The following is a 56205-nucleotide window of genomic DNA, read 5'->3' as shown; positions in this document are numbered from 1 at the left end:
TGATCGGCGTCCTGCTCACCCTGGTCGTCTGGCGATTCCTCGACGAGACACTGCCGGCCGACCGCCGGCACGAGGGCGGGGTCGGCCAGGCCCTGCGCACCATGAAGGGCCTGCTCACCGACCGGGTCTTCGCCGGATACATGCTGACCGGCGGACTCGCCTTCGCCGCCCTCTTCGCGTACATCTCCGCCTCGCCGTTCGTCGTCCAGGAGATCTACGGCGCCTCGCCCCAGACCTTCAGCCTGCTCTTCGGCCTCAACTCCATCGGGCTCGTCGCCGTCGGCCAGATCAACGGCAAGCTGCTCATCGGCCGCGTCAGCCTCGACAAGGCACTCGGCTGGGGGCTCGGCATCATCCTCGTCTCCGCCCTCGCCCTGCTCCTGATGACCAGCGGAGTCTTCGGGGAGGTCGGGCTCGTCCCGGTGGCGGCCGGACTCTTCGTCCTCATGTCCGCCATGGGCCTCGCCATGCCGAACACCAACGCCCAGGCCCTGATGCGCACTCCGCACGCCGCCGGGTCCGCGTCCGCGCTCCTCGGCACGACCTCGTTCCTCGTCGGCGCCGTCGCCTCCCCGCTGGTCGGCATCGCGGGCGAGCACACCGCGGTCCCGATGGCCCTCGTCCAGCTGACCTGCGCGATCCTGGCCATGGCCTGCTTCCTGGGCCTGTGCCGCCCGTGGCGGACGGCCCCCGGAACGACCGGGACCGAGGCCGCCGGGTCCACCGACGAGGCCGCCTAGACTGTCTCGGTGACCGCCTCCGCTCCCTCCGCCGACTCCCTGCGCGCCGCCCTCGCCGGGCTCCTCGACGGGCTCCCTCCCCGCCAGGCCGCCCGGGCCGTCGACCGGTTGATCGCCAACTACCGGGGCACGACCCCGACCGACGCCCCCGTGCTGCGCGACCGCTCCGACGTCGCCGCGTACGCCGCGTACCGGATGCCGGCGACCTTCGAGGCGGTACGGGGCGCCCTCGGCGCCCTGCGCGCCGCGGCGCCCGACTGGGAGCCGCGCACCCACACGGACGTCGGCGGCGGGACCGGCGCGGCCGGCTGGGCCGTCGCCGGGGCCTGGGACGAGGAGCCGCCCCGCACCACCGTCCTGGACTGGGCGGAACCCGCCCTCGCCCTCGGACGCGAGCTGGCCGCCGGGACCCTGGACGCCGAGTGGCGCACCGCCCGGATCGGCGGCGCGCTGAAGCTCGCGGAGACGGACCTCGTCACCATCTCGTACGTGCTCAAGGAGCTGACGCCGGCGGACCGGACGGCGCTCGTGACGGAGGCGGCGCGCGCGGCGGAGACGGTCGTGATCGTCGAGCCCGGCACCCCCGACGGCTACGAGCGGATCATCGCGGCCCGCACCCTGCTCGTCGAGGCCGGGTTCACCGTCGCCGCGCCCTGCCCGCACAGCGGGGCCTGCCCGATCGAGCCGGGCACGGACTGGTGCCACTTCTCGGCCCGGGTGAGCCGCTCCTCGCTGCACCGCCAGGTCAAGGGCGGTTCGCTGCCGTACGAGGACGAGAAGTACAGCTACGTGGCGGCGACCAGGTTCCCGCCGGCGCCGGCGGTCTCCCGGATCACGCGCAGGCCGCAGATCCGCAAGGGCCTGGTCCTCCTGGAGCTGTGCGGCCGGGACGGTCTCGCCCGCGACACGGTGACCAAGCGCCACGGGGCCGTCTACAAGCAGGCCCGCGACGCCGAGTGGGGCGACTCCTGGCCGCCGGAGGACGAGGGCTAGGACAAGGGCCGGGACGGGTCCGGCGGCGGTCCCGGTCGGGCGGTGTCAGCCGGGGGCGACCAGGCCGCGCCGGAGGTCGGCGCGGACGCCCGCCTGCCAGACGACGGGGTCGCAGCCCTCGCCGTTGGGGGCGTGCCTGCGCAGGGTGAGCGGGACGGTGCGGTCGTAGACCGTGCGGTCCCCGGCCGGGCCGCCGACCTGGAAGCGCACCGTCACCCGCTGCTCGCCGGTGACCTCCGGCAGCTCCACGGTGAAGAACGCGAGAGGGTCGTCCGAGGGCCGGGCCCCCTGGCTCCGGCAGACCCGGTCGACGCAGAGCCGGTACGAGGACCCGGCCGGGAAGTCGGCGGGGTCCCAGGTGACGGTCACTCCGGACTCCGCGCCGATCAGCGTGCACGGGCGCCGGTCCGGCGACTGGCAGCCGGCCACGAGAAGCAGGGCCGCGACCGCCGCCAGGGCGGGCACCGATCGAGCCCCGTCGTGCGCACCCACCGAGCATGCCCCCCTGAAGTCACGTTTCCGCGGATCAGGAGGGGCACTCTACGGAGGCGGCCCGAGGGCGTCGACCCCTCGGGGCCGCCGAACCGCCGAACCGCCGAACCGCCGAACCGCCGGGCCGCTAGGGGCGCAGCTCCTGGGTGCAGCACTTCACGCTGCCGCCGCCCTTGAGGAGCTCTCCCAGGTCCATGCCGATCGGCTCGAAGCCCCGCCGGCGCAGTGGCTCGAAGAGGCCCACCGCGGCCTGGGGGAGGAGGACGTTCCGGCCGTCGCTCACCGCGTTCAGGCCGAGGGCCGCCGCGTCCGTGGCCGTCGCGATCAGGGCGTCGGGGAAGAGCCGGGCGAGCACCGCGCGGCTGCCGGGGGAGAAGGCGTCCGGGAAGTACATGACCTCGTCGCGGGCGTCGTCCAGGACGCAGAGCGCCGTGTCCAGGTGGTAGTAGCGCGGATCCACCAGTTCGAGACCGATCACCGGGCGGCCGAAGAACTCCTGTGCCTCGTCGTGGGAGAGCGGGCTGGAGCGGAAACCGCGCCCCGCGAGGATCCAGGAGTCGGTGACGGCGAAGTCGCCCTCGCCCTCGTTCACGTGCTCCGGGACCCGTACGGCGTCCTCCGCCCAGCCGTTTCCGCGGAACCAGGACAGATGCGCGTCGGCCTCGGCCGCGCGCTCCGGGTGGGCGAACTTCGCGCCGAGGACCCGGCCCTCGACGACGGTGGCGCCGTTCGCCGCGTAGACCATGTCCGGCAGCGCCGGGTCGGGGGTGAGGAGCTCGACGCTGTGGCCGAGCGCGCGGTAGCGGTCGCGCAGGTCCTCCCACTGGGCGAGGGCGAGCGGCAGGTCGACCGGTTTCGTGGGGTCCATCCAGGGGTTGATGGAGTACGTCACCGAGAAGTGCGTGGGTGGGCACATCAGGTAACGGCGGGGCGAGGACGCGCGCGGAGTGGTGCGCAATGAGGGCTCCTCACGGACGGGCGGACGGAAGGGGCCGAGACGTCGGAGGATCCGCCGGATCGGTGGACCCCATGGTCCGCCCTCCGGGCCCTGCGCGCAGTGGACCGTTCGGGTGGTTCGATTTCGGCCACACTCCGCGAGACGTGACGTCTCGCCCGCTGTTAGATTGGGGTCATGCCCGAGACCAAGGCCCCCGACGCCTCCCGCCGCAGCGAGCGTTCCCGCCGCGCCATCTTCGACGCCGCCCTCGCCCTCGTCTCCGAGGCCGGCTACGCGAAGACCACCATCGAGGGCATCGCCGCCCGCGCCGGCGTCGGCAAGCAGACCATCTACCGCTGGTGGCCCTCCAAGGCGGCCGTCCTCCTCGACGCCTTCCTCGACCTCGCGGCCCGGGCCAACGAGGCCCTCGGGGGCGACGCCGACAGTGAGATCCCCGACACCGGAGACCTCGCCGCCGACCTCAAGTACGTCCTCCGCGCCACCGTCGACGAGATGAACGACCCCGCCTTCGACGCCCCCACCCGCGCCCTCGCCGCCGAGGGCGTCGTCGACCCCGAGCTCGGCGCCCGCTTCACCGAGGCGCTCCTCGAACCCCAGCTCGCGTACTACGTCCGCCGTATCGAGGCCGCCCGGGCCGCCGGCGACGTCGACCCGGACGTCGACCCCCGCATCGCCCTCGAACTCCTCGTCGGTCCGCTCCACCACCGCTGGATCCACCGCACCCTGCCGCTGACCCACGCCTACGCCGACGCCCTCGTCGACCTAGCCCTGCGCGGCCTCGCCCCGAGGGCCTGAGGCCCCGCGGGGCCGCCGGGCACCACGGCGCGCGCCCAGGAGGAGTGCTTCGTTCCGCACCCCGGTTCCGCACTCCGGTCACCCGAGGCGCAGGATGGTGGGACCATGGGCAGAGCCGAACGGGCGAGCATGAGGTGTGAGGGGATAGATGGGCGACGGCATCGGCCGCTACCGCGGCACGGAGAGCAAACTCGCACAGTGGCTGCGCAGGCGCCCGAAACGCACCGCGGCCGACGACGAGAATGACCGCGAGACGCTGCTCCTGGCCATCGCCGCCGCCGGGATGCCCCTGGCCCCCGCCGCGTACCCCGTCGGCTACAGCTGCTCCTGTGAGCGGATCGGCTGTCCCACCCCCGCCCGGCACCCCGTCTCCTTCGCCTGGCAGACGCAGTCGACCACCGACCGCGGCCAGATCGAGCGCTGGGCCCGCAACGAGCCCGAGGCGAACTTCGTCACCGCCACCGGCATGGTCCACGACGTCCTCGACGTACCGCTCGCCGCCGGCCGCGCCGCCCTGGAGCGCCTCCTCGCCGAGGGCGTCGAGGTCGGGCCCGTCGCCGAGTCCGCCGAGATCGACACCGTCGGCGGACGGATGCTGTTCTTCACCGCCACCCGCGGCACCCCCGAGGACGAGGACGAGTGGTGGCCCTGTGAGCTCGACTGCCACCCCGAGACGATGGACGAGCACCCGGGGCTGCGCTGGCACTGCCGCGGCAGCTACGTCCTCGTACCGCCGGCCCGGCTCCCCGGCGACGAGGGCGCCCATCCGGTCGTCGCCTGGGTCCGCGGCCCCGAGCACCCGCTGCCCGACCCGCTGAACCTCCTCGAAACCCTCCAGGACGCCTGCGCGCGCCACGCGGCCGAGCGCGAGGCGGAGGGGAACGGCGAGCACACGGCCCACGAGATCGCCTGGCCCCTGACCCGCTGAGAACGGGGGCCGGGACCGCCTTCCGCGGTCCACGGCCCGCTCGCCCTTCCGAGGCCCCCGCGGCCCGCTCGCTCCTCCGAGGCCCGAGGCCCGCTCGCCCCTCCGAGGCCCGCGGCCCGCCGGCTCTCCGAGGGCCCCCGGTCCGGTCCTCCGGTGGGCCGCTACGAGCCCTGTGCGCCCACCACGCCCTGGAGGCGGCCCGTGATCGTGACCCCGTCGCGGTCCGTACCCGCCGGCTTCACCAGGGCCACCTGGTTGGACACCCACTCCTTGGTGACGGTGTTCTCGACCTCGCCGGTCAGCAGCGCCTTGACGGCGGGGTCCACCTTGGGCCGGTAGCCCGGCGCCGCCGTCTGGCGCTCGAAGAACCGCGTCGCGAAGAAGACGAACGCGCCGCCGTCCTTCGTCCGCAGCCCGAGCGGCGCGAAGTCGCCCTGGTCCGCGGCCCGGTCGATGTACTGGGTGGCGAGCCCCGGCCGCTTGGCGCCCTTCTGCCGCTGCTCCCGCCACAGGGACGTGTGCGCGCCCGCCGTGAACTGCCCCGGCTGCCCGTCCTTCAGGAACGCGGTGTACTCCCCGCCGAGGTCCTCGGGCGCGACCGCCAGCGCGTCGGTGTCCGCGGCGACCGGCACCGCGTACCCGCCCTCCTCGGCGAACTCGGGCACCTGCGACGGGCCGAGGATCACCAGATGGGCGGCCTCCCACAGCTGCTGGGGCCCGTTGCGTACGAAGACCAGCAGCCAGCGCTGGTCGCCGGGACCCTCGTCGGTGTCCCGGTTGGAGTCGGTGTCCGCGAGGAACCAGCGCGGCCAGCCCGCCTTCTTGGGCAGGAGGAACCGCGCGTCCGTGAGTTCGAGGGGCCGGTGGTTCGGGTTGCCGCCGGGGGTGGTGACCGCCCGCGCGCGCAGGCCCGCCTGGTTGACCTCCCCGAACGGACCGGTGACCCGGCCCGCGTCCAGGGCCGGGTCATAGGCCTTGTCGGCCTTGTTGTAGGCGCTCGTGAAATCGGCCAGGGCCTGCGCGGCCTCGGCCTCCGTCGCCGGCGGCATCAGCGCGAGTTCGCCGTGCACGGTCACACAGCCGCTCGCCGTCAGCGTCAGGACGGTCGCCGCCGCCGTCGCCGCAAGGAGTCTCGTGGGCCGCCGTGCCGACAGCCGCTCAAGCGGTCGTCCCGGCGCTCGCCTCAGCGTCAGCCTTCTCATCGGTCGCCTTCTGCTTCTTCACCCGCACGGACGGACCCGACCCTATCGGGGCCAGGAACAGCGCGAGCGTCGGGATCAGATACAGCGCCCACACCGTGACCTGAAGGACCGTCGGGTTCGGCTGGAAGTTGAAGACGCCCTTGAGGAGCGTGCCGTACCAGCTGTCCGGCGGGATCGTCGCCGAGATGTCGAAGGCCTTGTCCGCGAGGCCGTCGAGGAAGCGCGCCTCCTGGAGGTCGTGCACGCCGTACGCCAGCACACCCGCCGCCACCACGACCAGCATTCCGCCGGTCCAGGTGAAGAACTTCGCCAGGTTGATCTTCAGGGCGCCCCGGTAGAACAGCCAGCCGAGGAGCACCGCCGTGAGCAGCCCGAGGAGGACCCCGGCCAGCGGAGCGAACGTGCCGTCCGAGGACGCCCGGACCGACGCCCACACGAACAGCGCCGTCTCCAGGCCCTCGCGGCCCACCGCCAGGAAGGCGGTGGCCACCAGCGCGCCCGTGCCCATCTGCAGGGCCGCGTCCAGCTTCCCGTGCAGCTCGGCCCTGAGGTGCCGGGCCGTGCGCCGCATCCAGAAGACCATCCAGGTCACCAGGACGACCGCGACGATCGACAGCGAGCCGCCGAGCAGCTCCTGCGCCTCGAAGGTCAGCTCCTGGGAACCGAATTCGAGGCCCGCGCCGAAGGCCAGGGCCACACCGACGGCCACGCCGATGCCGATCCAGATCGGCTTCAGCGCGTCCCGCCGGCCGGTCTTGACGAGGTAGGCGATGAGGATGCAGACGACCAGGCTGGCCTCCAGGCCCTCGCGCAGGCCGATCAGGTAATTGCCGAACACGGCGGTTCCCTCCTGGGATACGTGAGAGCTACGCGAACAGTGCCCGGCCCCACCAGTCGTCCTTGTCGCGGACGCCCGGCGGGACGGCGAACACTGCCGAACCCACGTGCTGGATGTATTCGTTGAGGGCGTCGGCGCGGGCCAGGGAGGTCTGCACCGGGATGAAACCGGTCCGCACGTCCTTCTGGTACGCCAGGAAGAACAGGCCCGCCTCCAGGCGGCCGAGGCCGTCCGTGCCGTCGGTGAAGGAGTAGCCGCGCCGCAGGATCGTCGCCCCGGAGTTGGTGTCCGGGTGGGCGAGCCGGACGTGGGAGTCCGGCTTCATCGCCTTCAGGAACGGCGCGTCGTGCTCCTTGGCCTTGCCGACGGGCGCGCCCTCGCGCTTGTCGCGGCCGAAGATGTCCTCCTGCTCGGCGAGCGGAGTGCGGTCCCAGGTCTCGACGTTCATCCGGATCCGGCGGGCGACGAGGTACGAGCCGCCGTCCATCCAGGCCGCGGGGCCCTCGGCGTCCTTGCCGGAGACCCACACGTGCCGCGCGAGCCGCTCGGTCTCGGTGCCCGCGATGTTGCGGGTGCCGTCCTTGAAGCCGAAGAGGTTGCGGGGGGTCTGGGCGTCCGGGGTCGTCGAGGACGTCTTGCCGAAGCCCAGCTGCGACCAGCGCACGGCGACCTTGCCGAAGCCGATCCGCGCCAGGTTCCGGATGGCGTGCACGGCGACCTGCGGGTCGTCCGCGCAGGCCTGGACGCACAGGTCGCCGCCGCTGCGCGCCGCGTCGAGGTTGTCGCCCGGGAACTTGGGCAGCTCCACCAGGGCCCCGGGCCGCTTGTCCTTCAGCCCGAAGCGCCCGTCGAAGAGCGTGGGGCCGAAGCCGATCGTGAGGGTGAGGCGGGAGGGCTTGAGACCGAGGGCCTCGCCGGTGTCGTCCGGCGGCGCCTCCGGCAGCCCGCCGTACGCCCCCTCGCCCACCTCGGCACCGGCCGTCATGCGCTCGGCGGCCCGCGTCCAGTCCTTGAGGAGTTGGATCAGTTCGGCGCGGTCCTTCGTCTTCACGTCGAAGGCGGCGAAGTGCAGCCGGTCCTGGACGGCGGTGGCGATCCCGGCCTGGTGGGTGCCGTGGAACGGCACGGCGGAGCCGCTGTCGGCGACGGGCACGGAGGTGTCCCCGTCCCGGGTCAGCAGGGCGCCGCCGCCGGCCGCGGCGGCGCCGAGCGCGAGCCCGGCACCGCCCCAGGCGACGACGGTACGGCGGGAGGGCGCGGCGCCCTCCCGTGCGGGGGTCTCGTCGGCGGGCTTGCTCATGTCCGGCACCTCTCGGTTACTTGACGACGGCGGCGGCGAGCTTGGAGAGCGGTTCGGCCAGCGCGTTGACGCCGTCCGAGAGCTCCTTGCGCTCGGGCTTGCCGACCTTTTCGTAGGAGGTGAAGTCGTAGCCGTTCTTGTCCGTGCGGTACTTGTCGAGGAGCGTGTTCAGCGCGGCGAACTGCTTGTCCAGCTCGGCGACGAGCTTCGGGTCGTTCTTGGTGGCGACCGGCTTGAGCAGGTCGAAGGACTTCTGCGCGCCCTCGACGTTGGCCTTGAAGTCGACGAGGTCGGTGTGGGAGTAGCGCTCCTCCTCGCCGGTGACCTTGCCGGTGGCGACCTCGTCCAGGAGCTCCTTGGCGCCGTTGGCCATGGAGGTCGGGGTGATCTCGGCCTTGCCGACCCGCTTCACCCAGTCCGCGAGGTCCTTGTCGAGGGTGTCGGCGAGGGTCTTCTCCGCGGCGCCGAGCTTCTTGTCCTTCCACAGGGCCTTCTCCAGGCGGTGCCAGCCGGTCCAGTCCTTGGCCGGGTCCTGGCCCTCCTCCAGGCCGTCCTCGCGGACGTCGACCTTGGGGTCGATGTCGCCGAAGGACTCGGCGACCGGCTCGGTGCGCTCCCAGCCGATCCGGGATCCGGCGTAGGCCTTCTTCGCGGCCTCGACGTCACCGGCGCGGACGGCGTCGGTGAAGACCTTCACCTTGGGCAGCGTCGCGTCGGCCTGGGCCTGGACGTACTGGCGGTAGGCGGCGACGGCCGCGTCCATCTCGGGGGACCGCTTGGTGCCCGCGGCGCCGCCGGTGGCCTTGACCTGCTGGCGGATGCCCTCGCCGACCATGCCGGGCTTGCACGCGATCGCGTAGGCGCCGGCCTTGACCTCGGCGGTGATCGTGGCCTTCGTACCGGGGCCGATGTTCTCGCGCTCGGTGACGATCCGGTCGTCCGGGTAGAGGACGTACACCTCGGTCACCTTGGAGCCGCGGTTCTCGACGGCCAGCTTCAGATGACCGGCCGGGAACTCCTTCTTCGAGACCTCGCAGGAGTCGTCCTTGGCGACGACGGTGACCGTGCCGTCGTCCGCCTTGGCGTCGCTCTTCTCGGTGCAGCCGGTGACGGCGGCCAACGCCGCGGCGGTCGCTGCGGCGGTGACGACTGAGAGGCGAACGGCTCGCATGAGAACTCCAGAAACGCGGGGGCGGGGACTGAGGCGGACCTAACTTAACCGAGGCTTACCTCAGCCATGCCCGGCCGTCCAGTGATTCGGCTCTCAGATCCGACGCATCGGACACGGCAGGATCACGGGGGCCTCATGAGGTCCTCATGGTCAGGTCAAGAGCCGGTCAAGGAAGGGGTATTGTCCCGGTTTCGGTCCCGCGCGGGGCTACGCGCAGGACCGCACCGCAACACGACGGACGACGACGGGAGACGACGGGCTTCGCGCCGCCCCCGAGACCGGCTCGCTCCGGGCCGGGCCGACCGCGACGCCGGCTCGTTCGGCCTGCGCCGGCTTCACTCAGGCCCGGTCCGGCTTCGGTTCGGCCCGGTCCGGCTCACCCCGACCGGGCCGGTCCGCTCCCGTCCGCTGCCGTCCGCCTCGGTGCGACGAGAGGGACGCCGGTCCCCGGGTGCGGGAACACCTCCACCGGCTGCCGGTACACCCGGCTCAGCAGCTCCTCCTCGAAGACCTCCGACGGCGGCCCCTCCACCGCGACCCGCCCGCCGTGCAGCACCCCGACCCGGTCCGCGTGCGCCGCCGCTAGCCCGAGGTCGTGCAGCACGACCACCACGGCGTCCCCGGCCGCGGCCCGCTCCCGGCAGACGCGCAGGAGGCCCGAGGGAGAGCACGCTCTCGGCGGAGACGTCGTGGGCGCGGCCGTCGTCGTCGCGGTGCGCCGCCGAGCGAAGGAGTCCTGATCCACCACCCCGCCAGGCGGGGCCACGCCCGATTCCCGGGTGCGGCCCTGCCCGCGTGTCGTGGAATGGTTCAATTTCTGCCATGAACACGATCGCCACTGACATCGACGTCCTCCGGGTCTTCTGCGCGGGCGACGGCCGGTACGGCAACGCCCTCGGAGTCGTACGGGACGCCCGTGACCACCCCGACGAGGCCTCCCGGCAGGCGCTCGCCAAGGAGCTCGGGTTCAGCGAGACCGTGTTCGTGGACGACCCGGAGCGCGGGATCGTCGACATCTACACCCCCGGCCTGCGGCTGCCGTTCGCCGGGCACCCGCTCGTCGGGGCCGCCTGGCTGCTCGACCTGGAGGTCGTCCACCCGCCCGCCGGCGAGGTGTGGGTGCGCGGCGACGGGGAGTTCACCTGGATCGAGGCGCGCGCCGAGTGGGCACCGCCGCGGACCCTGCGGCAGTACGGCTCCGCCGCCGAGGTGGACGCGCTCGTCGTACCCGAGCCGGGGGAGTGGATCTACGCCTGGGCCTGGGAGGAGGAGGCCGCGGGGCGGATCAGGGCACGGGCGTTCCCGGGGCGGGGCGACGGCATCGACGAGGACGAGGCCACCGGCGCGGCGGCCCTGCTGCTCACGGCGGAGCTGGGACGGGCCCTGAACATCACGCAGGGCCGGGGGTCGCAGCTGCTCACCGCCCCCGGCCCCGACGGCATCGTGGAACTCGGCGGACGGGTCCGCCTGGAGGGGACGCTCACCCGCTGAGCACGAGGTCCCGAGGGGCCGCGTGCCGAGCGGGTGAGGCCCCGAAGGCTCAGGCGCTGAGCGGGAACTCGCCGCCCAGCTGGTGGAAGACCGCGCTGTTGAAGGCGAACGCGCGCTTGCACTCGTCGACGATCCGCTGCTTCTCCAGGTCGTCGGCGTTCACCCCGTCGAGCAGCTCCCGGTACGCCCGCTTGAACGCGGCCGGGTTGGAGATGTCGTCGAAGACGTAGAAGCGGACGCCGTCGCCCTTGCGCGTGAAGCCCCAGGTGCGCTCCGCCTTGTCGCGGATGATCTGACCGCCCGACAGGTCGCCCAGGTAGCGCGTGTAGTGGTGGGCCACGTACCCGGCGGGCCAGTCACGGGCGCACTCGGCGACCCGCTCGGCGTACGCCTCGGTGGCGGGCAGCGGGGAGACCCCGGCGCGCCAGTCGGGGCCGCGCAGATGGGCGAGGTCCTGTTCGAGGGCGGTCGTGCGGAACAGCTCGGGCTGTATGAACGGCCCGGCGACCGGGTCGTCGCGCAGGGCCTCCGCGCCGTCCTCCAGGGCGCGGTACACGAACCAGAGCTGCTCCGTGTACCGGGCGTAGGCGTCGACGGCCAGACGTCCGCCCAGGAGGTCGCCCATGAAGGACGACGTCTCCGCCTCCGTGTGCTGCTCGTGCGAGGCCGTACGGATGAGCGTGGAGAAGGGCGTGTCCAAAGCGTGCCTCCGGGACCGATGGGACGGGAACCAGTGACGATCCTGCCAAGTTAGGCTTACCTAAGTCAACTGGTTCCCGACGTCCTGTCGGCAAAACAGCTACCCACTCGCGGGCCCGGGGCAACGTACGGCCTCGGAGCATGTGCGGGGGGCGTCCGGAATCAGGGCAGCGTGAGGATCTCCGCCCCGTCCTCGGTCACGACGAGCGTGTGCTCGAACTGCGCGGTCCGCTTCCGGTCCTTGGTCACCACGGTCCAGCCGTCGTCCCACATGTCGTAGTCGTGGGTGCCGAGCGTCAGCATCGGCTCGATGGTGAAGGTCATGCCGGTCTTGATCTCGGTGGTGTGGTGGGGCGAGTCGTAGTGCGGGACGATCAGGCCGGAGTGGAAGGACGAGTTGATGCCGTGACCGGTGAAGTCACGGACGACGCCGTAGCCGAAGCGCTTGGCGTACGACTCGATGACCCGCCCGATGATGTTGATCTGGCGGCCCGGCTTCACCGCCTTGATCGCGCGGTTCAGGGACTCCCGGGTCCGCTCCACGAGGAGCCGCGACTCCTCGTCGACGTCACCGCAGAGGTAGGTGGCGTTGTTGTCGCCGTGGACACCGTTGATGTACGCCGTGACGTCCAGGTTCACGATGTCGCCGTCGCGCAGGACGGTGGAGTCCGGGATCCCGTGACAGATGACCTCGTTGACCGAGGCGCACAACGACTTCGGGAACCCGCGGTAGCCGAGGGTGGAGGGATACGCGCCGTGGTCGCACATGAACTCGTGCGCGACCCGGTCGAGCTCGTCGGTGGTGACACCGGGAGCGATGTGCTTGGCGGCCTCCTCCATCGCCCGAGCGGCGATGCGGCCGGCGATCCGCATCCGTTCGACGGTGTCGGAATCCTGCACCTCGGGCCCGCTGTACGGGGTCGGGGCGGGCTTCCCGACGTACTCGGGGCGGCGGATGGAGCCCGGAACGGAGCGATGGGGGGAAAGCTCCCCCGGGACGAGAAGCGACTGGCCAGACATGCCAGCGAGTCTAACGACCAGGTCTGGGGCAGCATGGTCTCGGAGGAAGGAGCCGACGACGATGGCCCTGTTCAAGAAGCGCACCGTGGGCAAACCGGGTGAGTGGTACTACTGCCTGGAGCACAAAAAGGTCGAAGAGGGCCCAGAGTGCCCGGCCAAGAACCGCTTCGGCCCGTACGCCACCCGTGAGGAGGCCTCCCACGCGATGGAGACCGCCCGCGAGCGGAACCTGGAGTGGGAGACCGACCCGCGCTGGCACGACAGCAGCCGGACCGAGGAGAACCCCGACTAGGGCACGGGACGCGGCCGGGACCGTTCAGACGGCCCCGGCCGCCTTCTCCGGCGCGGCATCCCGCTGGGCGGCGTCCGCCCGCGCCGACTCCCCCTGTGCGGCGTCCGCCCGCGCGGCCTCCTGCTGCGCCTTGCGACGCAGTGAGTCCTCGTCGGTCTCGGAGTCGTACGTGAGGAGCTTCGGCAGCGCCAGACAGAGCAGCCCCACCGAGGCGACACAGGCCACACCACCCGTCCAGACCGCCGACCGGGTGCCGGTCCAGCCCGCCATCGCGCCCGCCCTGACCTGGCCGAGCTGCGGGCCGACGCTGTAGGAGAGCACCTCGATGCCCGCGAGCCGGCCACGCAGCTCCTCCGGGATCGTCTGGTTCCAGATGGTCGAGCGGCCGAGCCCGCTCAGCATGTCGCCCGCCCCGGCGAAGGCCAGACAGAGCAGGACCAGCCAGATGTTCCCGAACCAGCCGGCCGCCGCGATGGCCAGGCCCCAGCCGGTGGCGCCCGCGGCGACGAGCAGCCCGTGCCGTCGCACCTTCGACGTCCAGCCGCTCGTCATGCCGAGCACCAGGGAGCCCAGCGAACCCGCCGCGTACATCAGGCCCAGCGCCCAGTCCGCGTCCAGCTCGTCCGCGAGGAACGGGAAGATCGCGTTCGGGAAGGCGAAGAACATCGCCGCGAGGTCGATCGCGTACGTGCCCAGCAGCACCGGCCGCGACCAGGCGTACCGCGCGCCCTCCGCGATGCCCCGAAGGGAGGGCTTCTCCGCGTCGTGCGCGGGCGGCGCGGGGGAGAGCCGGCGGCACAGCAGCACCGAGGCGGCGAAACCGGCGATCGTCACGCCGTACGCGGGCGCGTGACCCGCGTACGCCACCACCAGGCCCGCGAGCGCCGGGCCGGCGATCGCGCCCATCTGCCAGCGCAGCGAGTTCAGCGCGGCCGCCGCCGTCTGGTGCTCGTGCGGCACGATCCGGGCCAGGAGCGAGTCCAGGGCCGGCCGCTGGAGCCCCGCGAGCGCCGATACGCCGGCCGCGACGACGTACAGCGGCCAGAGCATCGGGGTCGGGAGCAGTGCGTTGACCAGCAGGATCGCGGCGAGCAGGCCGAGACCCGCCTCGGTCAGGAGGATCACCTTCCGCCGGTCGACCGCGTCGGCGAGAGCCCCGCCGTACAGTCCGAACACCACCAGCGGCACCAGCTCGACCGCGCCCATCGCGCCGACGGCGAGCGGCGAACCCGTCATCTCCTTGATCTGCAGCGGCAGGGCGATCATCGCCATCGCGCTGCTGAAGAACGTGACGAGCCCCTGAACCCAGAGGAGCCGGAAGTCGCGCGACGCGCGCCACGGCGCCAGATCGGGCAGAAGAGCGGAGAATTTCGCGAGCGCAGGGGACACGAGGGGCCATACTCCGTCGGAGAGATGCCCGAGGCAACCGAATATCTGCAGGTCCGACGGCGCGGGCCCCCGTTACCAGCGGGACGGGGGCGGGGCCGTCAGACGGTCCGCCAGGTCCGAGAGCCGGTCGCGGAAGCGCCGGCCGCCGCGCGGGGACGGCAGGCTGTTCTCCCCGGCCGCCGCGCTCACCAGGTGCTGCACCGTGTCCAGATCCACCTCCGCCCCCTCCGCCACCGTGAGCGTCTCGTGCGCGAGCCCCCGTACCTCCTCGTCGCCCCCGTCGAGCGAGAGCACCGTCGCCCCGGCCCTGCGGGCGTCGTGCACCCGCTGGAGCAGCCCCACGTCCGGCCGCTCTGGTGCCACCATCAGCAGCGTCGCCCCGCGCCCCGCCGCTTCGAGGCGGCCGAGGCCGACGGCGAGGTGCGCCGGATCACCCGGCCGCACCCGGTGGCGGACCAGCGTCGGCGCCAGCTCCGGCAGCCCCGACCAGGCGGACTCGTCGACCAGGTGCGCCGCCAGGTGCCAGGGCTCGTACTCCTCGGTGCCGACCAGGAGCAGCCCGCCCCGGTGCGGGACGACCGAGGACCGGAGCGTGCCCGCGAACCGGCGGGCCGCCCGCGGCCACTCCGTCCCGGCGAGCACTTCCCGCAGCAACGCGACCCGTACGGCATCCATGGGCCCGCATCCTGCACCAGGCCGGGGTGCCCGCGCGGCGGGTTGCCGGGGTTCCACCCGTACGGGAGTCCCGGCCGTGTCCTGCGGGCCGCCCGTACGGGAGTCCCGGCGTCCGGCGGTCGCCGCCGGACTGGCTTCGGCCGGACGCCCCCGGCACCCCGACCGGTCGGTAATGTCGGGGCCATGACTTCCTCCAGCGACTCCACCGGCACCACCGCTCCCGCCGCGCCCAAGGCCGCTCCCAAGGACCCCTGGGACCTCCCCGACGTCTCCGGCCTCGTCGTCGGCGTCCTCGGCGGCACCGGCGACCAGGGCCGCGGCCTCGCCTACCGGCTCGCCAAGGCCGGCCAGAAGGTGATCCTCGGCTCCCGCGCCGCCGACCGCGCGCAGGAGGCCGCCGGGGAGATCGGCCACGGCGTCGAGGGCGCCGACAACGCCGAGTGCGCCCGCCGCAGCGACATCGTGATCGTCGCCGTGCCGTGGGACGGTCACGCCAAGACCCTGGAGTCCCTGCGGGAGGAGCTCGCCGGCAAGCTCGTCGTCGACTGCGTCAACCCGCTCGGCTTCGACAAGCAGGGCGCCTACGCCCTCAAGCCCGAGGAGGGCTCCGCCGCCGAGCAGGCCGCCGCGCTCCTCCCGGACTCCCGGGTCGCCGCCGCCTTCCACCACCTCTCCGCCGTCCTCCTCCAGGACACCTCGCTGGAGGAGATCGACACGGACGTGATGGTCCTGGGCGAGGACCGTGCCGACGTCGAGCTCGTCCAGGCCCTAGCCGGCCGGATCCCCGGCATGCGCGGCGTCTTCGCCGGCCGGCTGCGCAACGCCCACCAGGTCGAGTCGCTCGTCGCCAACCTGATCTCGGTCAACCGCCGCTACAAGGCCCACGCCGGCCTGCGCGTCACCGACATCTGAGCCGGCCCTCCGGACAGGCGGCCCGAACGGATCGTCCGCACTCGGCCGAGCCGGAGTCGGGATGCCTCAGGGCATGGGGGACACTGGACGGGCACCAGCAGCCGTACCCGGACAGGAGCCGACCCCCATGCCCCGCCTCGCCCTCTTCGCCCTCGTGGTCTGCGCCCTGGCCGTCGCCGCGGCCGTCGTCTCCTTCGTCGAGGGCAGCTTCCTCGGCGTCGTCTGGATTCTGATCGCCGGGCTCTCCTCCAACATGGCCTGGTACTACGTCCGCCGCGCGAGGATCGAGAAGGCGGCGGCGGCCGAGGCCGTCGGGGCGTAGCGGCTCAGACCTGGCAGAACTCCGGCGCGTCCTGCCAGAACCGGAACAGCTGCGAGCCGCAGTAGCGGGAGCTGTCCGGCACGCCGAGCGACTGCAGCAGCGCGTCGATCGCGTCGAAGAAGGCCGCGTTGACCGCCGGTACGAACAGCAGCGCGATCACGATGAAGAAGCCGTACGGCGCGTACGGCTCGATCTGCCGCTTCACCTTGTACGACAGCCAGGGTTCGAGCACCCCGTACCCGTCGAGCCCCGGCACCGGCAGGAAGTTCAGCAGCGCCGCGGTCACCTGGAGGAACGCCAGGAAGGCCAGCGCGAACTGGAACGCCGGCGGCACGCCGTCGAGGGCGTCCAGCCAGAACGGTGCCGTGCAGACCACGGCGAAGAGCACGTTCGCCAGCGGGCCCGCCGCCGAGATCAGGCTGTGCTTCCAGCGGCCCTTGACCCGGCCCTGCTCGATGAAGACCGCGCCGCCGGGCAGACCGATCCCGCCCATGATCACGAACAGCACCGGCAGCACGATGCTGAGGACGGCATGGGTGTACGCGAGCGGGTTCAGGGTCAGATAGCCCTTGGCGCCCACCGTGATGTCCCCGCCGTGCAGGGCCGTACGGGCGTGCGCGTACTCGTGCAGACAGAGCGACACCACCCACGCCGAGGTCACGAAGAGGAAGACCGCCAGGCCGGGCGAGGCGGCGAAGTCCGTCCACACCGCCCAGCCGGTGACGGCCATGACGGCGAGGATCGCCAGGAAGACGGGGCTGATCCGCCGTTCGTGGCGCCGGGTGGTGGCCGTGGTCATCGCGGAAGCTCCCAGGGGACGAAGGACTGAAGGACGCCTGACGGCGGGGTCGTACGGGCCTGACGCGAGCGCCTGATGTGCGGGAAACGTACCGGGCGGCGGGGGGAGTTCCGAAGTCGGGGACCCTCTCACGGAGAATGGGCCCGTGCGCTACTCCGTCCTCGGCCCCACCCTCGCCCACGCGCCCGACGGCACCGACGTGGCCGTCGGCGGCCCGCGGGTCCGTGCGCTGCTCACCGTCCTCGCCCTGCGGCCGGGCCGGACCGTGCCCGTACCGGACCTCGTCGACGAGGTGTGGCACGGCGACGAACCGCCCGCCGACGCGGTCGCCGCGCTCCAGGCCCTCGTCGGCCGGCTCCGCAAGGCCGTCGGCCGCGACCGGGTGATCTCCGCCGAGGGCGGCTACCGGCTCGACGCCCGGCCGGAGGACGTGGACACCCGCCGCTTCGAACGCCTCGCCGCCGAGGGAGTGGCCGTGCTCGCGGCCGGCGACCCGGCCCGGGCCGCCGGCCTGCTCGACGAGGCCCTCGGGCTCTGGCGGGGGCCCGCCCTCGCCGATCTGCCGGACCGGGAGGCGGAGGCCGCCCGCTGGGAGGCCCGCCGTCTCGACGCCCGGCGGGCGAGGCTCGACGCGGCCCTGGGGCTCGGCGAGGCGTCCGCCGCGCTCCCCGAGCTGACCGCCCTCTGCGCCGCCCGCCCCCTGGACGAGCCGCTCCAGGCCCTGCGGATCCGCGCCCTGCGGGACACCGGACGGGCGGCCGAGGCCCTCGCCGCGTACGAGTCGGTCCGGCGTGCGCTCGCCACCCGCCTCGGTACGGATCCGTCGCCGGCCCTGCGCGCCCTTCACGCGGAGCTGCTCGCGGGACCGAAGGCCCCCGCGTCCGCACCCACGCCCTCCCGCGAGCCCGCGTCGGCGTCCGGCCCCGGGCCCGACGCGTCGGCGTCCGGCCCCGCGCCCGCGCCCGTGCCGAAGCCGGAACCTCCGGTCCGGGGAAACCTGCACGCGCGGCTCACCAGCTTCGTCGGGCGCGACGAGGAGATCGCCGCCCTCCGGGACGACCTGCGCACGGCCCGGCTGGTCACCCTGCTCGGGCCCGGCGGCGCCGGGAAGACCCGGCTCTCCCAGGAGGCCGCCGAGCGCGGGGCCGAGGCCTGGCCGGGCGGGGTCTGGGTCGCCGAACTCGCGCCCGTCACCGACCCCGAGGCCGTCCCCGAGGCCGTCCTCGCGGCCGTCGGCGCCCGCGAGACCGTCCTGCGCGGTGCGGGAGCCGAGGAGCTGAGGGCGGGGACCGACCCGCTCGCCCGGCTCGTCGAGCACTGCGAGGGACGCCGCATGCTGCTGCTCCTCGACAACTGCGAGCACGTCGTGGCCGCCGCCGCCGAGCTGGCCGACACCCTGCTCGCCCGCTGCCCCGACCTGCGGGTTCTCGCGACGAGCCGCGAGCCGCTGGGAGTGCCGGGGGAGGTGGTGCGGCCTTTGGGTCCGCTGCCGGCGGGGACGGCGCTGCGCCTGCTGGGGGAGCGGGGTGCGGCGGCGCGCCCCGGGTTCGCGGTGGGTGAGGATCCGGAGGCGGCCGAGGAGATCTGTCGCCGTCTCGACGGTCTGCCGCTGGCGATCGAGCTGGCCGCGGCCCGGCTGCGGATGCTGACGTCGCGGCAGATCGCGGACCGTCTGGACGACAGGTTCCGGCTGCTGACCTCGGGGGCGCGGACGGTGCTGCCGCGGCAGCAGACCCTGCGGGCGGTGGTGGACTGGTCGTGGGAGCTGCTGGACGGGGCGGAGCGGGCGGTGCTGCGGAGGCTCGCGGTGTTCACGGGCGGCTGTGATCTGGCGGCGGCGGAGGCGGTCTGCGCGGACGACGCGGCCGGTGGCGTACCGGACGTACTGGATCTTCTGGGAGCGCTCGTCGACAAGTCGCTGGTGGTGGCCGGTCCGGGCCGGGACGGCGAGGGGATGCGGTTCCGGCTGCTGGAGACGGTCGCCGAGTACGCGGGGGAGCGCCTCGACGAGTCCGGGGAGCGGGCGGCCGTCGAGCGGCGTCATCTGACGTACTACCGCGAGCTGGCCCGAAGCACCGATCCCCAGCTGCGCGGCTTCGGCCAGGTCGCCGCGATCACCCGCTTCGGGGCCGAGTACGGCAATCTGCGCACCGCCCTGCGCCGCGCCGTCGACGGCCACGACGAGGACGAGGCGCTCGTCCTCGTCCACTCCCTGCTCTGGTACTGGCAGATGCGCGATCTGCGCTCCGACGCCCTGCACTGGGCGCGGGCCGCCGCCGCCCTCGGCCCCGACCCGTTCACCCCGCCCGCCGCCCCCGTAGTCCCCCTGCACGAGCCGTGCACGGCCGCGCCGCCGCCGCTCTCCGAGGAGCAGCGCTGGGAGGCCCGGCGCGGGGTGCGGCTGGTCGAGCTGATCAACATGGATCACGAGACCGGGCGCTGGACCAGCCCCGGCGGTGTGGAACGGCTCCGGGAGATGACCGCCGTCTACGAGCCGGGCCTGCCCCAGGCCTCCCGGCTGCCCGGCTCCCTCGCCGTCTTCGCGGTCCTCCTCATCGGAGAGGCCGGCCGGCTCCGCGAACTGCTCGACACGACCATCGGCTCCTGCCGCCGCTACGGCTACGACTGGGAGCTCGCCAACGCCCTCCAGATGCGGGCCAACATGTTCGCCAACCGGGGTGACCAGGCCGCCGAGGCCATCGCCGACGCCGACGAGAGCCTGGCTCTCTTCGTCCGGCTCGGTGACTCCTGGGGTGCGGCCGAGGCGCTCTCCTCCCGCGCGGAGGCCCATGAACGGCGGCTCGAGTTCGAGGACGCGGCCGAGGACTTCGCCGCCGCCATCGCCTACGCGGAGCGGATCGGCGCCCAGTCGCAGATGGCGCTGCTGCGGGCCCGGTACGCCGGGACGCTCGTGGAGACCGGGCGGATCGGCGAGGGCGAGGCGATTCTGCGCGGGATCGTGGACGGGGACCACGGCTGGGGCCACGAACCCCTGCTCGGCGCCCGTATCTTCCTCGCCCTGGCGCTCGGCCGCAGCGGTCGCACGGCCGAGGCCCGCGAGCAGCTGCACGCGCTCCGGGGGGAGTTCGGCTCCGAGACCCTCTCCATCTTCGAGGGCTTCACGCTCGGCAGCCTGGGGTGGCTGGACGCCCTCGACGGACGGTACGAATCCGGCCTCGCCCTGGCCGCGGAGGCGTACGAGCGCTCTCTCGGCTCACTGTCGTTGATGGTCGCCCCGCAGATGCCCGGGGTCCATCTGGTCACCGCGGCCTGGGCGCTGGCCGGTATCGGCGGCCCGGAGACGCGGACCGGGGCGGTGCTGCTCGGGGCCAGGGACGGCCTGGTGCCGCCGGGGCACCTCGCGCCGCCGATGGAGCGGGAGAACCTGGCGCGGGCGACGGAGCTGACCCGGTCCGTCCTCGGCGAGGAGGCGTTCGCGGTGGCGTACGCGGAAGGCGACGGCCTCTCCTTGGAAGAGGCCGCCGCCCTGCTCGGTCGCGCCGCCGACGCGATCAGTGAGCGCGCCGAGTCCTGAACCCCCGTGGGAGTCCCGGCCGGGACTCCCGTGTCGGACTCAGGTCTTCTTGCGGAACTTGGTCACCGCCAGGGGGGCCGTGACGACCGTGATGGCCAGCGCCCAGCCGAGGGTCATCCACACGGAGTGGGCGACCGGGCCGCCGTTGATCAGGTTCCGGGCGGCGTCGGCGAGGTTCGACAGCGGGTTGTAGTCGGTGAAGGCCTCCAGCCAGCCCGGCATCGAGGCCGTGGGGGCGAAGATCGAGGAGCCGAACTGCAGCGGCATCAGGACCAGCATCGCCATGCCCTGGACCGCCTGGGCGGTCTTCAGGGTGAGGCCGAGCAGGATGAAGATCCACATCAGCGACGCTCCGAAGACCATCGAGAGCCCGATGGCGGCGAGCAGGTGGAAGAACGAGGTGTGGATCTCCAGGCCGAGCAGGAATCCCATGCCGAGCAGGATCGCGGTGGCGATCAGCATCCGGCCGACCTCGACGACGATCTTCGCGATCAGGACGGAGGACCGGGCGATCGGCATCGTCCGGAACCGGTCCATGACCCCCTTCTTGAAGTCGTCGTTGATGCCCACGCCGACGGCCATGGCGATGTTCATGCCCATCATCGCCATCAGGCCGGGCGTCACGTAGTTGACGTAGACGTCGTTGTTGCCCTTGCCGGAGATCGCGCCGCCGAAGACGTACACGAAGAGCAGGATGAAGATGATCGGCATCAGGACGGCGTCGAACATCGACTCCGGGTCCTGCTTGATCTGGAGGGCGTTGCGCCGGGCCAGGGCGCCGATGTGGCGCAGGTTGGCCCGCAGGCCGATCCGGCCCTCGGCGGCGGGCTCGCGCCGCGCGGCGGCCGGACTCGGGGATCCGACGGGGGACTTGGTGACCGTGGTCGTGCTCATGCGGCGACCTCCTCGTTGATCTCGTCGGAAACGGTGGACTTCTCGCCGGTGATCGCCAGGAACACCTCGTCCAGGCTGGGCAGGTGGGTGCCGATGTGGGCGATCCCGAAGCCGCGCGCGCCGAGCAGCGCCACGACGGCGGTCAGCTGCTGGTCGGTGAGGATCGGCACGTACAGCGCGCCCTCGTCGGGGACGACGGTCGAGCCGGCTACACCGTCGAGCCCGGTCTCGCGGAGCGCGGCGGCCATGGCCCCCAGCTGGTCCGGGTCCACCGGGCGGACCTTCAGGGTCCGGCCGCCGACCTTGGCCTTGAGCTCGTCGACGCCGCCCTTGGCGATGACCTTGCCCTTGTCGATGACGGTCAGCTCGCTGGCGAGCTGCTCCGCCTCCTCCATGTACTGGGTGGTGAGGAGGACGGTGACGCCCTCGGAGACCATCCGCTGGACCTCGTCCCACACCTCGTTGCGGGTGCGGGGGTCGAGGCCGGTGGTCGGCTCGTCCAGGTAGAGGACGGCCGGCTGTCCGATCATCGAGGCGGCGAGGTCGAGGCGGCGCCGCATGCCGCCGGAGTAGGTCATCGCGGGCCGCTTGGCCGCTTCGGTGAGGGAGAAGCGCTCCAGCATCTCGTCGGACCGGCGGCGGGAGTCGGCGCGGGAGAGGTCGAGCAGCCGCCCGATCATGTACAGGTTCTCCCAGCCGGAGAGCTTCTCGTCGACCGAGGCGTACTGACCGGTGAGGCCTATGGTGCGGCGGAGCTGGCGGGGGTGCTTCACCACGTCGTACCCGGCGACGACGGCGGTGCCGGAGTCCGGCACGAGGAGGGTGGAGAGACAGCGGACGAGGGTGGTCTTCCCGGCGCCGTTCGGGCCGAGCACGCCGAGGACGGTGCCCTCCCGTACGTCCAGGTCGACCCCGTCGAGGGCCTTGGTGGCGCCGAAGTGCTTCACGAGGCCCCGGACCTCGACGGCGTTGGTGTGTGATCGCGTCATGGCCCTTACTAGACCAGCCGCCACCGACAATCCCCCGACAGACGACCGACAGCCCGCCGATGGGGGATGTCGGCGGGCTGTCGGGTGGTGCCGCGATGGCTAGTGGAAGGTGTGCTCCTCGGCGGGGAACACCCCGCCGCCGACGTCCTCGGCGAAGGCGCGCGCGGCGTCGCCGAGCGTCTCGCGGAGGTTGGCGTACTGCTTGGTGAAGCGCGGGACCTTGCCGCCGGTCAGTCCGGCCATGTCGGTCCAGACGAGCACCTGGGCGTCGGTGCCGGCGCCCGCGCCGATCCCGACGGTCGGGATGTGCAGCGAGCGGGTGACCTCGGCGGCCAGTTCGGCCGGTACGAGCTCCAGGACGACCGCGAACGCGCCCGCGTCCTGAGCCGCCTTGGCGTCGCGGAGCAGCTTGTGGGCGCCCTCGTCGGAGCGGCCCTGCACCCGGTAGCCCATGGTGTTCACGGACTGCGGGGTGAGGCCCAGGTGGGACATGACGGGGATGCCGGCCTGGACGAGGAGCTCGGTCTGCGGCAGCGAGCGCTCGCCGCCCTCCAGCTTGATCGCGCCGACGCCCGCGTCCTTGACCAGCCGGGTGGCGTTGCGCAGGGCCTGGACGGGCCCTTCCTGGTACGAACCGAAGGGGAGGTCGCCGACGACGAGGGCGCGCCTGGTTCCCCGGACGACGGCGGCGGAGAGCAGCGTCATCTCGTCCATCGTGACGGGCACGGTGGTCTCGTAGCCGAGGTGACAGTTGCCCATGGAGTCGCCGACGAGGATGACCGGGATGCCGGCCTCGTCGAAGACGGAGGCGGTCATCGCGTCGTAGGCGGTCAGCATGGGCCACTTCTCGCCGCGGGTCTTGGCCGCGGCGATGTCGTGGACGGTGATGCGGCGTGTGCCCTTGCCGCCGTACAGCGCCTTGCTGCTGTCGGCGGACGGGTTCTGGGCAGCCTGAAGCGTCATGGTCAACGGCTCCTTGTGTCATCTCGAGGCGCCCTGACGGCGTCCCCGGACCACATCCATGGTGGCACTTCGCCGGGCGGGCGGGGAAGTGGGCCGGAGTGGCGCTGTTCACACCGGCGCGGCGGCGGGGGGTTCACTGCGGCGGGGGGTTCATTCGCCCGCAACGTAAAGACTCGGTCAGGACTTTCGATACGAGACGGTCTCGTATCGAAATTGCCTTACGGTGGTGGGCATGTCACAGCCGTCCTCTCCATCCGCCGCGCCCCGTATCCCCGAGGCGGTCCACCGCCGCCGCTGGGCCGTCCTCGGCGTCCTGATGCTCAGCCTGCTGATCGTCGTCCTCGACAACTCGATCCTGAACGTCGCGGTCAAGACGATCGCCGCCCCCGCGCCCACCGGAATCGGTGCCACCCAGAGCGAGCTGGAGTGGGCGATCAACTCCTACACGCTCGTCTTCGCCGGCCTCCTCTTCACCTCCGGCCTGCTCGGCGACCGCCTCGGCCGCAAGAAGGTGCTGCTCTTCGGCATCACCGTCTTCGGCATCGGCTCCGCCCTCGCCGCGCTCTCCGGCTCCCCGGGCGAGCTCATCGCCTACCGGGCCGTCATGGGCCTCGGCGCCGCGTTCGTCATGCCCGCGACCCTCGCCGTCCTCATGAACGTCTTCGAGCGCGACGAGCAGCCCAAGGCCATCGGCATCTGGGCCGGCAGCGTCGGCCTCGCCATCGCGATCGGCCCGATCACCGGCGGCATCCTGCTCGAACACTTCTGGTGGGGATCGATCTTCCTCATCAACGTGCCCGTGGTGCTCCTCGCCCTCGCCCTGATGATGTGGCTCGTCCCCGACTCCCGGGACCCCGAGCCCGGCCGGATCGACATCCCGGGCGTGCTGCTCTCCGTCGTCGGACTCGTCCTCCTCGTGTACGGGATCATCCGCGGCGGCGAACTGGCGAGCTTCACCGACCTCACCGTCCTCGCCCCGGTCCTCGGCGGCCTCGCCGTCCTGATCCTCTTCGTCCTCCACGAGCGGCGCAGCGACCACCCGGCGATCGACATGACCTACTTCAAGCGGCCCGCGTTCTCCGCCGCCGTCGCCGCGATCGCGCTCGTCTTCTTCGCCCTCATGGGCGTGACCTTCTTCTCCGCCTTCTACCTGCAGAGCGTCCGCGGCTACAGCGCGCTGCAGTCCGGCCTCCTCATCCTGCCGCTGGCCGTCGCGCAGATGGTCTTCGCGCCCCGGGCGCGGCTCGTCGTCGAGCGCTTCGGCGCCAAGGCCGTGTGCACCGTCGGCATGCTCCTCGTCGCCCTCGGCCTCGCCGCCTTCGCCTTCTTCGACGCCTCCACCCCGGTCTGGGTCCTGGAGGTCGTCTTCTTCCTCCAGGGCGCGGGCATGGCCCACATCATGCCGCCGGTCACGGTCGCGATCATGCAGGCGCTGCCCCGCGAGAAGGCAGGCTCCGGCTCGGCGATCAACAACACCTTCCGGCAGGTCGGCGGCGCGCTCGGCGTGGCCGTCCTCGGCTCGCTGCTCTCCTCCACGTACCGCGGGGAGATCGAGGGACACCTGGGCGGCGTCCCGGAGGCCCTGCGCGCCACGGCGGGCGAGTCCGTCGAGGCCACCCTCGCCGTCGCGGAGAAGCTCGGCCCGCAGGGCCGGGGCCTGGTGGCCCCCGCGTACGAGGCCTTCCTGAACGCCATGCACGTCACGGCGATCGCCTCGGCGGTGATCGGTGTGATCGGCGCGGTGGTGGTCGCGGTCTTCCTGCCGGGCCGTACGCCGGCGGACGCCGCCGGCCCCGGCGCTCCCGGCCCCACGGCGCCGGGCGCCGGACCCGAGGGCGACGCCCGGCGGGCCTCCGTGCCCGGCCCCGCCTCCGAGGCGGGAGAATCGGCCCGACGGTAGAACCCCCCAGTGCCCGGAAGCGGCCGGACCCCCGGAAGCGGCCGGACCCCGGACGAGAGTGGAGCGCACGTGTCGCGGCAGGACGGCGGGACCCCCGGAACGCCCGGGACCTCCGGGACTCCCGGAAATTTCGGAGCCCCCGGAACTCCTGGAACGCCCGGAAGCTCCGGGACTCCCGGGACTCCCGGGACCCGCGGGGCCTCCAGGACCCCCGGGGCCCCCGGGACCCCGGAAACCCCCGGCACCCCGGAATCCCGCGGCGACGCGCCGGCCCCCCGGCGTGGTCGTCCCCGGAGCGAGGGGGTCGAGCGGGCCGTCTTCGACGCGGTCGTCGGGCTCCTTGACGAGGGCATGCCGCTCGCCGAGCTGTCCATCGAGCGGATCGCCCGCACCGCCGGGGTCGGCAAGGCCACCATCTACCGCCGCTGGGCCGGCAAGGAGGAGCTCTTCGTCGACCTGCTCCGCTCGGTGGAACCCCCGGACCCCGTGCTCCCCGGCACCTCGGTCCGGGGCGACCTGGTCGTCCTCCTGGAGTCGCTGCGCGAGCGCGGAATCGCCAAGCGGACCTCCAGCGTGCTCCACAACGTGTTCGCGCAGATGCAGCTGTATCCCCGGCTGTGGGAGGCCTACCACCTCACCGTCATCGAACCGCGCCGCCGCCTCGGCCTCGACACCGTGCGGCGCGGGATGGAACAGGGGGAGATCCGCGACGACCTCGACGTCGAGTTCGTCAACGACCTCCTCACGGGACCGCTGCTCCTGCGCACCGTCATCCGCCCCGGCTCCTCCCTGGAGCCCGGCCTCGCCGAGCGGGTCGTCGACACCGTGATGGAGGGGCTGCGCCCGCGCCCCTGACTCCCCGCGAAGGCCCGGATCCCGGGCCAAATGTGCGCGTTCTGTCACAGCCCGCCCGTACGCGCCACCTGCAGGAACCCGCCACGCCACCGGTGTCGTCCCTCGGGACGTACGACGGACCCGTCATCGCCTAGTGTCGACGTCGGGTCACGGAGCAGGCAGCAAGGCAGCACGGCAGCAAGGCAGTGAGGACGGGCGATGGCGCGGGTGGACATGACGGAGACCGAGCAGGGCGGCACGGGGAACGAGCCTCCCGCCTCCCGCTTCCGGACCGCCCTCGACGGGCTCCGCCGCGACCGCGGGATCTGGCGCCGGGGCATCGTCCTCGCGCTGTTCGCGGTCGCCCTGACCCTCCTGATGGTCTTCCACTCCGACATCCCCAACCGGATCGGCAACCTGGGCAGTCTCACCGAGACCTTCCTGCCCTGGCTCGGCCTCTTCGTCCCGGTCCTGCTGGTCCTCGCCCTGCTGCGCCGTTCCGCCACCGCCCTGATCGCCCTGCTGCTGCCGGCCGTGGTCTGGCTGAATCTCTTCGGCGGGCTGGTCGCCGACAAGTCCTCCGCCGGCGGCGACCTGACCGTCGCCACCCACAACGTGAACGCCGACAACCCGGACCCCGAGGGCACGGCCCGCGGGCTCGCCGAGTCCGGCGCCGACGTCCTGGCCCTGGAGGAGCTGAAGGGCGACATGGTCCCGGCGTACGAGAAGGGCCTGGCGAAGGCCTACCCGTACCACTCGGTCCAGGGCACGGTCGGGCTGTGGAGCAAGCTGCCCCTGCGCGCCGCGCAGCCGGTCGACATCCGGATGGGCTGGACCCGCGCCATGCGCGCCACCGTCGTCACCCCGAAGGGCGAGGTGGCGGTGTACGTCGCCCACCTGCCGTCCGTCCGGGTCAAGCTGAACGCCGGCTTCACCGCCAGCCAGCGCGACGTCAGCGCGAACGTCCTCGGCGAGGCCATCTCCGACGACCGGCACGAGCGGATCATCCTCCTCGGCGACCTCAACGGCACCATGAACGACCGCGCGCTCAACGCCGTCACCTCGCAGCTCCGCTCCACCCAGGGCGCGGCCGGCGACGGCTTCGGCTTCAGCTGGCCCGCCGGGTTCCCGATGGCCCGCATCGACCAGATCATGGTCAAGGGCGTCGAGCCGATGTCCTCCTGGGCCCTCCCGGAGACGAAGAGCGACCATCTCCCGATCGCGGCCCGGGTGAAGCTGTGAGCCACCCCTCGGGGAGCCGGGAAGAAAAGATCTGAGAGCCTTTGTTCCGTTGAAGAACTATCTTCCGGAAAGGCTCCACCCATGCCCCTGGCGCTGCTCGCGCTCGCCGTCTCCGCCTTCGGCATCGGCACCACCGAATTCGTGATGATGGGCCTGCTCCCGCAGGTCGCCGACGACCTCGGCACCTCCGTCCCCACCGCCGGGTACCTCGTCTCGGCGTACGCGATCGGCGTCGTCGTCGGCGCCCCGCTGCTCACCGCCCTCGGCTCCCGCATCCCGCGCAAGCGGATGCTGCTCCTGCTGATGGCCCTCTTCACGGTCGGCAACCTGGCCTCCGCGCTCGCCCCCGGCTTCGGCTGGCTGATCGCGGGGCGGATCCTCGCCGGGCTTCCGCACGGCGCCTTCTTCGGCCTCGGCGCGGTCGTCGCCGCCCGGCTCGTCCGCGAGGGCCGGCAGGCCCGGGCGGTGGCCACGATGTTCCTCGGCCTGACCGTCGCCAACATCCTCGGCGTACCCGCCGCGACCCTGCTCGGACAGCACCTCGGCTGGCGGGCCACCTTCCTCGTCGTCTCCGTCATCGGCCTGCTCGCCATCGCCGCGCTCGCCCGCCTCGTCCCGCACGTCCCCGTCGACGGGCGCCAGGGCCTCGGCCGCGAGGTGCGCGCACTCGGCCGCCCGCAGGTGCTGCTCGGCCTGCTCACCGCCGTCTTCGGCTTCGCGGGCGTCTTCGCCGTCTACGCGTACCTGGCCTCGATGACGACCGAGGTGATGGGCTTCGGCGACTCCACCGTCACCGTCGTCCTCGCCCTCTTCGGCCTCGGCATGACCGGCGGGGCGCTCGCCGCGGGCCCGCTGACCGACCGGGCGCTCCGCCCGACCCTCTACGGCTCGCTCGGCGCCCTCGTCCTCACCCTGGTCGCCTTCCGCTTCACCGTCCACGTGCCCTGGCTCGCCCTGGTCACGGTGGTGGTGCTCGGAGCGGTCGGCTTCATGACCACCACCCCGCTCCAGATGCTCGTCATGAACAAGGCCAAGGACGCCCCCACGCTCGCCTCCGCCTCCAACCACTCCGCCTTCAACCTCGCCAACGCGGGCGGCGCCTGGGCGGGCGGCGCTGCCGTCGCCGCCGGCTGGGGCTGGACCTCGCCGGCGCTCGTCGGCGCGGGACTCACGGTCGTCGGCCTGGCGGTCGCGGCGGTCGCGGGGCTCCTCGACCGCGACGGCGGTACGCGGAAGGGGGCCTCCCGCGTGGTCGCGGGAAGCCCCCTCGGGGCGGCCGGGCGGGAAACCGAACCGGCCGTCAGCCGGCCGGGGCCTCCCGCCAGCGGTTCGTGACCGGCAGGCGCCGGTCCTTGCCGAAGCCCTTCGCCGAGATCTTGGTGCCCGGCGGGTACTGGCGCCGCTTGTACTCGGCCGTGTCCACCATCCGCAGCGTCCGTGTGACCAGCTCCGCGTCGAAGCCGGCGGCCACGATCTCGTCGAGGCCCCGGTCCTGGTCCACGTACAGGGCGAGGATCGCGTCCAGGGTGTCGTAGTCCGGCAGCGAGTCCGTGTCGACCTGGTCCGGGCGCAGTTCGGCGCTGGGCGGCTTGGTGATCGAGCTCTCCGGGATCGGCGGGGTCTGGCCGCGCTCCTCGGCCGCACTGTTGCGCCAGCGCGCGAGCCGGAACACGGTCGACTTGTAGACGTCCTTGATGGGCCCGAACGCGCCGACGGAGTCGCCGTACAGCGTCGAATAGCCCACCGCCAGCTCGGACTTGTTGCCCGGCGCGAGGACGAGATGGCCCTCCTGGTTGGAGAGCGCCATCAGCGTCGTGCCGCGCAGCCGCGACTGGAGGTTCTCCTCCGCGAGGCCGGTGAGCCCGAGCGAGCCCATGTAGGCGTCGAACATCGGCTCGATCGACACCGTGCGGTAGTGGAGGCCGGTGCGGCGGGCCAGCTCGGCCGCGTCGCCGCGCGAGTGGTCCGAGGAGTACTTGGAGGGCATCGACACCCCGTAGACGTTCTCCGCCCCGAGCGCGTCGCAGGCGATGGCCGCGACGAGCGCCGAGTCGATGCCACCGGAGAGGCCGACGATCACCGAGCGGAAACCGTTCTTCGCGACATACGCGCGGACCCCGATGACCAGCGCCGAGTACACCTCCTCGTCGTCGTCGAGCCGGTGCGCGTAACCGCCCGTCAGCTCCGGCTCGTACGACGGCAGCGGCTCCTCCGAGAGCACCGCGCGATCGATCCGCAGCCCGTCGTCCACCACCCCCTCCGGGGCCGCCGGGTCCGCCGCCGGAAGCTCCAGGTCCAGGATGACGCTGCCCTCGACGAACTGCGGGGCGCGCGCGATCACTTCACCCGCCGCGTCCACCACGATCGAGTCGCCGTCGAAGACCAGCTCGTCCTGGCCGCCCGTCATCGCCAGATACGCGGTGACGCACCCGGCCTCCCGGGCCCGCCTGCGGACCAGGTCGAGCCGCGAGTCGTCCTTGTCCCGCTCGTACGGCGAGGCGTTGACCGAAAGCAGCAGCCCCGCCCGCGCGCTGCGCGCCGCCGGGACCCTGCCCCCCTCCTGCCACAGGTCCTCGCAGATCGCCAGGGCCACGTCGACCCCGTGGACCCGGACGACCGGCAGGGTGTCGCCCTGGACGAAGTAGCGGTACTCGTCGAAGACGCCGTAGTTCGGGAGGTGGTGCTTGGCGAAGCGCAGCACCACCTCGCCCCGGTACAGCACGGCGGCGGCGTTCTCGGGCGAGCCGGCGGGCCGGCCGAGCCGCGGCTCGGCCCGCTCGGAGCGGTCCAGATAACCGACGACGACCGGCAGCTCCCCGAGGCCCTCGTCCGCGATCCGGCGGGCGAGGCCGCGCAGGGCCGTGCGGGACGCCTCGACGAAGGAGGAGCGCAGCGCGAGGTCCTCGACGGGGTATCCGGTCAGCGCCATCTCGGGGAACGCGACGAGATGCGCGCCCTGTCCGGCGGCGTGCCGGGTCCAGTGCACGATCGCCTCGGCGTTCCCGGCGATGTCTCCGACGGTCGAGTCGATCTGATTCAGGGCGAGGCGTAGTTGAGGCACCCGCCCAGTGTAATCGTCAGACCGACGCGATGTCCTGGGAAACGGCTGCGGAGGCGGTCGCGGAGGGCGGGGCGCGAGGCCTTCCGCCGACGCCCGCCCTGCGACGTACGGGGCCGTCCCGCCACCTCGGCCATGCCCCCACGACCATCGCTGACGGCCCGGCAGAAACGGACCGGGCCGCCACGCCGGACCGGTCCGACCACCGTCGACCGCCCGGCACGCCGTAGCGTCGGACCCATCATGCCCGGACACAAGACACGAGCCTCGGCCGCCCTGCTGGCCCTCGGAGCGCTCGCGTACACCGCCTGGATCCTCGAAGTGCTCGTCGGGACCGGGCTCGACCCGGTCCGGACGTACGTCTCCGAACTGGCGGCGGCGGACCAGCCCCTGGGCGGCTTCTTCCGGTCCGCCGACCTGGTGGCGGGGACGCTGGTCCTGGCGGGAGCGGTGAAGGGGCTCCTGGGGACGCGGCGGCCGACGGAGGTGACGGGGGTGACGGGGGTGACGGAGGTGACGGAGGCGAGGCGGCCGACGGAGGTGACGGAGGCGCGGGGGCCGACGGAGACGCCGGGGCCGACGGAGACGCGGGGACACCACGCCTCCGGCTCCCCCCGCCCCTCCCACGAACCCTGGGCACTCGTCGGCTGGATCGCGCTCGCCGTCTTCGGGGCCGCCACCGTCGCCGACTCGCGGCTCCCGCTCAGCTGCGCCGCCACCGCCGACCTCGCCTGCGCGGCGCGCGAGGCCGCCGGCCGGGTACCCCTCACCCATACGGCCCATGCCGTCAGCTCCGGCCTGGCCATGACCGCCGCCCTCGTCGCCCTCATCGCCCTGACCACGGCCGCCCGCCGCCACGACCGCCGGCGGCCCCTCGCCCGTACCGGCCCCGCCCTCGTCGCCGTGGAGCTCGCCGCCACCCTCTGGACCCTGGCCGCCGTCGCCGCCTTCGAGGCCGGAAAGGGCACCTGGGCCCTCGGGGCGGGCCAGCGGCTCCAGGTGCTCCTGGTCGCGGTCTGGCTCGCGGTCCTCGCGTGCACCCTCGCCGTCTCCGAGGAGGAGCGGTGACCTTCGTACGCGTCGGGGGAGCCGCCCACCACGTCGTCGTCGAGGGGACGGGCCCCGTCTGCGTCCTGAGCGCGGGACTCGGCCTGAGCTGGTTCGACTGGGACCCGGTCGTCCCGCTCCTCGCCCCGCACCGCACGGTCGTCCGCTTCGACCGCCCCGGACACGGGCTCTCCGAACCGGCCACCGCCCCGCCCACCGCCGCCGGCGAGGCCCACCGGATCGCCGCCCTCCTCGACGCGCTGGGGCTCGCCGGGCCCGCCACCGTCGCCGGGCACTCGATCGCCGGATTCCACGCGGAGGCCTTCGCCCGGCTCCACCCGGACCGGACCACCGGCCTGGTGCTCGTCGACGCGTCGGTGGAGGAGCACCCCCGCCCCTCCCGTACGGCCGCCCTGGCGCACCTGCTCGGCCCCGCCCTCGCCGCCGCCGGCCTCCCCGCCGCCCTGGGCCCCGCCGTGCGCCGCGCGGCCGTACGCCACGACCCGGCCCCCGCCACCCTCGTCCGCCGCGTCTACCGCACCTCACGCGTGCTGCGCGGCACCCTCCTGGAGAACGCCCGGTACGGAGCCGTCGCCGCCGAACTCCTCGCCCTGCGCACCAGCCACCCGCTCCCGCCAGGCCTCCCCGTCACCGTCCTCGCCGCCCCCGACGGCTCCGCCCGCTGGGAACGGCGCCAACGCGCGCTGGCCCGGCGGCTCGGCGCCCCCTACGAGGCGGCCGTGCCGTCGGGCCATCTGGTCATGCTGGACCGTCCGGACGCGGTGGCCCGGGCGGTGCTGCGCCCCGGTCAGGAAGAGGCGTAGACGCTCGCGCAGAACGCCTGCATCTGCTCGTCCGAGAGATGCTGGGCCAGATCGGCCTCGCTGATCATGCCGACGAGCCTCTTGCCCTCGATGACGGGCAGCCGCCGGATCTGGTGGCCCTGCATCTCCTCGAGGACGGCGCCCACGTCGGCGTCCGCCTCGACCCAGCGCGGGGTGCCCTTGGCCATCTCGCCACAGGTGATCTTCGCGGGATCGTGGCCCATGGCCACACAGCCGATCACGATGTCGCGGTCCGTGAGGATGCCGCAGAGCCGCTCGTTCTCGTCGGCGATGGGCAGCGCGCCCACGTTCAGATTGCGCATCATCTGCGCGGCGCGGTCGAGCGTCTCGTGTGCCGGGATCCACTGGGCCCCGGGGTGCATGATGTCCTTCGCCGTGGTCATGAGGTGCGCACCTTTCGTCGAACGCGGTCACACGTATGTCCCCGAGCCCACCCATTGTCGGCGCCCCGCACGACCGCCGCGACTTGTCGCGCACGCCCCCGCCGCCGCGCCGCGCCGGAGCATGCCGCGGCCCCCGTGACCGCGCGGGTCACGGGGGCCGCGGAGGCCGTCGACCGGCCTCAGGCACCACGCTTCTTCAGCATGTCCGCCATCAGCAGCATCTCGGACTTCTGGGCGTCGACCATGCCCTGGGCGAGGTTGCGCTCGATGTCCACCGAGCACCTCTGGACACAGCCCTCGGCCATGTGGACCCCGCCCCGGTGGTGCTCGGTCATGAGCTTCAGGTACAGGATCTCGGCCTCGCGGCCACTGGCCCGGCGCAACTCGTCCAGCTGGGCGTTGGTCGCCATGCCCGGCATGAGCGCCCCGTCGAGCGGACCGGTGTCACCGGAGCCGCCCATGCCCATCCAGGTCATCGGCTCGACGCCGGACTCGACCTTGGGGAGCCCCCACAGGTCGAGCCAGCCGAGCATCATGCCCCGCTGGTTGGCCTGGGTGTTGGCGATGTCGTACGCGAGGCGGCGCACCTCCTCGTCCCGGGTGCGGTCCCGGACGATGAACGACATCTCCACGGCCTGCTGGTGGTGGACGGACATGTCCCGGGCGAAGCCGGCGTCCGCGGAGAGGGACGCGGGCGTCCGCGGCGCCTCGTCGCGCTCGGCGGAGGCGACGGTGACGGCGCCCCCGGCGAAGAGCAGGGCGAGCGCGACGGCGGTGACCGCCGCCCACCGCGTCCGGTTCGGCCGCCGCGCCGGGGCCGGCAGGACGTCCTCGTCCCCGGTCACTGCGCGATCCCGCCGGTGCAGGCGGCGCCCGGCTCGGGGGTCTGCGGGCCCTGGACGTACTTGGTGAAGAAGGCGTCGATGCGGGGGTCGCTCGCGTCGTCCACGGTGACCTGCTTGCCCCAGGCGGACAGCATGATCGCGCCGGCCTGGTCGTCCACCGGGCTCATCAGCGTGTACTTGGTCTTGCCGACCTTCTCTTCCAGCTTCTTGACGTCGCCGGCGGCGGCCTTCTTGTTGTACGTCACCCAGACGGCGCCGTGCTCCAGGGAGTGCACGGCGTTCACCTCGGCGACGGCCTTCTTGTAGACCACGCCGTCGCAGTTCATCCAGACCGGGTTGTGGTCGCCGCCCACCGGCGGCTTCATGTCGTACTTCACGGCCGTCTCGACGTGGTTGCGGCCGAGCTTCGCGGCGTCCCAGGACTTCTCCGCGGTGATGGGGGCCTTCGCGGCCGCGTCCTTCTGGTCCTGCTCGTCGGACTTCTTCAGCAGCACGAAGGTGCCGAAACCGACGAGACCCAGGACGACGACGCCCGAGACGCCGATGGTGACGAAGCGGTTGCGGCGCTCACGCGCCTGCTCGGCGCGGCGCATCTCCTCTATTCGGGCGCGGCGGTCGGCGTTGGCGGAGCGGTTGGCGGCCATGGTGATGTCGTCCTTCTTCAGGGATGGGGTGGAGTTCGGGGGCGGACGTGCGGGGGCGGGACGCCCGCCGCCGCTACGTCCGAAGAACTTGAAGGACGTGCAGGTCCGGCGCGCGAGGACGGGCGCCGGAACGGCGCGCGGGGCCGTCACCGGACGGCGGGTCGAGGCGCGGGAGGCCGCCCGCCGCCTGCGGCGGAGGGTCGAGCGGGGGCGCGCTGAGCACCGCGGGGGAGAGGGAGGGGAAGAGGGAGCAGCCGTCGCGGTCGTACGGGCAGACGTACTCGACGGCGACCGCCTCGGTGCCGGTCACGGTGGGCGCGAGGGAGGTCGCGCCGCCGGCCGCCCGCGCGTCCGCCTGCGCTCCGGCGGGCTCGTGATGGTTCCCGGGCCCGGACCCCAGACAGAAGAAGAGCGCGGCGAGGAGCGTCGCCACGGCACTCACCAGTGCCATGGGACGCGCGTGCCGGGACGGGCGTACGAGCCGTGGGGCCCCCATGGGCGGAGATCGTAGTGTGCGCGGGCCCTCCGTGGGCCGAACGGGGTACCACTCGGTACCGACGGGCGGGCGGCGGAGCGGTGGACCGACACCCGGACGCGGGCCTTCCCGCGTTACCTGAGTCACACCGGAGCAGGCACTATGGGTGTGCAACGTGCGCGAAACCATGTGGTGGGATGCTCAGGTGCCCCCCGATGTTGCCGAGGCGGTGGGAGCAGGCGGCCTGACCAGCGAGGATGGGTGTGGAAATGGACAAGCAGCAGGAATTCGTGCTCCGTACGCTCGAGGAGCGCGACATCCGCTTCGTACGTCTGTGGTTCACCGACGTGCTCGGCTTCCTCAAGTCGGTGGCCGTGGCGCCCGCCGAGCTTGAGCAGGCCTTCGACGAGGGCATCGGTTTCGACGGCTCCGCGATCGAGGGCTTCGCCCGTGTATACGAGTCGGACATGATCGCCAAGCCCGACCCGGGCACCTTCCAGATCCTGCCGTGGCGGGCCGAGGCGCCGGGCACGGCCCGGATGTTCTGCGACATCCTGATGCCCGACGGGTCGCCCTCGTTCGCGGACCCGCGCTACGTGCTGAAGCGGGCCCTGGCCAAGACCTCGGACCTCGGCTTCACCTTCTACACCCACCCCGAGATCGAGTTCTTCCTCCTGAAGGACAAGCCGCTCGACGGCACCCGCCCCACCCCGGCGGACAACTCGGGCTACTTCGACCACACCCCGCAGAACGTGGGCATGGACTTCCGCCGCCAGGCGATCACGATGCTCGAATCGATGGGCATCTCGGTGGAGTTCAGCCACCACGAGGGCGCGCCGGGCCAGCAGGAGATCGACCTCCGCTACGCCGACGCCCTGTCCACGGCGGACAACATCATGACGTTCCGTCTGGTCATGAAGCAGGTGGCGCTGGAGCAGGGCGTCCAGGCGACGTTCATGCCGAAGCCGTTCTCGGACTACCCGGGCTCGGGCATGCACACCCACCTCTCCCTCTTCGAGGGCGACCGGAACGCGTTCTACGAGTCGGGCGCCGAGTACCAGCTCTCCAAGGTCGGCCGCTCCTTCATCGCGGGCCTGCTGAAGCACGCGGGCGAGATCTCCGCGGTCACCAACCAGTGGGTCAACTCGTACAAGCGCATCTGGGGCGGCTCGTCCCGCACGGCGGGCTCGGGCGGCGAGGCCCCCTCGTACATCTGCTGGGGCCACAACAACCGCTCCGCCCTCATCCGCGTCCCCATGTACAAGCCGGGCAAGACGGGTTCCTCGCGCGTCGAGGTCCGCTCCATCGACTCGGGCGCCAACCCGTACCTGACCTACGCGGTCCTCCTCGCCGCCGGCCTCAAGGGCATCGAAGAGGGCTACGAACTCCCGGCCGGCGCTGACGACGACGTCTGGGCCCTCTCCGACGCGGAACGCCGCGCGATGGGCATCGAACCGCTCCCGCAGAACCTGGGAGAGGCGATCGCCCTGATGGAGAAGAGCGAACTGGTCGCGGAGACCCTCGGCGAGCACGTCTTCGACTTCTTCCTCCGCAACAAGAAGCAGGAGTGGGAGGAGTACCGCTCGGAGGTCACCGCCTTCGAACTCCGCAAGAACCTGCCGGTGCTGTAGGCGCAGGCCGGACCGGGTCGACCCCGGAAGCGTGACTCGGGGCCGACGGTGACGAACCGTCGGCCCCGAGCCGTCTCCCACGCCCGAGCCGTCTCCCACGCCCGGGCCGGCCCCGGGCCGTCCGGCGGCGAACCGGGCGCTGTCAGAGGCCGGTGGCGGGTCGGTGCGTGTCACTCGGCGGGCGGGCGCGCGTCGGTCGCGGTGGTGCGGCTCCTCGTGGGGTGAAACGCGTTGCCCGGGGTGCGGCGGGCGGTTCAGACTGCGCCCGTGAGGATCACACCCGTCGCCACCGCGCGACTTCTCCTGCATCCGCTGACCGTGGGCGAGGCCGAGCGCATCGTCGCCGGGGAGCCGGCCGACGGGGATCGGTGGGGCGCCGGGTATCCCGCGGACGGGGATGTCGCCGGAGCCAGGGGGTTCCTGCGGGTGTGGGGGGAGTCCGGGGATCCCGGGGTGTTCGGGGCCTATGAGCTACGGCTGCTCGACACGGGCGTCGCCGTCGGGGGCATCGGGTTTCACGGGCCGCCCGACGAGATCGGGGTCGTGACCGTGGGGTACGGGGTCGTGCCCGCCGTGCGCGGGCAGGGGTACGCCGCCGAGGCGCTGCGGGCGCTCGTCGAGATCGCGCGGCGGGCCGGTGTCGCCGGGGTGAAGGGGGACGCCGACCTCGGCAACGTCGGCTCGCACCGGGTGATGGAGGCCGCCGGGATGGTGTGCGTGGCGGAGGACGCCAGGCTCCGCCACTTCTATCGGGGGTTCCAGGAGGCGTCCTGCCGATCGGGCCGGGCGCACGGCGATCGGCGCGGCACCTTCTAGCGCTCCGACAGTTCCGACGGGGCCTCCTGGACCACCCAGCCGTTGCCGTCCGGGTCGTCGAACGTCATGAACGAGTTCCAGGTGCCGCCCTTGCCGTCCTCCCAGCCCGTCGCGCCCACGTGCCGGATCGCGGAGACCTCGACCCCCCGGGCGACCAGTTCGCTCCGTGCCGCTTCGATGTCCGTGACACAGAACTGGAGGCCCTGGAGGGTGCCCGGCGTCATCTCCTTCGTGCCCGGCATCGCCGGCATCTCGCTCAGCAGGGCCAGCGAACAGCGTGAGCCCGGCGGCGTCAGCTGCACGATCCGCGTGCCGGGCGCGACCTCGTCGTCCAGGTCGACCGTGAAGCCGCACTTCTCGCCGTAGAAGTCCTTCGCCCGGTCCAGGTCGGTGACGGGGACCGGGACGACTTCCAGGGTCCAGTTCATGGGGGGTCTCCTCAGAAACGCCAGCGGGTCTGGCCGAACGGCTCGCCCTTGGCGAAGCCGAAGGCCGTGCGAGGCGCGACCGCGAACACCAGGGCCGTACCACCGTCGCCCACGAACGCCCCGTCGCGCACCTCGAATCGCCATTCCTCCCCGTACTTCTCCACGTACGCCTCCGCCAGCGCCCGCAGCCGGTCCTCGTCCGTCACCCGGGCCGCGGCACCCTCGACCACCAGGTCGAGGCCCTCGCCGAGCGTGGGCGTGCCCGTCGTGAGGACCACCGAGGGGTTGTCCGTCAGGTTGCGGGCCTTGCGCTCGTCCGGGCCGGTGCAGAAGTGGAGCGCGCCCCGCGACCAGACGGCGATCAGCGGGGTCACGTGCGGGCGGCCGTCCGGGCGCACGGTCGTCAGCCAGTAGACCTCGGCCGCCGCGAGCCGTTCCTCGGCGTCCGGCCAGGGCATCGCGCCCGCCTTGTCGTCGCTGTACCGGGGGTCGAGGGCAGTCTGCGGGTTCATCGCCGTTCCCTTCGTCGCGTACGCCCATGGAGTCGTGTCCACGGGTACGTGCGTGCGTGCGCCTGCTTCGGCGTCCACCAGGGAAGACCGCGGGGACCCGCGGAACTCATCGGACCGTCGGCGTCCAGTGCAGCCGACCGTCCAGGCCTATCGCCGCCACCCCGTCCGTCCCCGCGTCCGGCGCCCCCGAGAAGAGGAACCGCTCCAGCGTCCACACGGGCCGCGCTCCGGCCCTGCCGTGTGGCGCCGTCGCCAGGAAGCCGGTCCGCGACCGGACCGCGAGCAGTCCGTCGCCGCCGCTCACCGGGCCGAATCCGGCGACCCCGCCCGGCAGCTCGGTGACCGGGGAGACCGGGCCCGCGCCGGAGAAGTCGGCGCTCCGCAGGTCGCCGGAGGCCGGCTTGCGGAACCAGAGCCGTACCCCGTCGCCGTCCGGCGCCTGGCTCGCGCTGAGCGCCAGGGTCGTCGGCGGGAGTCCGGTCCGCACGGGACCCGTGAGCGGCCCGCCGGGGCGCTGCCCCGCCCACACGAGCACGGTGTCCGGGGTGCTCGCGAAGACGTACGTCCGCCCGGCGCCGTCCGTCGCGGCGACCGGGTCGCCGTACACGTCCTCGCCGCCGAGGACCCGCCACGGCCCCCAGCCGCCGTCCGCGCGCTGCTCGCGGGCGGTCAGCCGGTGCAGGCTGTCCCGCAGGAGCAGCGTCGCCCGGCCGTCGCCGTCCACGGTCACGGCGGGCGCGCTGATGTCCGAGGTGCCGGCGGCGTCGTCCCGTTCGGGCGTGCCGAGCGAGTACCACGGGCCGAACGCGCCGCCCGGCGCCGTCTGGGCGGTGGTCACCACCTCCCGGCGGTAGCCGTCCGGGCCGTCCGCGAGCACCGTCCGGGTGCCGTAGACCGCGATCCGTCCGTCGGGGCGCGTCACGGAGGTGACCCCGCTGTCGAGGCCGCCGCCGGGCAGCAGCGCCGGGCCGCGCCACGCGCCGCCGTCCGCCGGCTTCCGCCAGGTCGCGAGGTGTCCGTCGAGGACGGTGAAGGCGTGCAGCCCGCCGTCCGGGTCCCGCTGCACCCAGGAGGTGGAGGTGCCCCGGGCGTACCGCACGGTCGCGGTCCAGCCCCGTCCGGCGGGCCGCGCGGCGACCTTCAGGTCACCGCAGCCCGAGACGGTCCCGCAGTCGTTGACGCCGTCCAGCCAGGCGTAGGTCTTCAGGGTCCTCAGCTTCGCGCCCGCCGTCTCGGGGTCGAGCGTGTGCGGCAGGACGGTGGTGGGGTAGCCGAGGTAGTTCTGCACGCCGACGTGCGGATGCCCGGGCGCCTCCGCGTACCGGGCGAGCGCGGCCTGTGTGAACCTCGCCCCGTAGAGGTGGTCCTGGTGGTCCCGGAGCTTCCCGGTCTCCGGGTACGTGCCGGGGCTCGGGTCCTGCATGCGGACGAAGGTCGGCCGGAACCGGTCGAGCAGCCCCGCGATCGTGGCGACGACCTGGTCCTTCGTGTACGTGAAGTCGGCGGTGACCGGAGTGCCGGAGGAGCGCTGCGACTCCAGTGCGCCGATCCGGCCGTGCCAGAGGCCGTTGAGGCTGTGCGGGCGGTCGTCGCTGATCGAGCCGGCCTCGCGCAGTTGCAGCCACACCAGCTTGACCTGCGGCTTCGCGCGCAGGGTGTCCATCTCGGCCGTCGCGCCGCCGGCCGTGGGGATCGCCGTCCGCTCCCACGGGCTGGTCCGGCTGCCGGTCGCCATCTCGGCGTACGCGGCCCGGATGCCGTTCTGCCGGGCCTCGGCGTAGCCGGCCTTGTCGGCCGGGGTGTCGGCGGCGTCGTGCGGGCGGGCGTTGACGCCGTCTGACTCGCCGGCCGTGAGGTAGACGGCGGCCAGGGGGGTGCCGGAGCGGAGGGACTGGGAGACGTCCGGGTTCATGAAGTACAGGTCGTCGTCGGGGTGGGCCACGACCTGGACGACGGAGGTGCGGACCTTCGGCTTCGGCGCGGCCGGGGGGCGCGGCGCCGGGACGAGCTTCGCCGAACCGCGCGGAGCCGGCGTCTCGGCCCGCGCCGGGTCCTTCGACGGCGCCTTCGCCCCGGCGGTGCCCGCCCCGGTCTCCGGTGCGGCCTGCGCCGTCGAGGGCCCCGGCGCGGCCGTCACCGAGAGCAGCCCGGCGAAGGTGCCGCCCACGAGGACGGCCGTCACGGCCGTGGAGACGGTCCTGCGGCGGGGCCGGCGGGACGGGAGGTGACGGCGGCGGAGGCGGACGGGCATGTTCGGTGGCGCGCTTTCGACGGTGTTCGGCGGAGTCCGGGCAGGGATCGGGACGGGTCCGGGCGGCGTCCGGGACGGATCCGGGCGGCGGTCGGTACGGGTTCGGGCAGGCGGAAGTGTCCGCCCCGAGCAAGACGGACTTTCAAGAAATACGGTTCATCGGCCTTGAAAAGCGATCAATGTGCGAGACATCACGTGTGATCCGCTGCGAACCGAAGGCCTGGACGCCCCCGTCCACGGCTCCGGATAGGCTCGATCCACCCCGACTCCACCCCGGGGCGGACCTGCTCGGAGGGAGCGGCGGAATGACGGTTCCGGGACGCAGGAGCAGTACGTTCTCCCGTCTGTTGCGGCACGGATTCACCGATCCCTCCGGGGCCGAGCAGCTTCTGGACGTGCCCGAGCTGTCCGCCCTGCGCGGCGACTCCGTCCTCCTCGACGCCCTCGGCGCCACCGCCGATCCCGACCTCGCCCTGCGCGGCCTGGTCCGTCTGGTCGAGGCACAGCCCGAGACCGAGCGGCAGACGTTCACGACCACCCTGCTCGCCGCCAAGCCGTTCAGGGACCGGCTCCTCGGGGTGCTCGGCGCCTCCGAGGCGCTCGCCGACCATCTGGCCAAGCACCCCCGCGACTGGGAGTCCCTCGTCACCTACGAGGCCGTCGACCTGCACCCGGGGGTCGCCGAGTTCGAGCACGGGCTCGCCGAGGCCGTCGACGAGGTCTCGCTGCGGGTCGCCTACCGCCGCTGTCTGCTGGCCATAGCGGCCCGGGACGTGTGCGGCACCACCGACGTCGCCGAGACCGCGGCCGAGCTCGCCGACCTGGCGACGGCGACCCTGCGCGCGGCGCTCGCCATCGCCCGTACCGCCGCGCCCGCCGACGCCGCGATGTGCCGGCTCGCGGTGATCGCGATGGGCAAGTGCGGCGGCCACGAGCTCAACTACGTCTCCGACGTGGACGTGATCTTCGTGGGCGAGCCGGCGGAGGGGGCGGACGAGGGCAAGGCGCTCCAGGCCGCGACCCGCCTCGCCTCCCACCTCATGCGGATCTGCTCGGAGACCACGGTCGAGGGCACCATCTGGCCGGTCGACGCCAACCTGCGCCCCGAGGGACGCAACGGCCCCCTCGTCCGTACGCTCTCCTCCCACCTCGCGTACTACCAGCGCTGGGCGAAGACCTGGGAGTTCCAGGCCCTGCTCAAGGCGCGCGCGGTGGCCGGCGACCCGGAGCTGGGCGCCCAGTACATCGACGCCGTCTCCCCGCTCGTCTGGCAGGCCGCCGAGCGCGAGAACTTCGTCCCCGACGTGCAGAAGATGCGCCGCCGGGTCGTCGACAACATCCCCGCCGCCCAGGTCGAGCGCGAGCTCAAGCTCGGCCCCGGCGGACTGCGGGACGTCGAGTTCGCCGTCCAGCTGCTCCAGCTCGTGCACGGCCGCAGCGACGCGGGACTGCACAGCGGCACCACCCTCGACGCGCTCGCCGCCCTCGCCGGCGGCGGATACGTCGGCCGCGCCGACGCCGCCCAGCTCGACGAGGCGTACCGCTTCCTGCGGGCCATGGAGCACCGCATCCAGTTGTACCGGCTGCGCCGCACCCACCTCGTCCCCGAGGACGAGGCCGATCTGCGCCGCCTCGGACGCTCGCTCGGCCTGCGCACCGACCCGGTCGCCGAGCTGAACAAGGAGTGGAAGCGGCACGCGGCCGTCGTCCGGCGGCTGCACGAGAAGCTCTTCTACCGGCCGCTGCTCGACGCCGTCGCCCAGCTCGCCCCCGGCGAGATCCGGCTCAGCCCGAAGGCCGCCGGACAGCGACTCGAAGCACTGGGGTACGAGGACCCCGCGGCCGCCCTCCGGCATCTGGAGGCGCTGGCCTCCGGGGTGAGCCGGAAGGCCGCGATCCAGCGGACGCTGCTCCCCGTGCTGCTCGGCTGGTTCGCCGACTCGGCCGACCCGGACGCCGGTCTGCTCGGCTTCCGCAAGGTCTCGGACGCCCTCGGCAAGACCCCCTGGTATCTGCGGCTGCTCCGGGACGAGGGCGCCGCCGCCGAGAACCTCGCCCGGGTGCTCTCCGCCGGGCGTCTCGCCCCCGACCTGCTGTTGCGCGCCCCCGAGGCGGTCGCGCTCCTCGGCGACCCGGAGGGGCTGAAGCCGCGCGGCCGGGAGCATCTGGAGCAGGAGGTCCTGGCTGCGGTGGGCCGCGCGGACGATGCCGAGCAGGCCGTCGGCGCGGCCCGCGGAGTGCGCCGCAGGGAGCTGTTCCGTACCGCGGCGGCCGATCTCATCGGCTCGTACGGCACCGAGGACAACCCCCGCGAGCCCGATCCGGGCGCCCTGGTCGACCGGGTGGGGGAGGCGGTCACCGACCTCAACGCGGCGACGATCGCGGGCGCCCTGCGGGCCGTCGTCCGCGCCGAGTGGGGCGACGAGCTGCCGACCCGGTTCGCGGTCATCGGCATGGGCCGCTTCGGCGGTCACGAGCTGGGGTACGGCTCCGACGCCGATGTCCTGTTCGTGCACGAGCCGCGCGAGGGCGTCGGCGAGCAGGAGGCGGCCACCGCCGCCAACCGGGTGGTCGCCGAGATGCGGCGGCTGCTCCAACTCCCCAGCGCGGACCCGCCGTTGCTGATCGACGCGGACCTGAGGCCGGAGGGCAAGAGCGGTCCCATGGTCCGCACCCTCAAGTCGTACGCGGCCTACTACCACCGCTGGTCCCTCGTCTGGGAGAGCCAGGCGCTGCTGCGCGCCGAACCCATGGCGGGCGACCGGGAGCTGGCGGACCGCTTCGTCGAACTCGTCGACCCGCTGCGCTATCCGGCGGAGGGGCTCGGCGACGAAGCGGTCCGCGAGATCCGCCGCCTCAAGGCCCGGATGGAGTCCGAGCGGCTGCCGCGCGGCGCCGATCCGACGCTCCACGCCAAGCTGGGGCGCGGCGGCCTGAGCGACGTCGAGTGGACGGTCCAGCTGCTCCAGATGCGACACGGCTGGGTGGAGCCGGGGCTGCGGACGCCCCGCACCCGCGTGGCGCTCGCGGCGGCGCACGCCGCCGGCCTGATCCCGACGGAGGAGGCGCAGACCCTGGACGAGGCGTGGGTGCTCGCCACCCGCGTCCGCAACGCGGTGATGCTGGTCCGGGGCCGCGCCGGCGACACCTTCCCCTCGGATCCGCGTGAACTCGCGGCGGTGGGACGGTACCTGGGGTACGAGGCCGGTCATGTCGGCGAGATGGTCGACGACTACCGGCGGATCACCCGCCGGGCCAGGGCCGTCGTCGAGGAGCTCTTCTACGGGGCGTAGGCCCGCGGCGTCGGGACTCCGGGTCCGGGCGGCGGTCAGTTCTTCAGGTAGGGCTCCAGCAGGGTGCTCCACGACGAGTAGATCTTGTCGTACTCGGCGGGGCACCTGGCGGCGCGGGATTCCGGCAGTACCCCGTCGGGGTTGGCCGCGGTCAGGACCGCCCCCCGGTAGGCCTCGGGGTCGGAGCCGTACAGCCAGCAGATGGCGTTGTAGTACCGCTGTGAGTCGAGGGCGTGCTCGTCGGCGAGCTGTCCGCTGACGTCGCCCTGTTCGGTGGCGACGGCGAGGGCGCCCCAGGCCTCGATGGCGCTCACCGCGTACTCCTGGCGTACCGGGTCGCCCGCGAGCATCAGCGTCGCGAGCTGGTCGGCGGCGTCCTCCTCCCGGCCGGTGGTGGGCAGGTCGTAGACCTGGATCAGGGCGTGCCCGAGTTCGTGGAAGACCACGCTGTTGGAGATGCCGATGAGGTCGTCCTCGGTGGCCCGGTTCCGCTGGGCCGGGGTGCCGGTCGTGTTGAGGGACTCGAAGAGGTTCCGGTACGCGCCGACCAACTCGTAGCAGAAGGCGATGCTCTGGCTGTCGGGGTCCCAGAAGGCGTTGGCCTCGCCGCAGCTCCCGGCCGTGAGGGGGATGTCACGGGGCAGCCCGATCAGGGAGTTGGAGTGGGCCGCCGCGCCCTCCAGGACGTCGTTCTTCTCCAGGAACCGCTGCTCCGCCAGGTCCTGTGCCGTGCCGGCGGGGGCGTAGTCCACGACGAGAAGTCCGGGGCCGGGTACGGCGGGTGCCGTCGGTACGGCGGCCGGCGCGGCGGGCGCCCCGAGGGCCAGCAGGGTCGCGGCGGCCACCACCGAGGCCGCCCAAGTCCGGTGCAACAGCATGCTCGTACTCCGATCGGGGTTCACGGCACGGGGCGGGGATCCAGTGCATGCGGCGATCCGCCTCCAGTGCGCTCATCCGCTCGTGCCGGGGTGCGACCTGTCCCTGTACGGCGGACAGCCGGCCGGTCGCTCGCCCGGAGGGAGCCGACGAAGGACTTCAGCGTGCTCGACGCCGAGTGGGTGGCGGCGAGCGCGTTCGTGGCGTCGTCGGCCGTGGCCCGGAGTGAGGAGTGCGTGCGGCCGACGTCACGGCGGTGGTGACCCCCGAGGCCGTACCTCATCAGGATAGGCCCGGCGCCCCGTCCGGGGCGCGTCGAGCCGGTGCGGTGGAGCGCCCCTCGGGAGCGCCCTCGGGAGTGTCCCGCCGATCGGTCCGGGCTCGGCGAGTCGCCCCCTAGGGCGCGTCCAACAGCGTGCGCACATGGGCCAGATATCCCGTGAGCGCCAGCTCGAAGGCCTGGTCGGCGCGGCCCTCGGGCACCGCGCCGAGAGCGCGGGCCAGTTGGGGTGTGGCGGTCTCGTCGGCCAGCTCCCACATGGCCTCCGGGGCGGCCATGTCGAGCGCGGAGCCGAGGACGAGGTTCTCCAGGGCGATGATCAGGGGCATGACGTCGGGCAGGTCGAAGCCCGCGTCGAGCAGGCGGCCGACGGCCCGCTCGTACTGGAGCAGGACCCGGGGGGCCCGGACCGGTGAGGTGGTGAGGAGGGGGATCGCGCGCGGGTGGGCGGCGAAGGCGGCCCGGTAGGAGCGGGCCCAGGCGGTGAGGGCCTCGTCCCAGGGTTCCCGGTCGAGGGTGTCGGTCTCGATGGCGGAGGCCACCCGTTCGCGCAGCAGCTCGACGATGCCGTCGCGGCCGTCGACGTGGTGGTAGACGGAGGCGGTCTGCACCCCGAGGCGCCTGGCGATCTGCGGGACGCTGAACTCGCCCTGCTCGTCGACGATGTCGAGCGCCGTGGTGGCGATGCGTTCCCGGTCGAGGAGCGGTCTGCGCGGCCGGCCCATGAGGTGTCACTCCCTGTTCAGGTCTTCCCGAATCGTCGAACGCGAGGTTACATTGCGCAAACCGAAAGCCTTTAGGTTTCTGATTCCCCGGACACGTCCGCCACCGGAAGGGCTTCCTGCCGCATGCCCGCACCCACCACCCCCGGCACCACCCCCGGCACCCCCGCCGAGCCCCCGGGACTGAGAACCGGCACCCTCTCCACCGCCGACATCTCCTTCTTCGTCGTCTCCGCCGCCGCCCCGCTCACCGTCATGGCCGGCGTCGCCCCCGTCGCCATCGCCCTCGGCGGCATCGGCGCCCCCGTCGGCTACCTGCTGGCCGGCCTCACCCTCACCGTCTTCGCCGTCGGCTTCACCACCATGAGCCGCCACGTCCGCAGCGCGGGCGCCTTCTACGCGTACATCACACGGGGACTCGGCACCCCGATCGGCATCGCCGCCGCCCTCGTCGCCATGCTCGGCTACAACGGCATGGAGATCGGCGTCTACGGGCTCCTCGGCTCCGCCACCTCGGACACCGCCGCCGCCCTCGGCCACGACGTCCCCTGGCTGCCCGTCTCCCTCGCTGGCCTCCTGCTCATCTGGTACGGCGGCTACCGCTCGATCGACTTCGGCGCCAGACTCCTCGGCGTCCTCCTCGTCGCCGAGACCGGCATCCTCGTCCTCCTCGCCGGCGGCGTCCTGATCGACGGCGGCGCCCAGGGCCTCTCCCTCGGCGGCCTCGCCCCCGCCCATGTCCTCACCGGCGGCACCGCCGCCGTCCTGGCCTGCGCGTTCGCCGCCTTCACCGGCTTCGAGTCCACCGTCATCTACCGGCGCGAGGCCAAGAACCCGGACCGCACCATCCCCCGCGCCACCTACATCGCGGTCGCCTTCCTCGGCCTCTTCTACGCCTTCGTCGTCTGGACCGTCATCCAGGCCTTCGGCGAGGACAAGGTCGTCCGGGCCGCCGCCGAAGACCCCGGCGGCCTCTTCTTCGCCGCCCTCACCACCTACGTCGGAGCCTGGGCCGCCGACCTGATGCACCTGCTCATCATCACCAGCGTCCTCGCCTCCCTCCTGGCCTTCCACAACGCCATCAACCGCTACGCGCTCTCCCTCTCCGAGGAAGGCGTGCTGCCGAAGGCCCTCGGCCGGATCCACCCCCGCCACCGCTCCCCGTACCTCGCCGGAGCCGCCCAGACCGCACTCGGCGCCGTCGTCGTCCTCGCCTTCGCACTCGCCGGAGCCGACCCGTACCAGCAGCTCCTGCTCTGGGTGAACACCCCCGGCATGATCGGACTGATGGTCCTCCAGCTGCTCGCCGCGCTCGCCGTGCCCTGCTTCTTCCGGCGGATCGACCACCGCGAGGGCGTGCTGCGCACGGTCGTCGCCCCCGTCGTCGCGTTCGTCCTGCTCGCCGGAGCGATCGGACTGGTCACCGCGAACGTCGAGCTCTTCACCGGCGCCTCCACCACGGTCAACACCGTGCTCGTCTCCCTCGTCCCCGCCGTCTTCGCCCTCGGGCTCCTCCTCGCGTACCGGCTCCGCCGCACCCGCCCCGAGACCTACGCCCGCTTCGCCGCCGAACCCACCGCCAGCGCCGAACCCACCACAGAAGGAGAAGCGGAAACGTGTCCGCACCCGACCTCGTCCTCGTCAACGCCCGCGTCCGCGCACCCGAGCTCACCGGCGCCACCGCCGTCGCCGTCCATGGCGGACTGATCACCGCCCTCGGCACCGACGCCGAGGCCCGCACCTGGGCCGGACCCGGCACCGAGACCGTCGACCTCGGCGGCGCCACCCTCACCCCCGGCCTCACCGACGCCCACAGCCACCCCGTCTGGGGCCTGGAGACGTTCACCGGCACCGACCTGTCGGGCGTCACCGACCTCGAAGAACTGCGGGCCGCCCTCAGGAACGCCGAGCGCCGCGACGGCTGGATCATCGGCTTCGGCCTCGACCACAACGCCTTCGGCGGCCGGCCCGTCCACCGGGACCTGATCGAGGACGTCCTCGGCGGCGCCCCGGCGTACCTCCGCCTCTACGACGGTCACTCCGTGCTCGCCAGTGCGACCGCCCTCAAGGCCGCGGGCATCGACGGCCCCCGCGCCTTCGCCCAGCACTCGGAGATCGTCTGCGACGCCGACGGGCGCCCCACCGGCCATCTGGTCGAGCACGCGGCGATGGACCTGATGACCCCGGTCCTGCCCACCCAGCCGTACGCCGAGCGCCGCGACCGGCTCGTCGACCTGCTCACCGGCATGGCCGCCACCGGCCTCACCTCCGCCCATGTCATGGACCTCGGCGGACACGACGTCCCCGGTCTGCTGACCGCCCTGGAGGAGGACGGCGAGCTGCCGCTCCGCCTCCGCCTCGCCCCCTGGTGCATGCCGGGTGCCTCCGAGGAGGAGCTGGACGGATTCGTACGGCTCCAGGGCCGGACCGGGCGGCTGTGGGCGATCGGCGGCGTGAAGTTCTTCATGGACGGCACCGTCGAGGGCGGCACGGCCTGGCTGGAGCACGCCGACTGCCACGGGCGGGGCACCGACGCCTTCTGGCCGGACCCGGCCACGTACTCCGCGGCCGTGCGCCGTCTCCACCGCGCCGGGGTCGGCACCGCCACCCACGCCATCGGCGACGCCGCCGTACGGCACGTCCTCGACACCGTGGAGGGCCTCGGTACGGGCGGTCCCCGCCATCGGATCGAGCACATCGAGACGGTCCCCGACGACCAGCTGGGGCGCTTCGCCGCGCTCGGCGTCGTCGCCTCGATGCAGCCCCCGCACACCGCGTACACCCGCGCCGACCACACCGACGAGTGGTCCAGGCGGCTCGGGGAGGAGCGGGCGGCCCGCGCCTGGCGGTGCCGCGACCTGCGGGACGCCGGGGCGCACCTGGCGCTCGGCTCGGACTGGCCCATCGCCCACTACGACGCCCGTCAGGTCCTCGCCACGGCGCGGGCCCCGCGCGGCGCCGCCTCGGTCCGGCACGGGCTCACGGGCCTGATGGCGCTGGAGGGGATGACCACGCACGCGGCGGTCGCGGCGGGGGAGGAGGACATCGCGGGCCGGATCGCCCCCGGGCACCGGGCCGATCTCACCGCCTTCGCGGTGGACCCGGTGGAGGCCCCGGCGGACGAGACGGAGAACGCCCCGATCCGCCTCGCCGTCGCCGGCGGCCGGATCACCTACCGGAACTGACGGCCGGATCACCTACCGGCACTGACCGGCCGGATCACCCGCCGCACCGACGGCCTGATCACCTGCGGGAACCGACCGACCGCTCCGTGTCGTCGGCGGAGTCCTTCTCGTCGCCGCGGTCCGTCCCCGTCCTCGGGGGCGGACCGCCCCGCATCACCGCGCCCGGTCCCGGTTCCACCAGCTTGGGCAGGCGGTGCGGGCGGGAGCCGTACCAGAAGTACGAGACGGCGAAGCCGAAGGCGAGGCAGATCATGCCGCCGACCGCGTCCAGCCAGAAGTGGTTCGCGGTGGCGACGATCACGACGAGGGTCGCCGTCGGGTAGAGCAGGCCCAGGATCTTCGCCCAGGGCGCCTTGGCCAGCAGGAAGATCGTCAGGCCGCACCAGAGGGACCAGCCGATGTGCATCGACGGCATCGCCGCGTACTGGTTCGACACGTGCTTGAGGTTGCCCGAGGCCATCGAGCCCCAGGTCTGGTGGACGAGGACCGTGTCGACGAAGTCCTGGCCGTTCATGAGCCGGGGCGGCGCGAGCGGGTACAGGTAGTAACCGACCAGGGCGACACCGGTGGTGGCGAACAGCACGGTGCGGAACGCAGCGTAACGGCCCGGGTGCCATCGGTAGAGCCACACGAGCACACCGATGGTCACGATGAAGTGCAGCGTCGCGTAGTAGTAGTTCATCGAGACGATCAGCCACGTCACCGAGTTCACGGCGTGGTTGACGGCGTGCTCGAAGGCCAGGCCGAGGGACTCCTCGGCCTTCCAGATCCAGTCGGCGTTCTTGAGCGCCTGGGCCTTCTGCTCCGGCACCGCGTTGCGGATGAGCGAGTACGTCCAGTAGCTCACCGCGATGAGCAGGATCTCGAACCAGATCGTGGGGCGCCGGGGCGCACGCGCACGCAGGCGCGCGAACCTGCCGTCGGCCACACCTGTGGGTGACGACGGGGTCGTCCGGTTGTCCAAACTCTTCACGGTCGTTTCACCCATAGGAGGAGAGTCTGCCAGATCCCTTCCCCCCGACCGATCATCCCTCGGACGGGTTCGGGGCGCACCCGGTCCACCTCAGGAATGACGTCGCGGGGAGGGCGCCGTAGGGGTCAGGCGCGTACGGCGGGCGGGGCCGAGGCGGTCGACCCGCGGACGACCAGCTCGGGCATGAACACGAACTCGGAGTGCGGGGCCGGGGTGCCCCGACCTCTTCGAGCAGCGCGCGGACCGCCGCCTGCCCCATCGCCTGCACGGGCTGCCGGATGGTGGTCAGCGGCGGATCGGTGAACGCTATGAGGGGAGAGTCGTCGAAACCGACGACGGAGACGTCCCTCGGCACCTCGAGACCCTGCTGGCGGGCGGCCCGGATCGCGCCGAGGGCCATCATGTCGCTGGCGCAGACGACCGCCGTGCAGCCGCGGGAGATCAGTGCCCCGGCGGCGGCCTGGCCGCCCTCCAGGGTGTAGAGGGAGTGCTGGATCAGTTCCTCGGACTCCTCGAGGCTCAGACCGAGCCGCTCCTCCATGCCCTTCTGGAAGCCCTCTATCTTGCGGAGGACCGGCACGAAGCGCTTCGGCCCGACGGCGAGCCCGATCCGGGTGTGCCCGAGCGAGGCCAGGTGCGTCACCGCGAGCCGCATCGCCGCCCGGTCGTCGGGGGAGACGAAGGGCGCCTGCACCTTGGGGGAGAAGCCGTTGAGCAGGACGTACGGGACACCCTTGCCGCGCAGCTGGTCGTAGCGCGTCATGTCGGCGGTGGTGTCGGCGTGCAGTCCGGAGACGAAGATGATGCCGGCGACGCCCCGCTCCACCAGCATGTCGGTGAGCTCGTCCTCGGTGGACCCGCCGGGGGTCTGGGTGGCGAGGACCGGGGTGTATCCCTGCCGCGTCAGGGCCTGCCCGATGACCTGCGCGAGCGCGGGGAAGATCGGGTTGTCCAGCTCGGGGGTGATGAGGCCGACGAGGCCCGCGCTGCGCTGACGCAGTCGTACGGGCCGCTCGTAGCCGAGCACGTCGAGCGCGGCAAGAACGGATTCACGGGTGGCCCCGGCCACACCGGGCTTGCCGTTGAGCACGCGGCTGACTGTGGCCTCACTGACCCCCGCCTGGGCTGCGATGTCGGAGAGCCGCGCGGTCATGAGGATGGACTGTACCGGTCACAGGGCGTATTGCCCACCGCACGGGTGATGCAAGCCACCCCGCAAGGTCTTGCAGAGCTTGCGGGGCGCGCGGGGCGTGCCCGGGGAGCGCGCGTGGGGCCGCACGACGCGTGGAGGGCTTGTGCCAGCTGCTGTCAAGCGATCCGACGGCAACCTTAGGGACACGTGGATGTAACGATCCCCGGTCCTTGCAGAAAGTTCCCGCAAGCTCTTTCGGCTCGTTTTCATCCCTGTTACGTTCCTGGCAACCCGGAGCGCCGCGAGGGAGCGGTCGCATGAGGAAGGTTCCAGCCCCTCGTCCCCCCGGGATCAGTTGAAGGAGTTCACATGCGGCGTGGCATAGCGGCCACCGCGCTGGTCGCTGCCCTGGGCGTGACCCTGGCGGCGTGCGGTAGTGACGGCGGTTCGGACAACGGCGGTTCGAAGGGCTCGGGCGAGCTCTCCGGCACCGTCACCTGGTGGGACACCTCGACGGTCGGCTCCGAGGACAAGGTCTTCAAGAAGGTCGCCGAGGACTTCAAGAAGAAGCACCCCAAGGTCACCGTCAAGTACGTGAACGTGCCGTTCGGTGAGGCGCAGAACAAGTTCAAGAACGCCGCGCAGTCCGGCTCCGGCGCCCCCGACGTCATTCGCTCCGAGGTCGCCTGGACCCCCGAGTTCGCCGACCTCGGCTACCTCGCCCCGCTCGACGGCACCCCGGCTCTGAAGGACTCCGAGGACTTCCTCAAGCAGGCCGCCGCCTCCACCCAGTACAAGGGCAAGACCTACGGCGTCCCGCAGGTCATCGACTCCATGGGCATCTTCTACAACAAGAAGATCTTCAAGGAGGCCGGCGTCGAGGTCCCCAAGACCATCGACGAGCTGAAGACCGTCTCCGCCAAGATCAAGCAGAAGACCGGCAAGCCCGGCCTCTACCTGCGCGGCGACGACGCCTACTGGTTCCTCTCCTTCCTGTACGGCGAGGGCGGCGACCTCGTCGACGCCGAGAAGAAGACGGTCACCGTCGACAACGCCGCCGGTGTGAAGGGCTTCAAGGTCGTCAAGGACCTGGTGGACTCCGGTGCCGCCAAGACCGACGCGACCGACGGTTGGAACAACATGCAGACGGCCTTCAAGGACGGCAAGGTCGCCATGATGATCAACGGCCCGTGGGCCGTCGCCGACACCTACGCCGGCAAGGAGTTCACCGACAAGGCCAACCTGGGCATCGCCCCGGTCCCGGCCGGTTCGGCCGGCCAGGGCGCCCCGCAGGGCGGTCACAACCTCGCCGTCTACGCGGGCTCCAAGAACCTCGACGCCTCCTACGCCTTCGCCGAGTACATGACCTCGGCCGAGACCCAGGCGACGGTCGCGAAGGAGCTCAGCCTGCTCCCCACCCGTGAGTCCGTCTACATCAAGCCGGACGTCGCGACCAACGAGATGATCACCTTCTTCAAGCCGGTCGTCGACAAGGCCGTCGAGCGCCCCTGGATCCCGGAGACCGGCAGCCTCTTCGCGCCGCTCGTCACCGAATACACCAAGGTCCTCACCGGCCAGACCACCCCGGACGCGGGAGCGAAGGCGACGGGCGACGCCTACCGCAAGCTCCTGAAGGACTGGAAGTAGCAGAAGGAAGGCAGGCCGGCTGATGGCTGTGGACACCCCCAGCCAGTCGGTGGTGAAGGCCGCGGGCGACAGCGTCGCCCGCGGCCGGAGCCGCGGAACTGGTAAGCCCCGGGGCGCGGCGAAGCGCTCCCTCTCCACCCACTGGTACGCCTGGGCGATGGTCGCCCCGGTGACCGTCGTGATCGCCGTGATCATCGGCTATCCGCTGGTCCGCGGCATCTACCTGTCGCTGACCGACGCCAACGAGCGGAACGTCGAGCGGTCCATCGGCGTCAACCACATCCCGTCGAGCTACGAGTTCGTCGGACTGGACAACTACGTCGACGCGCTCACCGGCACCCAGTTCCTCTCCACCCTGGGCTGGACGCTGCTCTGGACGGTGTCCTGTGTCTCGCTGACCTTCGCCCTCGGCCTGGCCCTCGCCAACATCCTCAACCGCAGGATCGCCGGCCGCTCCTTCTACCGGCTGCTGCTGATCCTGCCCTGGGCCGTGCCCGGCTTCGTCTCCGTCTTCGCCTGGCGCTTCCTCTACAACCAGGACAACGGCCTGCTCAACAAGATCCTCGCGGGCGGCGGCATCGACGCCGTCCCGTGGCTGAACGACCCCACCTGGGCCAAGTTCTCGGTCATCCTCGTCAACGTCTGGCTCGGCGTGCCGTTCATGATGGTCGCCCTCCTCGGCGGGCTCCAGTCCATTCCCGGCGAGCTGTACGAGGCCGCCGAGATGGACGGCGCCAGCGCCTGGCAGCGCTTCAAGCACATCACCATGCCCGGGCTGAGCTCGGTGTCGACGACGGTGATCCTGCTCTCCACCATCTGGACCTTCAACATGTTCCCGGTGATCTTCCTGCTCACCCGGGGCGGGCCGGGCGAGGCGACGCAGATCCTCGTCACCCAGGCCTACAAGTTCTCCTTCGAGGTCAGTCCGCGCGACTTCGCCCAGTCGTCCACCTGGGGCGTGCTCATCCTGGTCCTCCTGATGCTCTTCGCCGCGGTCTACCGGCGAGTCCTCCGCAAGCAGGGAGAAGTCTGGTGACGACCACGACCACACCCCCCACCCGCCGGGCCGCGGCCCCCGGGCACCGGGCCGTCCCCAACGCCCCGATCCGCGGCCGCCGTTCGCCGCTCGCCTCGGTCGCGCTGCACGTCACCCTGATCGTGGCGTCCGTGATCGCGGTCTTCCCCGTGCTGTGGGTCCTGCTGACCTCGCTCAAGCCGGCGAAGTACGCGATCACCACGGACTTCGTGAAGGAGACGACGCTCGAGAACTACACGAACCTGCTGAACGACACCCCGTTCCTCACCTGGTTCGGCAACTCGCTGCTCGTCGCCGCTCTCACCACCGTCGTCGGCGTCTTCATCTCCGCCACCACGGGCTACGCCGTCAGCCGCTTCCGCTTCCCCGGCAAGCGCGGCCTGATGTGGACGCTGCTCATCACCCAGATGTTCCCGGTCGCCGTCCTCATCGTGCCGATCTACAACATCATGGCGTCGATGGGCCTGCTCAACCAGCCGGTCGGCCTGGTCGTCACCTACCTGACCATCGCCGTCCCGTTCTGCGCCTGGATGATGAAGGGCTTCTTCGACACCATCCCGCGCGAGATCGACGAGTCCGGCTACGTCGACGGCCTCACCCCGTTCGGCACGTTCTGGCGGCTGATCCTGCCGCTCGCCAAGCCGGGCATCGCCGTCACCGCCTTCTACTCCTTCATCACCGCCTGGGGCGAGGTCGCCTACGCCTCCGCCTTCATGGTCGGCGACGAGAACCTCACCCTGGCCGGCGGACTGCAGAAGTTCGTCAACCAGTACGGCGCCCAGTGGGGCCCGATGGCCGCGGCCTCCGTGCTCATCGCCGTCCCCGCCGCCCTGGTGTTCCTCTTCGCCCAGAAGCACCTGGTCACCGGCATGTCCGCCGGTGCCGTCAAGGGCTGACGGCCCTGAGCGCCCCTTCCGCACGCACCCCTGTACACACCTCCTTACCTCCCAGGGAAGACATGACCCAGCATCTCGCCACCCCGGCCGACGCCCCGACCACCGGCACGCACACGGGCTGGTGGAGAGACGCGGTGATCTACCAGGTCTACCCGCGCAGCTTCGCCGACGGCAACGGCGATGGCATGGGCGACCTGGAGGGCATCCGCAGCCGGCTGCCGTACCTCAAGGAACTCGGCGTCGACGCCGTCTGGCTCTCCCCGTTCTACGCCTCACCGCAGGCCGACGCCGGTTACGACGTCGCCGACTACCGGGCCATCGACCCCATGTTCGGCTCGCTCCTCGACGCCGACGCCGTGATCCGAGACGCCCACGAACTGGGCCTGCGCATCATCGTCGACCTGGTCCCCAACCACTCCTCCGACCAGCACGAGTGGTTCCAGCGCGCGCTGCGCGAGGGCCCCGGGTCGGTACTGCGCGAGCGCTACCACTTCCGCCCCGGCAAGGGCGAGACCGGCGAACTGCCCCCCAACGACTGGGAGTCCATCTTCGGCGGCCCGGCCTGGACCCGCACGGAGAACCCGGACGGCACCCCCGGCGACTGGTACCTCCACCTCTTCGCCCCGGAGCAGCCCGACTTCAACTGGGAGCACCCCGCCGTACGCGACGAGTTCCGCTCGATCCTGCGCTTCTGGCTCGACATGGGTGTCGACGGCTTCCGCGTCGACGTCGCCCACGGCCTGGTCAAGGCCGAGGGCCTGCCCGACCTCGGTGCGCACGACCAGCTGAAGCTGCTCGGCAACGACGTCATGCCCTTCTTCGACCAGGACGGCGTCCACGAGATCTACCGCTCCTGGCGGCAGGTGCTCTCCGAGTACGACGGCGAGCGCGTCCTCGTCGCCGAGGCCTGGACCCCGACCGTCGACCGCACCGCGAACTACGTGCGCCCCGACGAGATGCACCAGGCGTTCAACTTCCAGTACCTGGGGACCCACTGGGACGCCGCTGAGCTGCGCCGTGTCATCGACGACTCGCTGGAGGCGATGCGCCCGGTCGGCGCCCCCGCCACCTGGGTGCTCTCCAACCACGACGTCACCCGGCACACCACCCGCTTCGCCAACCCGCCGGGCCTCGGCACCCAGCTCCGCGAGGCCGGCGACCGTGAACTCGGCCTGCGCCGGGCCCGCGCCGCGACGCTGCTGATGCTGGCGCTGCCCGGCTCCGCGTACGTCTACCAGGGCGAGGAACTCGGCCTGCCGGACGTCACCGACCTGCCCGACGAGGTCCGTCAGGACCCGTCGTTCTGGCGGGCCAGCGGCCAGGACGGCTTCCGCGACGGCTGCCGGGTGCCGATCCCGTGGACCGCCGAGGGCAGCTCGTACGGCTTCGGCGACGGCGGCTCCTGGCTGCCGCAGCCCACCACCTGGGGCGGTCTGAGCGTCGAGGCGCAGACCGGGGACCCCGGCTCCACCCTGGAGCTGTACCGCAGCGCGCTCGCCGTGCGGCGGGAGCAGCCCGGACTCGGTGCGGGCGAGGCCGTCGAGTGGCTGGAGGCACCCGAGGGTGTGCTCTCCTTCCGCCGTGACGGCTTCGCCTGCATCGCCAACACCACCGGCCGGGCCATCTCCGTCCCGCTGCCCGGCCGGTTCCTTCTCTCCAACGAGGAGATCCGGATCGCCGACGACGAGGCGATCCTGCCCGCCGACACCACCGTCTGGTGGGCGGTGTGACGATCCCCCTGCCGCGGGGGGGCGGGGCCGGCGCCCCCCGGCGCGCGGCCCACCCGGCCCCCGGGGGGGGGCGGGGGGGGACCCGCCGCCGTGTGGTCAACGGCCCCGCGGGGGGGGGCGGCGCGCG

49 protein-coding genes and 2 pseudogenes (1 of these 51 only partly in view) are annotated in these 56205 nt (G+C 72.6%); 24 read left to right on the top strand and 27 right to left on the bottom strand.

Going from position 1 to position 56205, the window contains the following annotated elements; genetic code table 11:
• Window positions 1–740 carry the 3' portion of a Bcr/CflA family multidrug efflux MFS transporter gene (locus ACH4MY_RS00255; protein ID WP_397995322.1) on the top strand. The gene continues 637 nt to the left of window position 1, outside the view, so only the last 740 of its 1377 coding nucleotides appear in the window; its start codon lies off the left edge, out of view; the stop codon is at window positions 738–740.
• A 9-nt stretch (window positions 741–749) separates the two neighbouring features.
• A complete protein-coding gene (locus ACH4MY_RS00250) occupies window positions 750–1733 on the top strand; it encodes a small ribosomal subunit Rsm22 family protein (protein WP_397995319.1) in 984 nt (327 codons plus the stop codon).
• Window positions 1734–1778: 45 nt separating this feature from the next.
• On the opposite strand, the gene ACH4MY_RS00245 is transcribed toward ACH4MY_RS00250, so the two are convergent.
• Window positions 1779–2198: a hypothetical protein gene (locus tag ACH4MY_RS00245; protein ID WP_397995317.1), complete on the bottom strand. Its 420-nt coding sequence runs from the start codon at window positions 2196–2198 to the stop codon at window positions 1779–1781.
• 154 nt (window positions 2199–2352) lie between these two features.
• Window positions 2353–3183 (bottom strand): dimethylargininase, encoded by an 831-nt coding sequence (ddaH, locus tag ACH4MY_RS00240; RefSeq protein ID WP_397995314.1) that lies wholly within the window; start codon window positions 3181–3183, stop codon window positions 2353–2355.
• A 174-nt stretch (window positions 3184–3357) separates the two neighbouring features.
• On the opposite strand from ddaH, the gene ACH4MY_RS00235 reads away from it, so the two are divergent.
• Both ACH4MY_RS00235 and ACH4MY_RS00230 read left to right on the top strand, forming a co-directional pair.
• Window positions 3358–3978, top strand: coding sequence for a TetR/AcrR family transcriptional regulator (locus tag ACH4MY_RS00235; RefSeq protein ID WP_397995311.1), 621 nt, complete (start codon window positions 3358–3360; stop codon window positions 3976–3978).
• A gap of 148 nt (window positions 3979–4126) precedes the next feature.
• Complete coding sequence (locus tag ACH4MY_RS00230; protein WP_397995308.1) at window positions 4127–4906, top strand: bifunctional DNA primase/polymerase; 780 nt, start codon at window positions 4127–4129, stop codon at window positions 4904–4906.
• A 161-nt stretch (window positions 4907–5067) separates the two neighbouring features.
• On the opposite strand, the gene ACH4MY_RS00225 is transcribed toward ACH4MY_RS00230, so the two are convergent.
• From ACH4MY_RS00225 to ACH4MY_RS00205, 5 genes and pseudogenes are all read right to left on the bottom strand, one after another.
• The gene (locus tag ACH4MY_RS00225) at window positions 5068–6108 is read right to left on the bottom strand and encodes a hypothetical protein (protein ID WP_397995305.1); all 1041 of its coding nucleotides are present in this window, start codon (window positions 6106–6108) and stop codon (window positions 5068–5070) included.
• Window positions 6065–6946, bottom strand: a complete 882-nt coding sequence (gene efeU / locus ACH4MY_RS00220; RefSeq protein ID WP_397995302.1) for an iron uptake transporter permease EfeU — start codon at window positions 6944–6946, stop codon at window positions 6065–6067. The genes ACH4MY_RS00225 and efeU overlap by 44 nt, the downstream gene beginning before the upstream one ends.
• Window positions 6947–6974: 28 nt before the next feature.
• On the bottom strand, window positions 6975–8246 hold the full coding sequence (gene efeB / locus ACH4MY_RS00215) for an iron uptake transporter deferrochelatase/peroxidase subunit (RefSeq protein ID WP_397995299.1): 1272 nt from the start codon (window positions 8244–8246) through the stop codon (window positions 6975–6977).
• Window positions 8247–8262: 16 nt separating this feature from the next.
• A complete protein-coding gene (gene efeO, locus ACH4MY_RS00210; RefSeq protein ID WP_397995296.1) occupies window positions 8263–9417 on the bottom strand; it encodes an iron uptake system protein EfeO in 1155 nt (384 codons plus the stop codon).
• A 376-nt stretch (window positions 9418–9793) separates the two neighbouring features.
• A pseudogene (locus tag ACH4MY_RS00205) lies at window positions 9794–10072 on the bottom strand (hemin ABC transporter ATP-binding protein); the annotation flags it as partial.
• Window positions 10073–10239: 167 nt separating this feature from the next.
• Here ACH4MY_RS00205 and ACH4MY_RS00200 point away from each other — a divergent pair.
• Entirely contained in the window at window positions 10240–10908 is a 669-nt protein-coding gene (locus ACH4MY_RS00200) for a PhzF family phenazine biosynthesis protein (protein WP_397995293.1), read from the top strand.
• A 49-nt stretch (window positions 10909–10957) separates the two neighbouring features.
• On the opposite strand, the gene ACH4MY_RS00195 is transcribed toward ACH4MY_RS00200, so the two are convergent.
• A complete protein-coding gene (locus ACH4MY_RS00195; protein ID WP_397995290.1) occupies window positions 10958–11608 on the bottom strand; it encodes a heme oxygenase (biliverdin-producing) in 651 nt (216 codons plus the stop codon).
• Window positions 11609–11769: 161 nt separating this feature from the next.
• The gene (gene map, locus ACH4MY_RS00190) at window positions 11770–12627 is read right to left on the bottom strand and encodes a type I methionyl aminopeptidase (protein WP_397995288.1); all 858 of its coding nucleotides are present in this window, start codon (window positions 12625–12627) and stop codon (window positions 11770–11772) included.
• Window positions 12628–12688: 61 nt separating this feature from the next.
• Here map and ACH4MY_RS00185 point away from each other — a divergent pair, with 61 nt between their 5' ends.
• Window positions 12689–12919 (top strand): hypothetical protein, encoded by a 231-nt coding sequence (locus ACH4MY_RS00185; protein ID WP_397995285.1) that lies wholly within the window; start codon window positions 12689–12691, stop codon window positions 12917–12919.
• 24 nt (window positions 12920–12943) lie between these two features.
• Here the strand turns inward: ACH4MY_RS00185 and ACH4MY_RS00180 are convergent, their stop codons facing one another.
• Window positions 12944–14308: an MFS transporter gene (locus ACH4MY_RS00180; RefSeq protein ID WP_397995282.1), complete on the bottom strand. Its 1365-nt coding sequence runs from the start codon at window positions 14306–14308 to the stop codon at window positions 12944–12946.
• A gap of 72 nt (window positions 14309–14380) precedes the next feature.
• A complete protein-coding gene (locus tag ACH4MY_RS00175) occupies window positions 14381–14983 on the bottom strand; it encodes a hypothetical protein (protein ID WP_397995280.1) in 603 nt (200 codons plus the stop codon).
• 183 nt (window positions 14984–15166) lie between these two features.
• Here ACH4MY_RS00175 and npdG point away from each other — a divergent pair, with 183 nt between their 5' ends.
• Entirely contained in the window at window positions 15167–15895 is a 729-nt protein-coding gene (npdG, locus tag ACH4MY_RS00170) for an NADPH-dependent F420 reductase (protein WP_397995277.1), read from the top strand.
• 73 nt (window positions 15896–15968) lie between these two features.
• Window positions 15969–16217: a hypothetical protein gene (locus tag ACH4MY_RS00165; RefSeq protein WP_397995274.1), complete on the top strand. Its 249-nt coding sequence runs from the start codon at window positions 15969–15971 to the stop codon at window positions 16215–16217.
• 4 nt (window positions 16218–16221) lie between these two features.
• On the opposite strand, the gene ACH4MY_RS00160 is transcribed toward ACH4MY_RS00165, so the two are convergent.
• On the bottom strand, window positions 16222–17016 hold the full coding sequence (locus tag ACH4MY_RS00160; RefSeq protein WP_397995272.1) for a site-2 protease family protein: 795 nt from the start codon (window positions 17014–17016) through the stop codon (window positions 16222–16224).
• Between the two features lie 145 nt (window positions 17017–17161).
• On the opposite strand from ACH4MY_RS00160, the gene ACH4MY_RS00155 reads away from it, so the two are divergent.
• Complete coding sequence (locus tag ACH4MY_RS00155) at window positions 17162–20551, top strand: AfsR/SARP family transcriptional regulator (protein WP_397995269.1); 3390 nt, start codon at window positions 17162–17164, stop codon at window positions 20549–20551.
• Window positions 20552–20590: 39 nt separating this feature from the next.
• On the opposite strand, the gene ACH4MY_RS00150 is transcribed toward ACH4MY_RS00155, so the two are convergent.
• The 3 genes from ACH4MY_RS00150 to panB all read right to left on the bottom strand — a co-directional run bounded on the left by ACH4MY_RS00150 (window position 20591) and on the right by panB (window position 23397).
• Window positions 20591–21445 (bottom strand): ABC transporter permease, encoded by an 855-nt coding sequence (locus ACH4MY_RS00150; protein ID WP_397995266.1) that lies wholly within the window; start codon window positions 21443–21445, stop codon window positions 20591–20593.
• Window positions 21442–22434 (bottom strand): ATP-binding cassette domain-containing protein, encoded by a 993-nt coding sequence (locus ACH4MY_RS00145; protein WP_397995263.1) that lies wholly within the window; start codon window positions 22432–22434, stop codon window positions 21442–21444. Before ACH4MY_RS00145 ends, ACH4MY_RS00150 begins: the two co-directional genes overlap by 4 nt.
• 99 nt (window positions 22435–22533) lie before the next feature.
• The gene (gene panB, locus ACH4MY_RS00140) at window positions 22534–23397 is read right to left on the bottom strand and encodes a 3-methyl-2-oxobutanoate hydroxymethyltransferase (RefSeq protein WP_397995260.1); all 864 of its coding nucleotides are present in this window, start codon (window positions 23395–23397) and stop codon (window positions 22534–22536) included.
• A gap of 232 nt (window positions 23398–23629) precedes the next feature.
• Between panB and ACH4MY_RS00135 the strand changes: the two genes are divergently transcribed.
• From ACH4MY_RS00135 to ACH4MY_RS00120, 4 genes are all read left to right on the top strand, one after another.
• Window positions 23630–25297 (top strand): MFS transporter, encoded by a 1668-nt coding sequence (locus ACH4MY_RS00135; RefSeq protein WP_397995257.1) that lies wholly within the window; start codon window positions 23630–23632, stop codon window positions 25295–25297.
• 69 nt (window positions 25298–25366) lie between these two features.
• The gene (locus tag ACH4MY_RS00130; RefSeq protein WP_397995254.1) at window positions 25367–26152 is read left to right on the top strand and encodes a TetR/AcrR family transcriptional regulator C-terminal ligand-binding domain-containing protein; all 786 of its coding nucleotides are present in this window, start codon (window positions 25367–25369) and stop codon (window positions 26150–26152) included.
• Window positions 26153–26350: 198 nt separating this feature from the next.
• Window positions 26351–27373, top strand: a complete 1023-nt coding sequence (locus ACH4MY_RS00125; protein ID WP_397995252.1) for an endonuclease/exonuclease/phosphatase family protein — start codon at window positions 26351–26353, stop codon at window positions 27371–27373.
• An 81-nt stretch (window positions 27374–27454) separates the two neighbouring features.
• On the top strand, window positions 27455–28708 hold the full coding sequence (locus ACH4MY_RS00120) for an MFS transporter (protein WP_397995249.1): 1254 nt from the start codon (window positions 27455–27457) through the stop codon (window positions 28706–28708).
• On the opposite strand, the gene ACH4MY_RS00115 is transcribed toward ACH4MY_RS00120, so the two are convergent.
• Entirely contained in the window at window positions 28674–30434 is a 1761-nt protein-coding gene (locus ACH4MY_RS00115) for an NAD+ synthase (protein WP_397995247.1), read from the bottom strand. The two genes, ACH4MY_RS00120 and ACH4MY_RS00115, sit on opposite strands and share 35 nt — an antisense overlap.
• A 240-nt stretch (window positions 30435–30674) precedes the next feature.
• On the opposite strand from ACH4MY_RS00115, the gene ACH4MY_RS00110 reads away from it, so the two are divergent.
• A complete protein-coding gene (locus ACH4MY_RS00110; RefSeq protein WP_397995244.1) occupies window positions 30675–31499 on the top strand; it encodes a DUF998 domain-containing protein in 825 nt (274 codons plus the stop codon).
• A complete protein-coding gene (locus ACH4MY_RS00105) occupies window positions 31496–32302 on the top strand; it encodes an alpha/beta fold hydrolase (RefSeq protein ID WP_397995241.1) in 807 nt (268 codons plus the stop codon). Before ACH4MY_RS00110 ends, ACH4MY_RS00105 begins: the two co-directional genes overlap by 4 nt.
• Here the strand turns inward: ACH4MY_RS00105 and ACH4MY_RS00100 are convergent.
• The 4 genes from ACH4MY_RS00100 to ACH4MY_RS00085 form a co-directional block, all read right to left on the bottom strand.
• Window positions 32287–32706 (bottom strand): CBS domain-containing protein, encoded by a 420-nt coding sequence (locus ACH4MY_RS00100; RefSeq protein WP_397995239.1) that lies wholly within the window; start codon window positions 32704–32706, stop codon window positions 32287–32289. The genes ACH4MY_RS00105 and ACH4MY_RS00100 overlap by 16 nt on opposite strands.
• A gap of 179 nt (window positions 32707–32885) precedes the next feature.
• Window positions 32886–33530, bottom strand: coding sequence for a DUF305 domain-containing protein (locus tag ACH4MY_RS00095; protein WP_397997317.1), 645 nt, complete (start codon window positions 33528–33530; stop codon window positions 32886–32888).
• Window positions 33531–33547: 17 nt separating this feature from the next.
• Entirely contained in the window at window positions 33548–34195 is a 648-nt protein-coding gene (locus tag ACH4MY_RS00090) for a DUF3105 domain-containing protein (protein WP_397995236.1), read from the bottom strand.
• Window positions 34196–34268: 73 nt separating this feature from the next.
• Complete coding sequence (locus tag ACH4MY_RS00085; protein WP_397995233.1) at window positions 34269–34646, bottom strand: hypothetical protein; 378 nt, start codon at window positions 34644–34646, stop codon at window positions 34269–34271.
• A gap of 293 nt (window positions 34647–34939) precedes the next feature.
• Here ACH4MY_RS00085 and ACH4MY_RS00080 point away from each other — a divergent pair, with 293 nt between their 5' ends.
• Window positions 34940–36301 carry a glutamine synthetase family protein gene (locus ACH4MY_RS00080; protein ID WP_015033133.1) on the top strand — a complete coding sequence of 454 codons (1362 nt, stop codon included), beginning with the start codon at window positions 34940–34942 and terminating at the stop codon, window positions 36299–36301.
• A 267-nt stretch (window positions 36302–36568) separates the two neighbouring features.
• Window positions 36569–37117 (top strand): GNAT family N-acetyltransferase, encoded by a 549-nt coding sequence (locus tag ACH4MY_RS00075; RefSeq protein WP_397995230.1) that lies wholly within the window; start codon window positions 36569–36571, stop codon window positions 37115–37117.
• On the opposite strand, the gene ACH4MY_RS00070 is transcribed toward ACH4MY_RS00075, so the two are convergent.
• The 3 genes from ACH4MY_RS00070 to ACH4MY_RS00060 form a co-directional block, all read right to left on the bottom strand.
• The gene (locus ACH4MY_RS00070) at window positions 37114–37545 is read right to left on the bottom strand and encodes a VOC family protein (RefSeq protein ID WP_397995227.1); all 432 of its coding nucleotides are present in this window, start codon (window positions 37543–37545) and stop codon (window positions 37114–37116) included. The two genes, ACH4MY_RS00075 and ACH4MY_RS00070, sit on opposite strands and share 4 nt — an antisense overlap.
• Before the next feature lie 11 nt (window positions 37546–37556).
• Window positions 37557–38057, bottom strand: coding sequence for a pyridoxamine 5'-phosphate oxidase family protein (locus ACH4MY_RS00065; protein WP_397995224.1), 501 nt, complete (start codon window positions 38055–38057; stop codon window positions 37557–37559).
• A gap of 106 nt (window positions 38058–38163) precedes the next feature.
• Complete coding sequence (locus tag ACH4MY_RS00060) at window positions 38164–40308, bottom strand: PIG-L family deacetylase (RefSeq protein ID WP_397995222.1); 2145 nt, start codon at window positions 40306–40308, stop codon at window positions 38164–38166.
• Between the two features lie 305 nt (window positions 40309–40613).
• On the opposite strand from ACH4MY_RS00060, the gene ACH4MY_RS00055 reads away from it, so the two are divergent.
• Window positions 40614–43601, top strand: coding sequence for a bifunctional [glutamine synthetase] adenylyltransferase/[glutamine synthetase]-adenylyl-L-tyrosine phosphorylase (locus ACH4MY_RS00055; protein WP_397995220.1), 2988 nt, complete (start codon window positions 40614–40616; stop codon window positions 43599–43601).
• Window positions 43602–43636: 35 nt separating this feature from the next.
• On the opposite strand, the gene ACH4MY_RS00050 is transcribed toward ACH4MY_RS00055, so the two are convergent.
• Window positions 43637–44479 carry a DUF4344 domain-containing metallopeptidase gene (locus ACH4MY_RS00050; protein ID WP_397995218.1) on the bottom strand — a complete coding sequence of 281 codons (843 nt, stop codon included), beginning with the start codon at window positions 44477–44479 and terminating at the stop codon, window positions 43637–43639.
• A 394-nt stretch (window positions 44480–44873) separates the two neighbouring features.
• A complete protein-coding gene (locus ACH4MY_RS00045; protein WP_397995215.1) occupies window positions 44874–45482 on the bottom strand; it encodes a TetR/AcrR family transcriptional regulator in 609 nt (202 codons plus the stop codon).
• A gap of 123 nt (window positions 45483–45605) precedes the next feature.
• Here ACH4MY_RS00045 and ACH4MY_RS00040 point away from each other — a divergent pair, with 123 nt between their 5' ends.
• Window positions 45606–47186 carry an APC family permease gene (locus ACH4MY_RS00040; RefSeq protein ID WP_397995213.1) on the top strand — a complete coding sequence of 527 codons (1581 nt, stop codon included), beginning with the start codon at window positions 45606–45608 and terminating at the stop codon, window positions 47184–47186.
• A complete protein-coding gene (locus ACH4MY_RS00035) occupies window positions 47096–48664 on the top strand; it encodes an amidohydrolase (protein ID WP_397995211.1) in 1569 nt (522 codons plus the stop codon). Before ACH4MY_RS00040 ends, ACH4MY_RS00035 begins: the two co-directional genes overlap by 91 nt.
• A 58-nt stretch (window positions 48665–48722) precedes the next feature.
• Here ACH4MY_RS00035 and ACH4MY_RS00030 read toward each other — a convergent pair whose 3' ends face one another.
• Complete coding sequence (locus tag ACH4MY_RS00030; RefSeq protein ID WP_397995208.1) at window positions 48723–49652, bottom strand: phosphatase PAP2 family protein; 930 nt, start codon at window positions 49650–49652, stop codon at window positions 48723–48725.
• 110 nt (window positions 49653–49762) lie between these two features.
• Window positions 49763–50790, bottom strand: a pseudogene (locus tag ACH4MY_RS00025) (LacI family DNA-binding transcriptional regulator).
• A 348-nt stretch (window positions 50791–51138) separates the two neighbouring features.
• Here ACH4MY_RS00025 and ACH4MY_RS00020 point away from each other — a divergent pair.
• The 4 genes from ACH4MY_RS00020 to ACH4MY_RS00005 all read left to right on the top strand — a co-directional run bounded on the left by ACH4MY_RS00020 (window position 51139) and on the right by ACH4MY_RS00005 (window position 56078).
• Window positions 51139–52416: an extracellular solute-binding protein gene (locus ACH4MY_RS00020; RefSeq protein ID WP_397995205.1), complete on the top strand. Its 1278-nt coding sequence runs from the start codon at window positions 51139–51141 to the stop codon at window positions 52414–52416.
• A gap of 22 nt (window positions 52417–52438) precedes the next feature.
• A complete protein-coding gene (locus tag ACH4MY_RS00015) occupies window positions 52439–53452 on the top strand; it encodes a carbohydrate ABC transporter permease (protein WP_397995202.1) in 1014 nt (337 codons plus the stop codon).
• Window positions 53449–54348 (top strand): sugar ABC transporter permease, encoded by a 900-nt coding sequence (locus ACH4MY_RS00010; protein WP_397995199.1) that lies wholly within the window; start codon window positions 53449–53451, stop codon window positions 54346–54348. Before ACH4MY_RS00015 ends, ACH4MY_RS00010 begins: the two co-directional genes overlap by 4 nt.
• Window positions 54349–54410: 62 nt before the next feature.
• Window positions 54411–56078: an alpha-amylase family glycosyl hydrolase gene (locus ACH4MY_RS00005; RefSeq protein WP_397995196.1), complete on the top strand. Its 1668-nt coding sequence runs from the start codon at window positions 54411–54413 to the stop codon at window positions 56076–56078.
• Window positions 56079–56205 lie beyond the last annotated feature (127 nt).

Origin of the sequence: Streptomyces sp. NPDC017246, assembly GCF_044331325.1 — a bacterium.
Lineage (GTDB): Bacteria > Actinomycetota > Actinomycetes > Streptomycetales > Streptomycetaceae > Streptomyces.
Note: the sequence above shows the minus strand (reverse complement) of the source record. Positions and strands in the feature narration are given on the sequence as shown.

Coding starts and splice junctions, on each gene's coding strand:
- ACH4MY_RS00055 (WP_397995220.1), top strand. CDS start 40,614: ATGACGGTTCCGGGACGCAGGAGCAGTACGTTCTCCCGTCTGTTGCGG.
- ACH4MY_RS00085 (WP_397995233.1), bottom strand. CDS start 34,646: ATGGCACTGGTGAGTGCCGTGGCGACGCTCCTCGCCGCGCTCTTCTTC.
- ACH4MY_RS00015 (WP_397995202.1), top strand. CDS start 52,439: ATGGCTGTGGACACCCCCAGCCAGTCGGTGGTGAAGGCCGCGGGCGAC.
- ACH4MY_RS00090 (WP_397995236.1), bottom strand. CDS start 34,195: ATGGCCGCCAACCGCTCCGCCAACGCCGACCGCCGCGCCCGAATAGAG.
- ACH4MY_RS00185 (WP_397995285.1), top strand. CDS start 12,689: ATGGCCCTGTTCAAGAAGCGCACCGTGGGCAAACCGGGTGAGTGGTAC.
- ACH4MY_RS00230 (WP_397995308.1), top strand. CDS start 4,127: ATGGGCGACGGCATCGGCCGCTACCGCGGCACGGAGAGCAAACTCGCA.
- ACH4MY_RS00045 (WP_397995215.1), bottom strand. CDS start 45,482: ATGGGCCGGCCGCGCAGACCGCTCCTCGACCGGGAACGCATCGCCACC.
- ACH4MY_RS00235 (WP_397995311.1), top strand. CDS start 3,358: ATGCCCGAGACCAAGGCCCCCGACGCCTCCCGCCGCAGCGAGCGTTCC.
- ACH4MY_RS00200 (WP_397995293.1), top strand. CDS start 10,240: ATGAACACGATCGCCACTGACATCGACGTCCTCCGGGTCTTCTGCGCG.
- map (WP_397995288.1), bottom strand. CDS start 12,627: ATGTCTGGCCAGTCGCTTCTCGTCCCGGGGGAGCTTTCCCCCCATCGC.
- ACH4MY_RS00150 (WP_397995266.1), bottom strand. CDS start 21,445: ATGAGCACGACCACGGTCACCAAGTCCCCCGTCGGATCCCCGAGTCCG.
- panB (WP_397995260.1), bottom strand. CDS start 23,397: ATGACGCTTCAGGCTGCCCAGAACCCGTCCGCCGACAGCAGCAAGGCG.
- ACH4MY_RS00165 (WP_397995274.1), top strand. CDS start 15,969: ATGGGGGACACTGGACGGGCACCAGCAGCCGTACCCGGACAGGAGCCG.
- ACH4MY_RS00040 (WP_397995213.1), top strand. CDS start 45,606: ATGCCCGCACCCACCACCCCCGGCACCACCCCCGGCACCCCCGCCGAG.
- ACH4MY_RS00225 (WP_397995305.1), bottom strand. CDS start 6,108: ATGAGAAGGCTGACGCTGAGGCGAGCGCCGGGACGACCGCTTGAGCGG.
- ACH4MY_RS00135 (WP_397995257.1), top strand. CDS start 23,630: ATGTCACAGCCGTCCTCTCCATCCGCCGCGCCCCGTATCCCCGAGGCG.
- ACH4MY_RS00110 (WP_397995244.1), top strand. CDS start 30,675: ATGCCCGGACACAAGACACGAGCCTCGGCCGCCCTGCTGGCCCTCGGA.
- ACH4MY_RS00100 (WP_397995239.1), bottom strand. CDS start 32,706: ATGACCACGGCGAAGGACATCATGCACCCCGGGGCCCAGTGGATCCCG.
- ACH4MY_RS00020 (WP_397995205.1), top strand. CDS start 51,139: ATGCGGCGTGGCATAGCGGCCACCGCGCTGGTCGCTGCCCTGGGCGTG.
- ACH4MY_RS00160 (WP_397995272.1), bottom strand. CDS start 17,016: ATGACCACGGCCACCACCCGGCGCCACGAACGGCGGATCAGCCCCGTC.
- ACH4MY_RS00050 (WP_397995218.1), bottom strand. CDS start 44,479: ATGCTGTTGCACCGGACTTGGGCGGCCTCGGTGGTGGCCGCCGCGACC.
- ACH4MY_RS00145 (WP_397995263.1), bottom strand. CDS start 22,434: ATGACGCGATCACACACCAACGCCGTCGAGGTCCGGGGCCTCGTGAAG.
- efeB (WP_397995299.1), bottom strand. CDS start 8,246: ATGAGCAAGCCCGCCGACGAGACCCCCGCACGGGAGGGCGCCGCGCCC.
- ACH4MY_RS00030 (WP_397995208.1), bottom strand. CDS start 49,652: ATGGGTGAAACGACCGTGAAGAGTTTGGACAACCGGACGACCCCGTCG.
- ACH4MY_RS00065 (WP_397995224.1), bottom strand. CDS start 38,057: ATGAACCCGCAGACTGCCCTCGACCCCCGGTACAGCGACGACAAGGCG.
- ACH4MY_RS00120 (WP_397995249.1), top strand. CDS start 27,455: ATGCCCCTGGCGCTGCTCGCGCTCGCCGTCTCCGCCTTCGGCATCGGC.
- ACH4MY_RS00175 (WP_397995280.1), bottom strand. CDS start 14,983: ATGGATGCCGTACGGGTCGCGTTGCTGCGGGAAGTGCTCGCCGGGACG.
- efeO (WP_397995296.1), bottom strand. CDS start 9,417: ATGCGAGCCGTTCGCCTCTCAGTCGTCACCGCCGCAGCGACCGCCGCG.
- ACH4MY_RS00070 (WP_397995227.1), bottom strand. CDS start 37,545: ATGAACTGGACCCTGGAAGTCGTCCCGGTCCCCGTCACCGACCTGGAC.
- ACH4MY_RS00005 (WP_397995196.1), top strand. CDS start 54,411: ATGACCCAGCATCTCGCCACCCCGGCCGACGCCCCGACCACCGGCACG.
- ACH4MY_RS00080 (WP_015033133.1), top strand. CDS start 34,940: ATGGACAAGCAGCAGGAATTCGTGCTCCGTACGCTCGAGGAGCGCGAC.
- npdG (WP_397995277.1), top strand. CDS start 15,167: ATGACTTCCTCCAGCGACTCCACCGGCACCACCGCTCCCGCCGCGCCC.
- ACH4MY_RS00125 (WP_397995252.1), top strand. CDS start 26,351: ATGGCGCGGGTGGACATGACGGAGACCGAGCAGGGCGGCACGGGGAAC.
- ACH4MY_RS00060 (WP_397995222.1), bottom strand. CDS start 40,308: ATGCCCGTCCGCCTCCGCCGCCGTCACCTCCCGTCCCGCCGGCCCCGC.